The organism is Microscilla marina ATCC 23134 (genome assembly GCF_000169175.1).
Lineage (GTDB): Bacteria > Bacteroidota > Bacteroidia > Cytophagales > Microscillaceae > Microscilla > Microscilla marina.
Map to the genome: position 1 here is coordinate 57,672 of NZ_AAWS01000010.1, position 57,671 is coordinate 115,342.

The 57,671-nt window shown below is 39.8% G+C and carries 44 protein-coding genes (2 of these 44 cut by a window edge); 31 read left to right on the forward strand and 13 right to left on the reverse strand.

From position 1 onward, the window contains the following. Nucleotides 1–1,651, reverse strand: partial view of a LamG-like jellyroll fold domain-containing protein gene (locus tag M23134_RS10820; protein ID WP_045113375.1) — the beginning only. It extends 6,869 nt beyond the left edge of the window; the window shows 1,651 of its 8,520 coding nt (coding positions 1–1,651); it begins with the start codon at nt 1,649–1,651; the stop codon falls past the left edge of the window. 1,714 nt (nt 1,652–3,365) lie between these two features. Here M23134_RS10820 and murC point away from each other — a divergent pair. From murC to ftsZ, 4 genes are all read left to right on the forward strand, one after another. Further along, on the forward strand, nt 3,366–4,805 hold the full coding sequence (murC, locus tag M23134_RS10830) for a UDP-N-acetylmuramate--L-alanine ligase (RefSeq protein WP_002695906.1): 1,440 nt from the start codon (nt 3,366–3,368) through the stop codon (nt 4,803–4,805). Further along, complete coding sequence (locus M23134_RS10835) at nt 4,741–5,544, forward strand: cell division protein FtsQ/DivIB (RefSeq protein ID WP_053337287.1); 804 nt, start codon at nt 4,741–4,743, stop codon at nt 5,542–5,544. Before murC ends, M23134_RS10835 begins: the two co-directional genes overlap by 65 nt. Nucleotides 5,545–5,551: 7 nt before the next feature. After that, a complete protein-coding gene (gene ftsA / locus M23134_RS10840; RefSeq protein ID WP_002695908.1) occupies nt 5,552–6,868 on the forward strand; it encodes a cell division protein FtsA in 1,317 nt (438 codons plus the stop codon). Nucleotides 6,869–7,142: 274 nt separating this feature from the next. Beyond that, nucleotides 7,143–8,777 (forward strand): cell division protein FtsZ, encoded by a 1,635-nt coding sequence (gene ftsZ, locus M23134_RS10845; protein ID WP_002695909.1) that lies wholly within the window; start codon nt 7,143–7,145, stop codon nt 8,775–8,777. Between the two features lie 235 nt (nt 8,778–9,012). Here ftsZ and M23134_RS10850 read toward each other — a convergent pair whose 3' ends face one another. Further along, a complete protein-coding gene (locus M23134_RS10850; RefSeq protein ID WP_002695583.1) occupies nt 9,013–10,662 on the reverse strand; it encodes an IS1634 family transposase in 1,650 nt (549 codons plus the stop codon). A gap of 390 nt (nt 10,663–11,052) precedes the next feature. On the opposite strand from M23134_RS10850, the gene M23134_RS10855 reads away from it, so the two are divergent. Together M23134_RS10855 and M23134_RS10860 are read left to right on the forward strand one after the other, a co-directional pair. After that, a complete protein-coding gene (locus M23134_RS10855; RefSeq protein WP_002695910.1) occupies nt 11,053–11,712 on the forward strand; it encodes a DUF2306 domain-containing protein in 660 nt (219 codons plus the stop codon). Between the two features lie 53 nt (nt 11,713–11,765). Beyond that, complete coding sequence (locus M23134_RS10860) at nt 11,766–12,239, forward strand: hypothetical protein (protein WP_002695911.1); 474 nt, start codon at nt 11,766–11,768, stop codon at nt 12,237–12,239. Nucleotides 12,240–12,303: 64 nt separating this feature from the next. Here the strand turns inward: M23134_RS10860 and M23134_RS10865 are convergent, their stop codons facing one another. Beyond that, nucleotides 12,304–12,675, reverse strand: a complete 372-nt coding sequence (locus M23134_RS10865; RefSeq protein ID WP_002695912.1) for a response regulator — start codon at nt 12,673–12,675, stop codon at nt 12,304–12,306. After that, nucleotides 12,668–15,874 carry a PAS domain S-box protein gene (locus M23134_RS37905; protein WP_198145005.1) on the reverse strand — a complete coding sequence of 1,069 codons (3,207 nt, stop codon included), beginning with the start codon at nt 15,872–15,874 and terminating at the stop codon, nt 12,668–12,670. Before M23134_RS37905 ends, M23134_RS10865 begins: the two co-directional genes overlap by 8 nt. 312 nt (nt 15,875–16,186) lie before the next feature. Here M23134_RS37905 and M23134_RS10875 point away from each other — a divergent pair, with 312 nt between their 5' ends. Next, on the forward strand, nt 16,187–16,867 hold the full coding sequence (locus tag M23134_RS10875) for a type 1 glutamine amidotransferase domain-containing protein (protein WP_002695916.1): 681 nt from the start codon (nt 16,187–16,189) through the stop codon (nt 16,865–16,867). Nucleotides 16,868–17,123: 256 nt separating this feature from the next. Then, nucleotides 17,124–17,492 carry a DoxX family protein gene (locus M23134_RS10880; protein ID WP_002695917.1) on the forward strand — a complete coding sequence of 123 codons (369 nt, stop codon included), beginning with the start codon at nt 17,124–17,126 and terminating at the stop codon, nt 17,490–17,492. 70 nt (nt 17,493–17,562) lie between these two features. Here the strand turns inward: M23134_RS10880 and M23134_RS10885 are convergent, their stop codons facing one another. Further along, nucleotides 17,563–17,859 carry a hypothetical protein gene (locus M23134_RS10885; RefSeq protein ID WP_002695918.1) on the reverse strand — a complete coding sequence of 99 codons (297 nt, stop codon included), beginning with the start codon at nt 17,857–17,859 and terminating at the stop codon, nt 17,563–17,565. A gap of 18 nt (nt 17,860–17,877) precedes the next feature. Then, nucleotides 17,878–20,862, reverse strand: coding sequence for a glycoside hydrolase family 3 N-terminal domain-containing protein (locus M23134_RS10890; protein WP_002695919.1), 2,985 nt, complete (start codon nt 20,860–20,862; stop codon nt 17,878–17,880). A 553-nt stretch (nt 20,863–21,415) separates the two neighbouring features. Here M23134_RS10890 and M23134_RS37910 point away from each other — a divergent pair. The 6 genes from M23134_RS37910 (at nt 21,416) to M23134_RS10920 (ending at nt 28,277) form a co-directional block, all read left to right on the forward strand. Beyond that, nucleotides 21,416–23,053 carry an eCIS core domain-containing protein gene (locus M23134_RS37910; RefSeq protein WP_002695920.1) on the forward strand — a complete coding sequence of 546 codons (1,638 nt, stop codon included), beginning with the start codon at nt 21,416–21,418 and terminating at the stop codon, nt 23,051–23,053. Nucleotides 23,054–23,351: 298 nt separating this feature from the next. Continuing rightward, nucleotides 23,352–23,732 (forward strand): hypothetical protein, encoded by a 381-nt coding sequence (locus M23134_RS10900; protein ID WP_157558434.1) that lies wholly within the window; start codon nt 23,352–23,354, stop codon nt 23,730–23,732. Between the two features lie 184 nt (nt 23,733–23,916). Beyond that, a complete protein-coding gene (mutL, locus tag M23134_RS10905; protein ID WP_002695922.1) occupies nt 23,917–25,869 on the forward strand; it encodes a DNA mismatch repair endonuclease MutL in 1,953 nt (650 codons plus the stop codon). Then, nucleotides 25,857–26,825, forward strand: coding sequence for a rhomboid family intramembrane serine protease (locus M23134_RS10910; protein ID WP_002695923.1), 969 nt, complete (start codon nt 25,857–25,859; stop codon nt 26,823–26,825). Before mutL ends, M23134_RS10910 begins: the two co-directional genes overlap by 13 nt. 191 nt (nt 26,826–27,016) lie before the next feature. Then, nucleotides 27,017–27,919, forward strand: a complete 903-nt coding sequence (locus M23134_RS10915) for a rhomboid family intramembrane serine protease (RefSeq protein WP_002695924.1) — start codon at nt 27,017–27,019, stop codon at nt 27,917–27,919. Nucleotides 27,920–28,007: 88 nt separating this feature from the next. Continuing rightward, nucleotides 28,008–28,277 carry a YtxH domain-containing protein gene (locus M23134_RS10920; protein ID WP_002695926.1) on the forward strand — a complete coding sequence of 90 codons (270 nt, stop codon included), beginning with the start codon at nt 28,008–28,010 and terminating at the stop codon, nt 28,275–28,277. Between the two features lie 96 nt (nt 28,278–28,373). On the opposite strand, the gene lepA is transcribed toward M23134_RS10920, so the two are convergent. After that, the gene (gene lepA, locus M23134_RS10925; RefSeq protein ID WP_002695929.1) at nt 28,374–30,170 is read right to left on the reverse strand and encodes a translation elongation factor 4; all 1,797 of its coding nucleotides are present in this window, start codon (nt 30,168–30,170) and stop codon (nt 28,374–28,376) included. Between the two features lie 432 nt (nt 30,171–30,602). On the opposite strand from lepA, the gene M23134_RS10930 reads away from it, so the two are divergent. The 9 genes from M23134_RS10930 (at nt 30,603) to M23134_RS10970 (ending at nt 39,167) form a co-directional block, all read left to right on the forward strand. Next, the gene (locus M23134_RS10930; RefSeq protein ID WP_002695951.1) at nt 30,603–31,019 is read left to right on the forward strand and encodes a hypothetical protein; all 417 of its coding nucleotides are present in this window, start codon (nt 30,603–30,605) and stop codon (nt 31,017–31,019) included. 9 nt (nt 31,020–31,028) lie between these two features. Further along, nucleotides 31,029–32,081, forward strand: a complete 1,053-nt coding sequence (locus tag M23134_RS10935) for an OmpA family protein (protein ID WP_002695953.1) — start codon at nt 31,029–31,031, stop codon at nt 32,079–32,081. Nucleotides 32,082–32,248: 167 nt separating this feature from the next. After that, nucleotides 32,249–32,809: a hypothetical protein gene (locus tag M23134_RS10940; protein ID WP_002695955.1), complete on the forward strand. Its 561-nt coding sequence runs from the start codon at nt 32,249–32,251 to the stop codon at nt 32,807–32,809. A 502-nt stretch (nt 32,810–33,311) separates the two neighbouring features. Further along, complete coding sequence (locus M23134_RS10945) at nt 33,312–33,758, forward strand: Hsp20/alpha crystallin family protein (protein WP_002695961.1); 447 nt, start codon at nt 33,312–33,314, stop codon at nt 33,756–33,758. Nucleotides 33,759–34,440: 682 nt separating this feature from the next. After that, nucleotides 34,441–35,946, forward strand: a complete 1,506-nt coding sequence (locus M23134_RS10950) for a Do family serine endopeptidase (RefSeq protein WP_045113378.1) — start codon at nt 34,441–34,443, stop codon at nt 35,944–35,946. A 366-nt stretch (nt 35,947–36,312) separates the two neighbouring features. Continuing rightward, the gene (locus M23134_RS10955) at nt 36,313–36,699 is read left to right on the forward strand and encodes a hypothetical protein (RefSeq protein WP_157558435.1); all 387 of its coding nucleotides are present in this window, start codon (nt 36,313–36,315) and stop codon (nt 36,697–36,699) included. Nucleotides 36,700–36,734: 35 nt separating this feature from the next. After that, the gene (locus M23134_RS10960; RefSeq protein ID WP_045113379.1) at nt 36,735–37,133 is read left to right on the forward strand and encodes a hypothetical protein; all 399 of its coding nucleotides are present in this window, start codon (nt 36,735–36,737) and stop codon (nt 37,131–37,133) included. Between the two features lie 155 nt (nt 37,134–37,288). Next, a complete protein-coding gene (locus M23134_RS10965) occupies nt 37,289–38,734 on the forward strand; it encodes an aldehyde dehydrogenase (protein ID WP_002695966.1) in 1,446 nt (481 codons plus the stop codon). A 7-nt stretch (nt 38,735–38,741) separates the two neighbouring features. Next, on the forward strand, nt 38,742–39,167 hold the full coding sequence (locus M23134_RS10970) for a RidA family protein (protein ID WP_002695971.1): 426 nt from the start codon (nt 38,742–38,744) through the stop codon (nt 39,165–39,167). A 79-nt stretch (nt 39,168–39,246) separates the two neighbouring features. Here the strand turns inward: M23134_RS10970 and M23134_RS10975 are convergent, their stop codons facing one another. The 3 genes from M23134_RS10975 to M23134_RS10985 form a co-directional block, all read right to left on the reverse strand. Next, complete coding sequence (locus M23134_RS10975; protein WP_002695972.1) at nt 39,247–40,062, reverse strand: hypothetical protein; 816 nt, start codon at nt 40,060–40,062, stop codon at nt 39,247–39,249. Nucleotides 40,063–40,183: 121 nt separating this feature from the next. After that, nucleotides 40,184–40,783, reverse strand: a complete 600-nt coding sequence (locus tag M23134_RS10980) for a hypothetical protein (protein WP_002695973.1) — start codon at nt 40,781–40,783, stop codon at nt 40,184–40,186. Between the two features lie 219 nt (nt 40,784–41,002). Next, complete coding sequence (locus tag M23134_RS10985) at nt 41,003–41,977, reverse strand: hypothetical protein (RefSeq protein ID WP_002695975.1); 975 nt, start codon at nt 41,975–41,977, stop codon at nt 41,003–41,005. A 562-nt stretch (nt 41,978–42,539) separates the two neighbouring features. Between M23134_RS10985 and M23134_RS10990 the strand changes: the two genes are divergently transcribed. The 5 genes from M23134_RS10990 to M23134_RS11010 all read left to right on the forward strand — a co-directional run bounded on the left by M23134_RS10990 (nt 42,540) and on the right by M23134_RS11010 (nt 48,168). Next, entirely contained in the window at nt 42,540–43,073 is a 534-nt protein-coding gene (locus tag M23134_RS10990; protein WP_045113380.1) for a 3-hydroxyanthranilate 3,4-dioxygenase, read from the forward strand. 504 nt (nt 43,074–43,577) lie between these two features. After that, complete coding sequence (locus M23134_RS10995; protein ID WP_002695978.1) at nt 43,578–44,774, forward strand: sensor histidine kinase; 1,197 nt, start codon at nt 43,578–43,580, stop codon at nt 44,772–44,774. A gap of 3 nt (nt 44,775–44,777) precedes the next feature. Further along, nucleotides 44,778–45,413: a DsbA family protein gene (locus tag M23134_RS11000; RefSeq protein ID WP_002695979.1), complete on the forward strand. Its 636-nt coding sequence runs from the start codon at nt 44,778–44,780 to the stop codon at nt 45,411–45,413. 359 nt (nt 45,414–45,772) lie between these two features. Next, the gene (locus M23134_RS11005) at nt 45,773–47,137 is read left to right on the forward strand and encodes an FAD-dependent oxidoreductase (protein WP_002695980.1); all 1,365 of its coding nucleotides are present in this window, start codon (nt 45,773–45,775) and stop codon (nt 47,135–47,137) included. 170 nt (nt 47,138–47,307) lie between these two features. Next, nucleotides 47,308–48,168 carry a CvfB family protein gene (locus M23134_RS11010; protein WP_002695981.1) on the forward strand — a complete coding sequence of 287 codons (861 nt, stop codon included), beginning with the start codon at nt 47,308–47,310 and terminating at the stop codon, nt 48,166–48,168. Nucleotides 48,169–48,386: 218 nt separating this feature from the next. On the opposite strand, the gene M23134_RS11015 is transcribed toward M23134_RS11010, so the two are convergent. Further along, complete coding sequence (locus M23134_RS11015) at nt 48,387–49,076, reverse strand: PspA/IM30 family protein (protein ID WP_002695982.1); 690 nt, start codon at nt 49,074–49,076, stop codon at nt 48,387–48,389. 111 nt (nt 49,077–49,187) lie between these two features. On the opposite strand from M23134_RS11015, the gene M23134_RS11020 reads away from it, so the two are divergent. Both M23134_RS11020 and M23134_RS11025 read left to right on the forward strand, forming a co-directional pair. Further along, on the forward strand, nt 49,188–49,772 hold the full coding sequence (locus tag M23134_RS11020) for an SPOR domain-containing protein (RefSeq protein ID WP_045113381.1): 585 nt from the start codon (nt 49,188–49,190) through the stop codon (nt 49,770–49,772). 70 nt (nt 49,773–49,842) lie between these two features. Then, complete coding sequence (locus M23134_RS11025; RefSeq protein WP_157558436.1) at nt 49,843–50,334, forward strand: hypothetical protein; 492 nt, start codon at nt 49,843–49,845, stop codon at nt 50,332–50,334. Nucleotides 50,335–50,385: 51 nt separating this feature from the next. Here the strand turns inward: M23134_RS11025 and M23134_RS11030 are convergent, their stop codons facing one another. Continuing rightward, nucleotides 50,386–52,518, reverse strand: coding sequence for a ComEA family DNA-binding protein (locus M23134_RS11030; protein WP_002695985.1), 2,133 nt, complete (start codon nt 52,516–52,518; stop codon nt 50,386–50,388). 20 nt (nt 52,519–52,538) lie between these two features. Beyond that, nucleotides 52,539–53,366, reverse strand: coding sequence for a PorV/PorQ family protein (locus M23134_RS11035; protein WP_053337288.1), 828 nt, complete (start codon nt 53,364–53,366; stop codon nt 52,539–52,541). A 352-nt stretch (nt 53,367–53,718) separates the two neighbouring features. Here M23134_RS11035 and M23134_RS11040 point away from each other — a divergent pair, with 352 nt between their 5' ends. Beyond that, a protein-coding gene (locus M23134_RS11040; RefSeq protein ID WP_082226543.1) for a T9SS type A sorting domain-containing protein crosses the window boundary here: on the forward strand, nt 53,719–57,671 show its 5' portion. Its footprint extends 868 nt past the window's final position; the window shows 3,953 of its 4,821 coding nt (coding positions 1–3,953); it begins with the start codon at nt 53,719–53,721; the stop codon falls past the right edge of the window.

Genomic DNA, 57,671 nt, shown 5'->3' on the forward strand with positions numbered 1-57,671 from the left:
TGATTTGTTTGGCTGATTTTGCCACTTTCCAAGCCTTAAACTCATCTAGTTGATAAGCAGCATTGTTTTGAGCCCCTATCAAGAAACGATTTACACCACCTGGAGGAGCCTGATAAGGCGTAGGCGTAGTGGCTAGTTCTTCACCGTCCTGATAAAGCTTACCTTCGGCCCCTATAGGTTTTTGCTCTTCGTCGAGCACAGGTGCAAAGGTAAATGCGTAGTGGTGCCATTGGTTATCACGCGTTTTCAGATTACCTTCCAAATAAGCATTGCCATCGGCATTGGTTACTATAATTTTGTTGCTGGTGAGTTGAATCTTGGAGTTGCCCATAGCAAATACGGTATTGTTACCTGCACCCTTATACCAAAACTCCATCGTAAAACGTGGTTGGTTTCTCAAGGCTTCTATATTGTCAACCTCTATAGCAGGTGTGTTGGCATCAAACATCAAAGCATGTCCAGGTACACCACCATTTTTCAACGCAGCGGTTATTTCTACATCTTGTACTGCATCTTGATGATTAGTAGTTACCTTACCCGAAATTTGCCCATTGTAAAAAATAAAGCCCAAAGTTTGTCCATTGGTAGTAAAGCTATCATCACCCAAAGCCTCTACTTTATACACATAACGCTCGCCAGCTGTCAGATCTTTGTCTTCAAAAATCAACTCATCACCCGCTTGTTGGTTATTGATGGCAGGAGGGTTAGGCAAAGCCACAAACGTGACCTCTGCTTGTGGGCGACGCGAAACTGTATACCGGGTAGCCTTGGCAATATGATTCCATTTGATTTGCACCTTATCACTAAACTCGCCTTTAGACGCGGTCACAAATATTTCTTCTAAATCAAGAATAGGGTGTCCAGCGTCGGTTCTTACTTGCATCAAAGGAGGACCATCTACATAAGCATGTCCCATTCCTTCTTTGACAGCAGACTCCTTAATGGCATTTGTCCAACCCATCACTCCCCTATCAGGAGAAGTCATGTCAGACGTATTCAACAATACATCCAGCCCCTTAGCGGTGTGTTGAGCCAATTCGTCTGCCTTGTTACTATCGATTACTTTAGCCCAATACCTTAAGATATCTTGCTTGGTACGTGCCTGATTCCAAGCTCGTACTTCAGTAATAAATAGTTCGGTTTCTCTGGCTTTATAAAAATACAGTTGACGACCTAGGGTAGTATTAAAATCCAGGTCGCTAAATACACCACGTGTTCTTCCGTTTACATACAGTGTAGTAGTGCCATTGTTGGCTACTAAAGCTATGTGGTGCCAGGTATTTTTTCCAATTTGTCCATTGAGGTCAATGTTTTTTTCTGCGCCCTTCAAATGAAGCTTTAATTGGTGATTATTTTCCACCCGCATCGAGAACGACTCCTGGTCGCCTAGTAAGTCCGTAAGCACCCAGGCATTATTATCACTTTGGGCTTTAATCCAAAACTCAAAGCTCGCTTGGTTTGCTTGCCCACTATTCAGCAAGGTGTTAAAATCTACTCCTGTATTGAAGTAGTTGTTGTACTTATTCTTTTTGAGGTGTAATACCGCCCCCAAAGAAGAGTTTGTAGCTTGGGCAAACAATTGCTGAGGAAACCAAAGTCCACTCACAATTACTGCCAGCATGATTTTTATAAAAAAACATCTTTTTTTCATAGAAAAAGTGTAATTTTGCTAAGTTTTTTAAAACAAAAAGATTAAAAGTCTTTGTAAAGCCTTGTTTGTCTGCTAACAAACAGGGCTTTTTTATTTTCCGTAGACTTCCTGTTCACTTTTCGCAAAGCAGCGTCATAAGCTGTTTGGAAAAGTACCAAAAGACATAAACAGTGTTTGTACATAATATGTATGAACACTTAAATATGGATATAACAATCCTGTTCAAATGATTTGAAAACAAGCCATTTGAAGCATCTGGTGAGAATGAAGCTTATAAAATTATGAAGAAGTTTATCCTGAAATTACCCAATAAGCATTGGGCATGTCAAAAGAGTAGCAGGTCTTTTATATAATCCCTGAATCAGTTTCGTAGGTGATCCAAAAAGTTGGAATACAACTATGGTGGATATGTGCTTGTGTACAAGTATAATGCAATGATAAACTGTATTTGTTCATGTTCAATGTCTAATTTGTTAATAATATGCTCGTGATCCAACAATCAATTTTGTGTAATTAATTTAATATTATAAAGTGTTAGCAGTCGTTTTGAGTAAAAAAAATCTACAATAACCAGTCAGGTAATAAACCTGTGTAACATAGTTTGCCCAGCCCAAAGGCTTTTTTTGACAATTTTTTGTTTTTAAATTTAACGCGATCTATAACTAACCATCAATTACTTGAAAATGTAAAAGAACAATTAAATTATATGTATCAATATAAACTTATAAATGTTTGTCACTATTCATTTAAGAATAGCAAATAAATAATTACTTGATTGATTGTAGTTGATAAGTTTATTCAAACTATCGCAGGCATATCTTTCCTTTAGCACACCGTGCTTAAACACGATTTCTTAAAGGACAAAAATCCTATAACTCTCTTTATCTAAAAGGTCAGCTCAAGATCATCAAACATTCCTCTTTTAATAAGAAAATACCCACTTGTACTCATCAAATTGTACAAATGTCTTTTAGTTCAAATAGTATAATAGGTTGGTGGTATGATTTATAAAATTTAGAGATATTGTAAATAGTATGTCTGATCAATTATTAGTTGGTGTTACAAATGTAATGGGTAACCCTTTCAAAAATCAAATAATTGCACTTGCTTTTAGTCCATTTCTGGGAAACGGAGTTTTTTATTGTGTATACCTTAATGTTTTTTTGTTGGTAAAGGAGTAATCATTTATGAAGATGTTTTAAGTAAGTGTTTGATTATTAGATATTTATATGTGAATATGAAGTAAACAATTACTCATTTTTGTATAAAAAATAAAAAGAGGTGTTTTTTTGAGAAAAAGTAATACGAATTTGATTTATTTTTATGATGATCTGATTACAGCGTTTTTTTGTCGTGAAAAGATGAGGTGTTTTTTTGAAAAAATGGCATCAGTGCCTTGCTTTAAGGTGTTTGAGCCAAAAGTGGGTGTTTGGGGGGAAAGCAGGGTATGTTTTTTCTTGGTTTATTGTCATCTGTTTTATTAGGTAAAAACAGCAAATTGTATGGTAGTAAATGCTCATGTATGTTTTTGTATTTTAACTTTGATACATTTTTGATAAAAATATTGTCTAAAAGCGTGTTACACTCAATTTTTTGCTTGAAAAAAACAAAATAAAGCATGTGTGACCATTTAAAAATCAAACCGTTTTACTTATTTTTGCCAAATTTATTAAAGTAAACCTGGCTTAACGAATAAGCTTCATTATTATCAATAATGTTGGAACAAATCAAAAACATCTATTTTATAGGTATTGGAGGCATAGGCATGAGTGCTCTGGCAAGGTGGTTCAATACTCACCAATACCAAGTAGCTGGCTATGATCGCACCCCTACTACCCTAACCACTCAACTTCAGCAAGAAGGCATTGATATACATTTTGACGACAATGTAGCGCATATTCCAGAGGCATTTACCCACCCTGCGACTACATTGGTAGTATATACACCTGCTGTACCTGCACAGCACAAGCAATTAAATTATTTCAAACAACATAATTTTCAAGTCAAAAAAAGAGCTGAAGTACTTGGTTTTCTTACACAAGACAGGTTTACAGTAGCGGTTGCCGGAACTCACGGAAAAACCTCTACCTCTTCTATGATTGCCCATATTATTCATTATGCAAAAAAGAATTGTACTGCTTTTTTAGGAGGAATACTTCAGGAGTATGAATCTAACCTTATATTGAGTCAAGAGATTGATAAAGAGTCTATTATGGTGGTGGAAGCTGATGAGTATGATCGATCTTTTTTGCATTTGCACCCCAATATTGCAGTGCTTAACTCAGTAGATGCAGACCATTTAGACATTTATGGTAACGAAGACTCAGTGCTTGATTCTTATGTGGCTTTCATCAAAAAAATCAAAGAAAACGGTAGACTTTTTATAAAAAAAGAAATACATTTAGGCACTAACTTACTTCCAAATACAGTTATTACAAAGAGTTTTGCTTTAGAACAAAATGCAGATTGCCAGGCACAGCATGTACAAGTATCCCCTGAGGCATTTTACTTTGATTTTCACACAGAAGACATCACTATTCAAAACATAAAAATCAAAGTACCTGGCTATCACAATATCATCAATGCAACTGTAGCTATAGCCGTAGCCCTGGAGTTGGGCATTGACCCTCAACAAATTAGAGATGCACTAGCTGTGTATAAAGGAGTAAAACGTCGTTTTGAGTATATTTTACAACATAAAAATATCATTTACATCGACGATTACGCACATCACCCTACTGAGATAGAGGTATTTCTTAAGTCAGTGAAAGCGATGTACCCAAACAAAAAGATCACGGCGATTTTCCAGCCTCATTTATTTACTCGTACCCGCGACTTTTTAGATGGATTTGCCAAGAGCTTAAGCCTTACCGATCAGTTGGTGTTGCTTGATATTTACCCGGCAAGAGAGCAACCCATTCAAGGGGTAACCTCTCAGTTGATTTTGGATAAAGTAACTATAAAAGATAAAACATTGTGTGGCAAAAACGAACTTTATGACTTTTTGCAAAGGAACGATACCGAAGTTGTACTTACCATAGGAGCCGGAGATATAGGGGCTATGGTAGATAAAATTGGAGCACTGTTAAATGAAAAATATATTCAAAAAGAAGAAAACGAAAAAACAAATACCCAAAAGCAAATTAAGATTTAGAAAAAATGTTGTAATTTCTTTTTGGGTTGTAATTATTTTCTTGGTGTTTGGCTTTATCGAAATCAGACATAATGGAAGACTATGTACTGATATTCAGATAAATATTGAAAACGAAGCGGATAATTACTTTTTGTCTACCGAAGACGTCATCCGCCTAATGACCAATGGAGGAAAAGAAAAAGTGCTCAATAATAGCTTCAGTAATATCTCTATCAAAACCCTGGAAAAAAGAGTCAAAGAGGGGAACGCATTTGTAGAAAAATGTCAAATAGCAAGAAATTTGAAGGGAGTATTGTTTGTAGATGTTACCTTGAAACGCCCCATAGCCCGATTTATAAGAAAAAGCAAGGCAGATGTTTATGTAGACAATAATGGGGTGGTGCTTAACGTTTTAAGAAAATTTACAGCTAGAGTATTGCTGGTAACTCAAAGCGAGCGAACTGCTCCTCTTGATTTCAAACGCAATAAACAAGACAAAGAGTTACTTGAAATGATCAGGTATATTTACCAAGATCCCTTTCTCAAAGCACAAATAGCTCAAGTAGATGTGCTTAAAAACCAAGATATGATACTGTATTTACAATTAGGCAAACAAGTGGTTGACTTTGGTAATTTAAACCAATGGAAAAGCAAACTTGATAGATTTAAGGTTTTTTATAAAGAAATACTTCCTCGAAAAGGCTGGAATGCTTACCGTAAGATCAGCTTGCGTTTCGACAAACAGATAATTTGCGAATAATACTGACATGAAAGATAAAATTGTAGTAGGATTAGACATAGGCAGCACTAAAATATGTGCCCTGGTAGGTAAAAAAGACCAATTTGGTAAAATAGAATTACTAGGCATGGGCAAGGCGCCGTCAGAAGGGGTAACCCGTGGAGTAGTAATTAATATCGACAAAACTGTGACTGCTATCTCAGAAGCCATCGAAGAAGCTGAGCAGACTTCTGGCATAGATATACGCATTGTAAATGTGGGTATTGCCGGGCAACATATCAAAAGCCTGAAACAGAATGGAAGTATTACCCGTGATTCGGCAGAGAACGAAATAACTCGCAATGATGTCAATCGTTTGATCAACGACATGTACCGTATTGTAACACCACCTGGTAACGAGATTATTCACGTGATGCCACAAGACTATACGGTTGACTTTGAGACTGGTATCAAAGAGCCAATAGGTATGTCGGGTATCAAACTCGAAGCTGATTTCAATATCATTACAGCCCAAACCAGCGCCATCAACAACATCAACCGTTGTGTGAAACGTACCGGACTTGAAATAGAAAACCTGATACTAGAACCTATAGCTTCCAGCTTGTCGGTGCTTACCGACGAAGAGCGTGAAGCTGGGGTAGTATTGGTGGATATTGGAGGAGGAACTTCTGACGTAGCTATATTTTATGAAAATATTATACGCCATACCGCCGTTATACCTTTTGGAGGCGATATTATAACCTCTGATATCAAAGAAGGTTGTAGAATAATGACTGGACAGGCCGAAAAACTCAAAGTAAAGTTTGGGAAAGCAATTGTCGAAAAAGCCAACGTAAACGAGTTTGTGTCTATTCCAGGTCTGAGGGGGCGTTCACCCAAAGAAATATCCGTACGTAATCTGGCACACATTATCGAGGCGCGTATGCAAGAAATCATAGAGTCAGTGCACCAAGAGATTATTAAATCTGGTTACCTCAATAAGCTGGTAGGCGGTATTGTAATTACTGGTGGTGGGTCTCAATTGAGAAACTGCAAGCAGCTATTTGAGTTTATGACTGGAATGGATGCAAGGGTAGGTTACCCGAATGAGTACCTTGGTAAAACGAAAGTAGAAGCTGCCAAGAGCCCAATGTATGCAACTACCATAGGGCTGGTAATGGCTGGTTTCAGAGCTTTAGATGATAGGGATACAAAGTATCAAACGCAGATTAATAACAACACAGCAACTTCAAAAACAAAAACAAAAGCAAAACAAGCTTCTGGGGGTGATTTTTTCCGGAAAATCATAGAACGTACCAAAGGACTGTTAATTGACGACTTTGATGACAAAAAAAATAACTATTAAGTGGATTTGGTCGAGTGGCTTCTTCTAAAAAGGAAGGTTCACCATAGGCAACCAATTATAAAAAGCCATTAAAAAAGGCTTAAACGTTTGTAAAAAACAGATTATCAATTATTTGACTATCTCGGTTCAATAGCTTATATTTCGATCTAAATCAAATAAATCATTTGATCTATCGTATATAAATGGCACATAATAGGCTGATAATCAGGTTTTTATCAGTTGGTTGCGCTAAATCTCTCATTTTGAGATAGTTGCACAAATAACCCTAAAAAGTATGGAACAAAACAACTACAAGTTTGACATTCCTGCCAATGAAAACTCTATAATTAAAGTGATCGGTGTTGGAGGAGGAGGGAGCAATGCGGTGAATCACATGTTCGATCGTGGTATTAAAGATGTAGAGTTTTTCGTTTGTAACACAGACATTCAAGCACTGTCCTTGAGTTCTGTTCCCGCCAAATTACAAATTGGCACCGCACTTACCGAAGGTTTGGGAGCTGGTGCTAATCCTGAAAAAGGCAGAGAAGCAGCTTTAGAAAGTAAAGAAGATATTCGAGATTTATTGAGCTTAAGCACCCGTATGCTATTTATTACAGCGGGTATGGGAGGAGGTACCGGAACTGGTGCCGCACCTATTATTGCTGAGATTGCTCGTGAATTAGGGGTTTTGACTGTTGCCATTGTAACAGCTCCATTTGCTTTTGAAGGGAAGAAAAAACGTAAACACGCAGAAAATGGAATTAATCAATTGAAACAACATTGTGACACAGTGTTGGTAATTTCAAATGATAAACTCCGCGAAATATATGGCAACCTGAAAATGAGCGAAGCCTTTGCTCAAGCAGATAGTATCTTAACTACTGCAGCCAAAGGGATTGCTGAAATTATTACAGTACCTGGTTATGTCAATGTTGACTTTGAGGATGTAAAAACTGTAATGCGCGACTCTGGTGCAGCAGTGATGGGCTCTGCTAAAACCGAAGGAGAAAATCGTGCGTTAAGAGCTGCCCAAGAGGCATTGAATTCTCCATTATTAAACAACCGAAGTATTCACGGATCTCAGAAAGTATTGCTTTCAATCATGTCTGGCGAAACCTCTGAGTTACAAATGGACGAGTTAACCGATATTACCGATTATATTCAGGATCAAATAGGCGAAGATGCTGATTTGATTTTTGGTAATGGTATTGATCCTGCTTTAGGTGACTGCATCAGTGTTACTATTATTGCTACTGGCTTTAAAGGTGAAGAAAGACTGGCTTCTAATGAACCCAAAAAAACTGAGCCAATTGTACAAAATACTCCAATAACAAACACTCCTGCTACTCCAGTAATCAATACTCCTGTAGTTGAGTCTACTCCACCACCAATGGTAAACAAGGCAAAGGAAGAAGTAGAAGAGAGAAACGTAGTATTTAATCTTAATGGCAACAGCCAGGCAAATACACCTAAAAAAGTAGAAGAGCCCAAAATAGAAGAGCCGTCAGAGCCCCAACGTGTCATTTATGACCTGGATGATGATGCCTCAGAGGAGGATCCAATTTCTAACGTCAAAAAAAAAGATTTGACTGATGAACCAGAGGACATAAATACTCCCCAAGTTGAACAAATTGAAATAGAAAAACAAGAAGAACCGCCAGTTCAATCGCCACCTTTGTCAGAAATTGACCTAAAGCGCCAGCAGTTGATAAAACAAGCAGATGAGCGAATCAATAAACTGAAAAAGTTGAGCAAAAATTTTGAGAACGAAGGCTTTAAAGATAAAATAGACGTACCGGCTTATTTACGTCGTGGGGTCAAATTAGTAGAGCCACCGCATTCTTCTGAAAATAATATATCGCGTTATAACATAAACGACGAAAACGAAATACTGGGTAACAACAAGTTTTTTACTGACAAAACTGACTAAGTTTTTGACGTGATTTACCAGTTGCCCCTGATAACTTCTTCCTTGAATATTTACAAGGAAGAAGTTTTTTTTTGCCCTTTTTCAAAATACAAAAAATAAAGTGTACCATAGAAACGGTCAAAGTTATGGTACTTCTTCGAAGAGAAGTTTTGAAGAAGTACCTCCGCTAGAGCCGACTTTCCGCACCTGTGTAGCTAAAACCGAGTAATTTATTAAACCACTGTTTATGAGGCGTTTATTCAAGGAGATAGTATTTCCTAACTTCTTGCCCCAGTAACCTAATGACCTTTGTATGCATCTCATTCATATTAAGAATGAGCATAGGTTGTTCTTGATTAACCCACAAGCAGTGAATGCCTCTAAAAAACTCGAAAATCCATTTCATTGTGGGTTTTTGAGTTTCTTTTTTAGTTTGATCCAGGACAAACTCCTTTTCCTGCTGCAGGTTTTTTCTTAATTCTCTCTCCAAAGCTGCATACACCATCAGCGACAATGCCATAATCATGAGTATAGCTTCAAGTCTCTCTGGCTTTTTTACAAAGAAGCTATCAGCAAGGAAAGCTTTATCTTTCAAAAACCTAAAACCTTTCTCGACATTAGATTGTCCTTTGTAAGCCAGTAGTTTATGTCCATTCCCCCACCTTTGTGCTGTATCATTGGAAGCAATCACAAACTTGCCCTGTTTTTGTCTTAGTTGTTCATAGTGTGTGAGTTTGGTTAGTGGACACCCTGTAATACGATACCCTATGGTCTGTTTTTGAGCTCCTTTGGGAGGTTTACCTGGTTTTTTAAACCCCTTGACTTGTTGAAAATTCAGGTCTTCTATTGACAAGTACTGGCACTTTTTTGAAAATTGTTCCCAGGCTTTTTCTGCATCCTGTTTACAGCTAAAAACCTTTTTGCAAAGCTTGATAAAGTCTTGGTGCTCTTCACTGCTTTTTTTTAGGTAACGTTTTTTCAAACTATGAACATCCCGCTTATAACCTGCCTCAGAAAAGACAACCATCCATTCTTGTCTTACACCTCCATAGCTGTTGCATACTTTCTGGTAGCGGTAGTTTTTCAATTTTTCTTCTGTGAAGAATTGCATATGCTCTGGCTGTACCTGTAGGAGTAATTCTTGAACAGCAGTAAGCTTGGAAGGAACACGGGTGATCCAATAATGCCGACCTGAGATTTTACCGATGGTTTCCTCAGTGTATAAGGCACTATCTGCCACCCAACATATAGGCTGACCATTATTCTGCAAACGTTCTACATAATCATCAATGGTTTGACCAAAGCTTGTTTGGTCACTTGTATTGCCATGCAAACCTTCCATAAGCAAAGGTATGCCTGAGGAGTTTTCTACTACCAAGTTAAGCATTACCTGATTTAGGTCAGGGCGGTGATCCCGGCTGTAACCTTGGGTGATGTGAAGGCAAGAAACCTCTGCTTCGTTAAGTTCACTATTATATTGCCCTTCCAACCCAAAACTGGTCGCATCCAAGTGGCGAAACTCTGAGTCTACTTCTTCTGACAAACCCAGTATTTCATAACTCTGTGCAGCCAAATGGCTGAATAACTCACTTACACCAAAGGCATACAAATCATCCAAGCAACGACCAAGACGATCATCATTGAACATTTCTGCGCTTAGATTTTCTCCTAATAAGTGAGCAACAGGCTTATCAGAAAAAAAATGAGGACTCAGGTATAAGCGACGCTCGGCAAAACCTAAACCATTTAAAATCAAGGCTTTGACGCAAGTACCTGTGCTTACTTGATGAAGCCCATTGGTGTTAGGTAAAAGCTCATCTATTTTAGAGCTCAAGTTTAAACGATCACACATGCCACTTACCAACCCTAAGTGGTCAAGGTTTTTACTTATGGGAAATGATTGCATACCAAAAAGTAAAACTTTTGGTCGACATAAAAAAATAATGCTTTTGCAATCAAGTGATTACATCAATTATTTGTTTTCCCGAACATACGTGCGGAAAGTCGGCTAGAGGCGCCATTTAATGGGTAAGTGATCTGGAAAAAATAAGATGTTCCAATTCAAGAAAATATATTGTTCTCAGACGATTCAAAAAAACGGTGCATAGCCAAAACTATGAAACTTTTTTTTTGAGAAGAATGAGGGCAATAGATACACTTTAATGGCTCAAATTATTTATGAAAGATCACTAAGTCATTTTTTTCAATAAAAATACTCCTTTTCTTCTACTCCCTTCCACGCTTTTATTTGTCTTACGTATAAACCAATAAAACTTACTGTAGCATATATACTTATATGGCCATAGAAAATAAAGTACAACTTTGGGGTTTTCGCTTAGGGTGGTTAATGATTGTATTCTGGAGCATTGTGGTATTTTTGAATGTACTCGATTACTTTTCCTTTCGTACCGATGTAGAGTTTTTGCTTTGGAAGGGAAACCTGGTTCAAAACCTTACCTGGATGGCGTCTTTTTACGTACACATTACCTCTAGCATTATCTGTTTGGTTACTGGTCCTTTTCAGTTTGTACCCAGGTTGCGTCATCGTTACCCAAAACTTCACCGAAAGGTAGGCAAAGCGTATGTTTTTACTATCTTGTTTTTGGCTGCCCCCAGTGGTTTATATATGGCATTTTTTGCCAATGGAGGTTTTTGGGCACAATTGGCCTTTTTTATACTAGCATGGTTGTGGTTTATTACTACTTTTTTGGCCTTACAAACCGCTATTAAACGCGACTTTGTGGCACATCGCAAGTGGATGGTGCGAAGTTATGCATTGGTGTTTTCTGCAGTGACACTAAGGCTGTACATGCCTTTGCTCACCTATGGCATAGGGCAGTTTGGCTTGCCCACTATGGACCCAGAACTGGCGGTGGTGGTCACCTCCTGGATTAATTGGGTGCCTAATTTATTGATAGCCGAGTTGTTGTTGAGGTTAGCGCCTAAAAGTCTCTAAAATATATACAATTATTTAACAAATCGAAGTTATAATATCAAATTACAAGTATTATGAAGCATATAAAAAAAACTGTTTTAGGGGTGTCAACGTTGGCACTGGTAGTTCTTTTTACCACAGCAATGATTTCGCGTAGTGTTGATAAAATACCAGTAAAGGCGAAAACAACATTGATTGATAAAAAAGACCGGGTTCAATTGAGTTCCAGAGGGCGCTTGTTTGTGCACGAAAACTTAACGAAACCGTTGGCGAGGCGTTATAAAGTAAACCTCAAACGCCAGATGATTAGCCGTTGCCCTAGTGGTTTACGTTATGCCATATACGAGTCACCCGCAGAAGCGAGCCCTTATTTTGTAGGCAAGATGAGATTGTATTCGGGATGTAAAGGCAAAGTAGTATGCGAGTTTAGGGTAAATACTTCGGAAGATAAAATTGAGGTTTTTCAGGAAGATAAACAACGGTATGTTGCTGTATCAAACTGGATATTGGCGAGCTCATCTACAACTCAACAAGCACAAAAAAATTAAGTTTATAGCTTATGTATGCTTATAAAAACATCCTGTCATTGATTATCTCTGACAGGATGTTTTTTTATATAATGTGCTTAAATATATGACTGGCTTTTTGTTTAGTGAGTGGTTTTACTACAAAATCTATAACATTGGAATATGCCGAAGCTTGTTTTATTTCTTTTTCACGAGATGAAGAAGTAAGCATGATTATTTTAGTGTGCTGGCATAATGCCAATATTTTTAATTCTTCTAAAAATTCAAACCCATCCATTACAGGCATTTTTATATCTAAAAATATAAAGTCAGGGCAGGTATGTTGGAGGCATTTGATGGCCTCCTGACCATTAGTGGCTGACTCAACAGATTGAAAACCAAGCTCTGTGAGCATCTTTTTACATAAAAAATTAGTGATTTCGTCGTCGTCTACCAATAAAACCGTTGATTTATTCATTTCCCAGATAAATTTTGAATGTGGTTCCTTGATTCAATTTACTTGTTACTTCTATGAATCCACGATGGGATTCAACGATGGATTTTAGTATGTATAAACCTATACCTTTTCCTTCAACGTGGACATGTAAACGTTTGAATAGTCCAAATAGTTTGTCTTTCGATTTGCTTAAATCTATGCCTAAACCGTTGTCTTTTACCATGAGACATACTTGCCCATTATGCATAGTTGTACGTATTCTAATAGAAAGTGGACGATGAGCATCGCGGTATTTAATGGCATTGGTTAGTAAGTTTTGCATAATACTTTTGAGATGAAATAAAGGGTACTCTACCGACGGAGCGGCAGAAAAATCAGTGGTAATAGAGGCTTTTGCTTCCACAATTTGGGTTTCTAGGCTGGCTTTAACGTTGGCAAATAGTGCTTCAAAGCCAATAGACTCTTTTTGCATACCCATTTCCTGTTTAAGCGCAATTACTTCATTAAGGTTATTGAGGGTGTTTTGCATACGCACGACTGATAACTGCATCCTCTCGAAAACATCAAGGTTGTCTTCCTTTATTCCTTGAGCTTCCTCTATGAGCATCATTAATCCCTGTAGGTTTGCCAAAGGAGCCTTTAGATCATGCGAAGCTACATAGGTGAGCTCTTCCAGCTCTTTGTTCACTTTTTCCAATTGATTTTTCTTTCGGAGTAGTTCCTTTTCTACCTTTTTTCTATCACTAATGTCGGCAAATACATTGCATATAGCTGGTTGCCCTTTATACTCGATAGAAATACCTGAAATAAGGCAGTATTTGATATTATTTTTGAGGGTAACTATTTTCTCCTCTACTGGTGGTACATAGCTCCCTTTTTTAGCGTACAACTCTTTTATTCTCTCCGAAGCCACCTGCAGCGAGTCAGGGTGCAAAATATTTTGGATAGGTAAGTTCAATAGTTGGTCTTGGTGACTGGCTTCAAGGGTTTGTTTACTGAATGGATTAGCATAAATAATTTTACCTTTTGCATGTAGTACAATGCCTATGGGAGCCGATTCGGTAAGCGAGCGGTAACGCTCTTCGCTTTCTCGTAAATCTTTTTCCTTGATTTGCTTTTCTATGAGGTTTCCTATCCAGCGTGCCAATAGGTTGATAAACTCTCCAGCTACACTTGGGTAACCTGTATGAGCCTGAGTGCTGGTAATACATAGTGATCCGTATTTTTTGCCAAATACGTGAATAACTGTGCCTATGTATGACAAAACCTGGCTGTTTTTAGGTTTTATAGTCGCCCATTTTTTATCTTGAGTATTGGCAACCATTAATACATCATCTTTGCCTAGGGTGACTTTACACAACGTATCTGCTAAAGGAATAACCGTACCTGCTGGCATTTGATCTTGGGTGCTGTAACTATTGAGTACTATGAAATTTTCTTGGTTGACTGAGCTTACCATTCCAGTTTCAGCATTAAAAAATGTAGTGGTAAGCTTGAGCGCATTTTGTAGCTGTAAATCTATTTCCTCAGAGGCATTGCTGGTAATTTGATAGAGAAGTTGCATGTGCGCCTGGCGATCCATCAGAGATTTCTGTGCTTGTTTTTGCTCACTAATGTCTTGCATAATAGCCATGATGTGGGTTCCATCTGCTTTATTGATGATATTAGTGGATATAGAGATAACCCTTTGCGCCCCGCCTTTTTGTTCTATTATCCAAGACTCATTGCTAAGGTTATGGCCCTTCATTAGTTGCTCCATTCTTACACTTCCACTTATGTGAGTATGGGTAGCGTCAGGCAAGATAGTTTGGTACCAACCCAAAGTATTGATTTCCTTTAGCGTGTATCCGGTTATTTTTTCCATTTGCTGATTCCACACTGTAAATCTTATATAAGGATATTGACTGGTTTGATGAAATACAGAGATACCTTCAGCAGCATATTGTATGATAGAGTCTACAAACTGTTTTTCTTTGATCAATTCTAGTTTATTTTGCACATTCTCGGTAATGTCATGCACAGTAGCAAGCAAGTAATTCGTATTATCAATGTACAGCGGATTAGAGTAGGCTTCTACATGTTTGACAAGCCCTGTTTTGGTGAGGTGCTTAAATTGGAACTTGTTTTTTTGTTGGTGTTTGGCTTGTTGCAATGATTTTACTACTCCTTTTTGATCCAGTAGGTTCAAGTCAGAGATTTTTAGTTGTACAAGTTCGTCGTAACTATAGCCATAAAATGCTTCGGCTGCCTGGTTAGCATCTACAATTTTGCTGGTATCAGGGTGAATTAAAAGCTTAACGGCTTTATCTTCTTTAAAATATTGACGAAAACGTTGTTCACTTTCCTTAAGTTTTACCTCTGATTGTATTCGGTTCATTTCGGCACCAATGCGCGTGGCAAATAATTCAAACAAAGAGGATGTATAAGAAGCATTGTCAATCGCTTGTTTGTACAAGGCAATGATAATACCCAGACTTTTGCCCTCAGAGTCAAAAATAGGAGTTCCCAGATAGCCCTCTACGCTCATTTCTGTCAGCATTTTATCTTCAGGAAATAGTTCTGCTACATTTTGTGGGTATACACAAGTGCTTTGTCCGGTTACATTGGCACAAGGGGTACCTTGCAAAACATAACAAAAGTTAGGAATTAGTTGATTGGTAGTACTAATTGTGATTGTTTGTATTTTCTGGTCTTGTGGTATGTTTTTTCCAATTACTACAAAATCAGCTGCTATTACCTGGCAAAGGCTTTGGGCAATTTGGTTGAAGTACGCCTGCCCTTTTTTATGTGCCGAATGATTGACAATGTCTTTGATGGCTTGTTCTCGTTTTTTTAAAATCTCATGAGCACTATTGTGTTGCTTTTCTTGGCTGATTAATCCAAACAATTTGGGGGAGGTGCTTTGGCCAGGGCGTAGTTCAAACACATCTTTAACCCAGATGGGAGGTTGGTTGGCTGGGCAAACCCTGTACTGAATTGTTTGAACGCCCCCTTTCTGCGTAGCTTGCTCATAGTATTGTTGTACAAACTGCAGGTCTTCCGGGTGTATACATTCCCAAAAGTTTGTGAGTTTTTTTGAAGTAAGTTGTGGTAATAAGGTAATGACCGACTGACTGACATATTTGAGGCTTAAGGGAGCAATAGTAGCCTCCCAAAAAATGGGTGTACTTTGGACAGGTGTATTTTGAGAGAAAGACGTATGTAGGGGGGTATTTTTCATAAAATTCATATTGGCTAAGTAAGAAACATTTGCTTATATGATGGTAGTATGATCAAAAAAACGTGACAACTGGAGCACTCATTTATACTTTCAATAAAAATGTACAAAACACTACAATGGATAATAGAGCCAGTCAGATTACTATCCAAACAACGTGATACTTTGGATTTAGGTTATTTCTTATCATACATCAATTTTTGGTAAAGATAAACCCTTTACTTTTGTATTAAATAAAGTTTAAGTCAGTAAGTGTTTGGTTATAAGCTGCTTACTACGACCTGACCCATTTTTTAATATAAATGTAATAAGCTCATGAAAAAGTTGTTATTTGTACTTACAAGCCACGACGAACTAGGGAATACTGGAGAGAAAACCGGATTTTGGATAGAAGAATTTGCCAGCCCTTATTATTTGTTGCAAGATAAAGGTTTTACGATTGATGTAGCTTCACCAAAAGGAGGACAAGTCCCTGTTGATCCTAAGAGCGCCTCGGCAGATTTTATGACGCCTGCTACTGAACGTTATAATAACGATGCAGCTACCCAAGAGGTATTAAGCAAAACCCTGAAGTTGGCAGACATCAATCAAGATGGATACGATGCCGTATTTTACCCTGGTGGGCATGGTCCTTTATGGGACTTGGCAGAAGATAAGGATTCTATTGCGTTGATTGAAAAGTTTTACCAGAACAATAAACCCGTCGCAGCTGTTTGTCACGCCCCAGCGGTGTTCAAACACACCAAAGCAGCCGATGGAAGTCCCTTGGTAAAAGGCAAGCAAGTAACGGGCTTTACCAATTCAGAAGAAGATGCAGTACAACTCACCGATGTGGTACCGTTTCTGGTAGAAAACATGCTCAAAGAAAATGGAGGAGTTTACTCTAAAGCGGAAGATTGGAGCCCTTATGCAATCACTGACGGTTTGTTGATTACAGGGCAAAACCCGGCTTCTTCGGAGTTGGTGGCAGAGAAACTACTAGAAGTTTTGAACTAAAGTAAGGCAAAGGCAAGTTGTTTTTTCGTGGCAACTTGCCTTTATTATATCGAGCTTGTTTAAGGTTTCTTCAAATGATTCAAAACTAGTTTTTTGATTACATGCTTTGTTGTGTAAATACTCATTTAGCTCTGCTAAACTCCGTTTTACACGCCTCGCCTGAAAATCAAAAATTAAATTTTTGCTATCAAAGCATAAACCGTAAACAAGTTCATCTTTTAAAGTCTAACTGTCAACTTTTACTCATCTCATTTATATGAAAACAGTATTACTCATTGCGCGAATTTTACTAGGCGTATTCATTACCTATGGTGGGATTAATCACTTCTTAAACCCTGCCCTGTATGCTCCTTTCATTCCTGATTTTTTGCCCGAAGCATTGGTAAACTACGGATCAGGTATATTAGAAATTATATTAGGAGTTGGCTTATTTGTTCCGGGTTATAAACAGTGGGCAGCCTTTGGTATATTTCTTCTAATGATTGCTTTTTTGCCCCTGCATGTCATAGATGTTTTTGCGGCAAATCCTGCCGTTGGTAGCAAGTCGGCTGCTTATATTCGTTTGCCAGTGCAGTTTGTCTTTATTGCCTGGGCTTGGTGGGTATGGAAAGATACTAAAAAGTAAAACTCAATAAGCCAATTGGCTTATTGGCTTATTGAGTTTTACTTTTTATGTTAGTAGTGCTATTGCTGATTTACTTCTGTTTAGGTAAAATCACTTTTTGCCCTTCAGGAATAGGCGATTTGTATGCATTACCTTTGGGCGTTTTCATAAAGTCAGCTTTGGCGGCTTTCAATAACCTGGCATTAGTGAGTAAACCAATCCCCGTAAGGGTCAATACTTTGGTGGCAACTTGTGCTCCAGACTTGTTGCGATTGTATCGATGTACGCCCATAATCAGGATTACTTGATGCTTAGTACTGGTAGCAATGACCAACCCTTTGGCTACTTGTTTTTCAGGGGTAAAACCAACAATGTAGCCATATAACAATTGAACAATGGTCGTTATTTAATTACTCTTTTTCTGCACAATTGCCCTAAACACCTGGTCTAACAATTTGTGTCGGGTATGGTTTATAATCAACTTTTTGTTCTCTGCCGAAGGGTAAATACGGTTGGATAAAAACACTACCAATACCTCCTCTTTGGGGTCTGCCCACACCACACAACCCGTAAAGCCAGAGTGCCCATAAGAAGCTTGTGAAAACAGGCTGGGCGTATACGAGTAGGGTTTTTCTGGTTTTTTGTCCCAGCCCAACCCTCGGCGGTTCCCCGCAAAATGTGCCCGGGTAAAAGTATCAATGGTGGCAGCTTCAAAGTAGCGAATGCCCCCATATTCGCCCTTTTGCAAGTGCATTTGTAAATACTTGGCAAGGTCATTTACATTAGAAAACAGCCCTGCGTGTCCCGCAACCCCTCCGTGCATGGCGGCACCTTGGTCGTGCACCGTACCTCGTATAATTTTTCGTCTAAAATAGCGGTCATATTCGGTAGGTACCAATCGAGCAGGCTTAAACCTTTGCAAAGGGGTATAGCCTAGAGTGCTCACTCCCAAGGTCTTGTATAAGTGTTGGTGCAGGTGTTTTTCTATAGGTTGCTTAAGTTGGTGCTCGGCAAGGCGCTTGAGCGTATAAAAACTCAAATCACTATAAGTATAGTCATAGCTTGCGGTATCATTTTTCTTTTTACGTAGTTTGGTATCAATGCTCCATTTCCAAAGGCTATCTTCGAGGCTTGCCTTGCCATAAATTCCCTGGGCTACCTGCAAAGGAAAAGCAGGGCTTTTGCGGTAACGATAATAGGTAGGACTCAATGTTTTGGTATGGGTAAGAGTACGTTTCCAGTAAGGCAAATAAGGCAACAAGCCTGCCTGGTGGGTCAATACTTCACGTACAGTCATTTGGTCTTTATTCGTGTTTTTTAGTTCTTTTAGATACTGTACTACCTTGGCATCCAGTTTTAGCGAGTCTTTTTCGTACAAGCACATAATAGCAGGCAAAGTACCCGCTACTTTAGTGATAGAGGCAATGTCGTAAATAGATTCCAGGGTGATTTTTACCCGACGAGCGTAAGTCTGATGCCCGTAAGCTTTGTGCCACACTACTTTACCTTTGCGTGCAACTATTACTTGACAACCCGGCATTTCGCCTTTTTTGATGGCTTTTGTAAGCAAGACATCTATTTTTCTTAAAGAGTCTTTATTCATTTGTACTTCTGCCGGAATGCCATACGCGAGTCTCTTAAGGCTTTGGGTAGTTACACCAGCCCCTTCTTTGAGCAATTTACCCGCCGATACAGGCAAACGTCCATTGACCCCAAATGCCCCAAACAACATTTGAGGCACCAGGCTTCTTGTAATTTTGTTGTCTTCGTAGGCACAAGTCAAGTACTCAGACTTTTCGAAGTGTTGCAAGCTATAGGCGGTGCCCAACACGTTAATGATCACCTTGGTGTGTCGTTCTAACTGCTTGATAAAGTCTATGGCATTTTTGTTTAGCCCATATTTACCCCGATTGCCGTGCTTACGCAAATCGTGGATGCTGACAATGACCACTTTGTGTTTTTTCGCTTTATTGAGCACCACATTGTAGTTCCATTTGCGGGCTTTCAAAGCATTGATGTGAAAATGGGTAAAGGAAGCGTAGTTATTTAATATTTGTTCCATATCGGTTTTGCGGCTTTTGCCAATATTTACTGAGGCAAAAGTGAGGGTGTCTAAACGACGAAAAGGGAGTAGACGATCTTTGTTTTTGACTATGGTCAAGGCCTTTTGATACAACTTGCGTTGCAATGCCTTGGCAGCAGGTGAGCGCAAATCGCGGTACAGATTTTTCAGCGAAAGCGGGGCAGGTTTTTTATTGAGCTTAAGTGAGTATTTAAAAGCCAGCACTTTTTTTACCTTTTGGTCTATAGCGGTTTGGCTTATTTTCTTTTGCAAAATTCCTTTTTGAATTACTTCAATGGCTTTTTTTACATTCTCAGGAGCGAGCAATACATCATTGCCTGCAATGAGCGCCTGAAGGTCTACCTCGCCGGGCTTGTAAAAATTAGTAACTGCCTTCATGTTCAAAGCATCGGTAAAAATAAGCCCTTGGTAGCCCAGTTTTTCTTTCAATAATTTAGTTACTACATTTTTAGAGAGCGTAGTAGGGCGGTTTTGTGCCGAATCGTAAGCGGGTAAATTCAAGTGAGCCACCATCATGCTTTTTACTCCATGTTTGATCAAAGCCTTGAAAGGATATAATTCTATGCTATCTAGGCGATTGGTGTCATGTTTGATCACTGGCAGGGCAAAATGGGAGTCGGTACCTGTATCGCCGTGCCCCGGAAAATGTTTGGCGTTTGCCTGAATACCATTGTCTTGCAGCCCTTTCATATAAGCCACTCCTTTGCGAGCTACTGTTTCGCGGTTTTCGCTAAACGACCGGTAACCAATCACAGGGTTTTTGGGGTTAATGTTTACATCTACCACTGGCGCAAAGTTGATATGAGTACCAAGGCGTTTCATCTGTTGGGCTATTTGTGCCCCCATCTGATAAATAAGCGTATCTTCTTGAATAGCCCCCAGTGTCATTTGAAAAGGAAAACTCATCATATTTTTGAGGCGCATGCCCAGCCCCCATTCGGCATCCATTGCCACCATCAAAGGTGTTTTGGCCTGTTTCTGAAAGTAATTAGTCCAGGTAAGTTGCTTATGAGCATAACCCCGCATAAAAATAACTCCACCAACGTGTTGTTGCCTGATCAGCTTTGCCACACTTACTTTGTGGGTGTCAATGAGCGTGGTATTGGCTGCCACCATAAACAATTGCCCCAAACGCTCTTTAGGGGTAAGCTTGTTAAAAACACTGTCTACCCATTTTTTTTGCATCACATCTACAGGCAGCGTGCGGGTAGTGTGTTTGCCAGCACCATTGCCACAATACCAAAACAGGGGCAAGGCACATATTAGACATAAGGTAGGAAACAGTCGGTTTTTTTTGTTTTTTGACATTGATATAGGTTTCTGAGCTCAAACCCTGCCAGGCTTGAGGGGCTTGTTTGAAAAATCAACTTTAGTAATAAGCAAGATAGCAAGTAATTGTGAATTACATAGTTAGCGAGGTATATAACTCAAAAACTAATCAAGACATTTATGTAAAATAAATGATATGGATTTTATACGAAAAAAGCCTGAAATGAAAGGTTTTATCGTGCTATACAGGTATATTTGTGTTTTATAAGCAAAGAATAATGAAACGTTTATTTGAGGGTAACCACAGATAAGGTTTGCTTTTGACTGAATATACCCTTTGTTAAATCAACAGATTATAGTGGTTTTATGTATGAATAATTGGTGAGTGAGTTGTTGTAATACCTCATTGATTTTCAATGCTAAACAAAGCGTATTTTTATTTGAATTGATTTTTAACTAACAAATTCATAACCCACTGAAAATAAGTATACTATAGATTTGTTGGTTACCTGTGGAACAGGGCGTAGCAGCGGTATCTAAAGACTTGCCCCTGTTTCCACGGTTTTAATCCCCTGTAATTAACTTGAATATTATGCACAAACACGCTAACAACCAGGAGAAAAGCGCAGGTATAAGCAAAAATAATATTATACCAGCCGATGCAAAAACTACCAAGCAAAGCGGTTTACCTCCTATACAAACTAAAGAGGGCAGTAAGCCTCCTATTCAAGCAAAACAACGTCCTATACAACGTAATAAGGGCAATGGAAAAAGTAATGGCAATGCAAACGAAGCTCAGGTAAAAGCCAATGTGAGCTCAATCATGGGAGTCGATGTTACTGGCACTCAGGTAAACTACAACTCTAGTAAGCCTACTCAAATGAAAGCGGAAGCTTATGCCCAAGGCAATACAGTGGAAATAGCTCCAGGCAAAGAGAAACACTTGGGGCACGAGCTTGCCCATATAGGGCAACAGGCTCAAGGAAGAGTAAAGCCAACTGTACAAGCCAACAATGGTGGGGTAAATATTAATGATGACCCCAAGCTAGAAAAAGAAGCAGACGTGATTGGTGATAAGGCGATGCAAATGAAAGGGCAGCAAAACCAACCAATATCCAGCAGCAGCATAATATCGTCTGGGAGTTCTCCAGTATTGCAAGGAAAGTTTATAGGTGATTTGGCTGATAAGCTACCTATGGATGTGGTGAATCTATTGAAGGCAGCGGGTTATGAAGGTGTGTCAGTGATGAAAATTATAAATGCATCTAAGGCTTCAACAGACTACGCTACCATAGACGATTTGGCAAGTGAGTTAGGCTTGACAAAAACCCAGAAGTCATCATCTAAGAAAGACGAGGTAGTAAGTAAGCCTAAGTCTGTAAGTAAACCATTGCCTAAGAAAGACGAGGTAGTAAGTAAGCCTAAGCCTGTAAGTAAACCATTGCCTAAGAAAGATGAGGTAGTAAGTAAGCCTGAGCCTGTAAGTAAATCAGCTCCAGTCAAGAAAAAGGATAGCCCTCCACCGATTAAACAAGGTATACTAGGAGTACCTAAGTCTTTTTATCAAAACAAAAAAACATCTCTTGAGCATGTGACCAAAGATGTGTTAACTGCGTTACTCCCTTCTTATTTGCCAGATGTGGAAGATCGGCAAACAGTTTTAGATTTTTGGGAAATGTTTGAAACTGAAGACAGCACTTCTTTTCAAAGTATACCTCAATTGATAGCGTTTGCACTAGGCAACGACAAAGCCAATGAGTCTAAGAAGTATGTAAGTGAACAAAATGCCAAAAGTGCACCTGACTCTGGGACAACAGGTGTCAGCTCCTCGTTAGAAAGGGCAGATGGCAGAAATCCAGAGCAGATTAAACTATCTAATGGTTTTCATGGTTGGGGAGGTAGCATGTCTATTGACCATGCCCGCTCTTGGGTTATTAATGTGTGGAATAAGAAAAAGACATCAGAAAAAGCTGGTTGGCTTCAGGACTGGAAAGCCCAAACAAGTTCGAGCTCTGAGCAAGTGCCCTATGTAGCCACAGGTTGGACATCGCAAAAAGGAGGAACTACTTATAAAATAAGTGTACCTATGAAAATAGGTAATCCGAGAGTTACACCAGAAGTTTTTTTTAATGCAGATGATATTATGGATGCTACCATCATTTGTATATCAGGACGCGATGAGGTGGTGTTTCTAACAGGAATACCTTGGAAATATATCACTGCGCCTTAATATTTAGAATTACATCAAGATTTTGAAACAGGCTCAAAGCCTGTTTTTATTTTATAATTAATAACTAAATTTTTAGTTGTTAAAATACATTACTTTCAAATATAATTTGTAAATTTGTTTATTGAGTCTTTGATCGTGAACAACAGTACACTATCAATTACTAATTGACTAATTCATAATTTGCTGAAAGTAAGTATACTATGAATAATTAGTTAGAAGCTTATAGCGTAGGGTGCCCTTGAAGCTCGCCCCTGTAAAAGCTATTGACTATTTCTTTAACACCCAAATATACAAACCAATGAAGATACCCTCTTTAATGAAAGTAAATAAGCACAAACGCTTTAACTTTGAACCCCGTTATTATGACCCTATCAAGGAACGCATTGATGAAAAAATAGCCGAAGTACGTCGCGAAAACGGAGGTGATGATACCCAAGCAAGCTATTCGGCTCGAATCTCTGATGCATTTAATTCACGCCAGCGCAAAAGCCAGGGCTCCAGTACTACCCGTTTGTTCTTTATCTTTATATTGGCAGCTATAGGTTTTACTTATGTGTTGTTTGGGGATGCTAAAATAAGTATTGGCAACATTGACCTGCCTTATGGTGAGTTTGCTCCTTTTTTGTTAGTAATAGCCGCCATAGGCTATATTTTTATGAGATTAAAGAAAAAATCTTAATCCAGGAAGAGCTACGAACATTTTAAATAAAAAGCTTGTTATGGAAGGGTGATTTACACCCAAATGTTTTATATTATAGCAACAAAGTTATTTAAAGTATTAGTCAATACCTGGCAATGTCTAATAAACCAATAGACTAAACCAGCGCCAGTAAACTGCCCAATGAGGGCTGAGGTTTGTTTTTATGGAAGATATCATTCAATTATTGCCCGACTCTATAGCCAACCAAATAGCTGCCGGAGAGGTAGTGCAACGCCCTGCATCGGTAGTCAAAGAACTCATGGAAAATGCTATAGATGCCAAGAGCCGCAATGTAAAAGTGATTATCAAAGATGCGGGCAAAATTTTGATCCAAGTGGTAGACGATGGCTGTGGTATGTCAGAAACCGATGCTCGTTTGAGTTTTGAAAGGCACGCTACTTCAAAGATACGCTCTTCCGACGATTTGTTCTCTATATACACGATGGGGTTTCGGGGCGAAGCCCTTGCCTCTATAGCGGCAGTGGCCGAGGTAGAGCTCAAAACCAAGCGTGAACAAGACGAGTTAGGAGTGTTTTTGTGTATGGCAGCTTCTCAGCTCAAGACCCAGGAAGCCAACGCTTGCCAACATGGAACCTCGATAGCTGTAAAAAACCTGTTCTTTAATGTGCCTGCCCGCAAAAATTTTTTGAAGTCAAACGCAGTAGAAATGCGTCATATATTAGACCAGTTTCACCGCATTGCCCTGGCTTATCCTGAGGTTAATTTTTCTCTGTATCACAACGATACTGAAGTGTATAACCTCTATGCGGGTAAAATGGTCAACCGCATTACTGCCATCTTTGGCAAAAACTACCGCGATAAACTCGCTTTTTGCCAGGAAGATACCCCATTGATTAAGATAAAAGGGTATATAGGCAAACCCGAAAATGCCAAAAAAACCAGGGGAGATCAGTTCTTCTTTGTCAACAACCGTTACATACGCCACGGCTACCTGCACCACGCAGTCATGGGCGCCTTTGAAGGGTTGATTGCCTCAGACATGCATCCGTTTTATGTATTGTTTATAGACATAGACCCTGTGCATATTGATATAAATGTGCATCCCACCAAAACCGAGATCAAGTTTGATGATGAACGTACCATATACGCCATTATTCAGGCGGCTGTAAAAAAATCGTTAGGAAGCCATAACTTGACGCCTACGCTTGATTTTCAGACCAACGTAAACCTTGATCCTACTTTGCCGCAAAGACAACAATTCCCCAACTCAGATACTTCGGCTTTTGAAAGTGGTGGTGAAAAGGGAGGCAGTTCTTCATCAAGTGGTTATACTTCGTCGAGACCATACGAAAAAAGTCCACAGGAAAAAAGAAACCTGTCAAACTGGCAGAAAATATACGAAGGGTTGGAAAAAAAGGCAATAGAAGAGAACTCACCTGACACTTTTGACTTTGACAAAGAGTTAAAAGGAGAAACCTCTGAACAAACCCTCACTTTTGAAAGTAATGCAAACAATTTGGGCAAGCAACCCAGAGAAGAAGGAAAGGGGTTGGAAGCCAAACCTTCGGGCGAACGTCCAAGCTTTCAGGTGAATAATCAGTACATTATTACCCCAGTACGCTCTGGGCTGATGATGATAGACCAACAGGCTGCCCACGAAAGAGTATTGTATGACAAGTTTGTAGTCTCTCTCAAAAATGATAATGGAACAGCCCAACAATTGCTCTTTCCTACCACCGTATCGTTGCAACCTGCCGATTTCCAATTGGTATTGGAAATAGAAACCGAAATTCGTAATTTAGGCTTTATATTTGAACTTTTGCCAGACAACCGCCTCGAAATAAGAGGAGTTCCGGCGGATATAACCAATGAGAATGAACAAGAGCTGTTCGAAGGATTTATTGAGCAGTTTAAAAACTACCAGGCAACCCTCAAAGTGGAACGTGAAACACTACTGGCGCGTTCGTTGGCAAAACGATCAGCCATTAGAACAGGAGCTAAATTGACGGCTATAGAGATGAATTTACTGGTTGATCAGTTGTTTGCCTCTTCTAACCCCAACTACACTCCTGATGGTCGCCCCACACTTGTAATGTTGCCCTTGGATAAGATGAAAGATTTTTTTGAAAAACCAGATTTTTTATGGGAAACTTAACGCCTATAGTAAGAGGCTTGCTAATAATTAATGTATTTGTATTTTTTGCTGACTCGTTCATCAGTAAAGATGCTTTAAGTATATATGGAACGTTGTGGTATGTCGAGTTTCCAGAATTCAAACCTTGGCAATTACTCACCCACATGTTTTTACATGCCGACTTTTTTCACCTGTTGGGCAACATGATGGGGCTTTTCTTTTTTGGCCCTTGGTTAGAACAGAATTGGGGAGCACGTAATTTCTTTATTTTTTACTTTGCTTGTGGTTTTGGTGGAGCTGCTTTTCAAATGGTTTCATTTAATCAAACCTATTCAGATATACATCCGAAAATAGAAGCGTCTCAAAAAGAGATTAAAACCCACCATAAGGCGATTTTGTATGTTAAGAAAAATCCTACACCAAAAGCCTATGCAGAATATTTGAAAAAATATTCACCAGAAATTTATAAAAAAGAGCAAGACTTCTTAAAGAGTGCTTTTGCAGCTTGGAACACTTCTCTAGAGCTTGAAAAAAAGGATACATCCAATTTAGATGAAGCAGCAAAACAAGTTTTGTTGAAACAGAAATCTTTTAAAGAACATTTTGTAACCCAAATTAAAAGGGGAGCTAGTAATAGAGAGAAGGAATTTAAGCAACAGTACTCCAAAATGTCAGATAAATATACTTGGTGGAGGTCGCAAGGTTACGGTTTGAAAATGTTAGGAGCCTCAGGTGCCATCTTCGGTATTTTGATAGCTTTTGCTTTGTTCTTCCCGAATGTGAAAATGATGCTGTTGTTTTTCCCGGTGCCCATCAAAGCCAAGTATTTTGTGGCAATATATATGGTTTTCACCCTTTATGCAGCAGGAGGTGGCAATGTAGGGATGGCAAACGTGGCACACCTTGCACACTTAGGCGGGGCAATTGTTGGCTTTATCCTGGCCAGGTTTTGGTTATGGAAATATAAATATAACTAACAATACGTGTGATGTTTTCGTTATTCTCATGAGGGGCGTAAAAAATGTAGGGTTCTATTTTCTCTGCAAATTGTACAAATACTTGAAAAATAACGATATAAAATGATTATTTTACAAACCCAACAGCTAGAAGCGCAAAAGCCTCTTTCTAACACTTATGAATGCTAAAAAAAAATTAAAGAGATAATACAATGTTAAACGACCTTAAAAATGCTTTTCGTAAACCCAATAATGCCCTGACGCAGATTATTATTATTAATGTGATTGGGTGGGTAGCTATCAATCTTATTTATGTAATTAGCCCGTCATTTTTCAAAACTTTCAGCAAGTTTTTATTCGTGTCTGGGTCACTGACTGAGCTGATGTTTCACCCTTGGACGGTGCTTACCTATGCGTTTTCTCACCATGACTTGCTACATATTGTATTCAATATGTTGACACTTTACTGGTTTGGGATGTTGGTATCTGAGTATTTGAACAGTAAGCGACTTATTTCCCTGTATGTATTGGGTGCTTTGGCGGGTGCAGTATCTTATATATTGATTTACAATTTCTTCCCTGGAGCAAAAACAGGGATGGGAGGCACAATGCTAGGAGCCTCAGGAGCTGTGTTTGCGGTAGTAGTAGGGGCAGCTACATTAATGCCTAACTACTCTTTTCACCTTATTTTTATAGGACCTGTAAGAATCAAATACATTGCAGCTTTATTGGTATTGTTGTCGGTGTTTCAACTAAGAGGCATGAATGCAGGTGGGCAAGTGGCTCATTTAGGCGGTGCTTTGATGGGATACTTGTTTGTAGTTTCATTGAATCGTGGTACAGACTTAGGTGGTTGGATTCACTACATTATAGATGGCTTTACTGGTTTGTTTCGAAAGAAGTCTAAAATGAAAGTGACTTATCGCAGCAAAGTAGCCGCCAACGCCGGAACAAACTATGCCAATGCCAATCGTAACTCGGTAAACGCAGGCAATGGCACTCCTGATCAGGCAGAGATTGACGCCATACTAGATAAGATTTCTGAGTCGGGGTATGAGAGTTTGTCCAAAGAAGAAAAGCAACAACTTTTTAACGCAAGTAAAAAAGAAAAATAAACGCTGGAAATGTTACATTCTAACTACTTCTCTCGTAATTGGTATTATATAACATAGCGTATTTATTACAACCATTAAACACAAAAGTATGAGCAGTAAATCTTGGCTAGGGTTTGTAACAGGAGTTGCTATAGGCGCAACTGCCGCACTTTTACTGGCACCCCATAAAGGTAAAGACACCCGTAGACGCATTAAAACCAAAGCAAAAGACTTAGGGGTAAACATAGACAAAGTAGAGAGCAAAGTAGATGTAGGCATTGATAAAGTGAGTGAGTTGGCACACGCTGCCATGGATAGTCTGGGAAATTACACTACCAGAAAAGCTCAAAAAAAGGATGAGGATGAGAAAGAGGCTTAAGCCAAACTACTTTTAATTTAAATGTATAACAAAAAAGCTCTTAACTTACTGTTAAGAGCTTTTTTGTTATGTAATATTTGTAAGGCCAACAAACGATTATTGGTCAAGTTTAAGTACTGCCATAAAAGCTTCCTGAGGGATCTCTACCCTACCTACCTGGCGCATACGTTTCTTTCCTTTTTTCTGCTTTTCCAACAACTTACGCTTACGGGTAATGTCGCCACCATAACACTTGGCAGTTACATTTTTACGCATTGCTTTGACAGTTTCACGGGCAATAATTTTTGCTCCAATGGCTGCTTGAATAGCAATCTCAAACATTTGGCGTGGCAGTAGTTCGCGTAGTTTTTCGCACAAGCGCTTGCCCCAGTCATACGCCTTGTCACGGTGCACAATTGCCGACAGCGCATCTACTTTCTCACCATTGAGCAAGATATCGAGTTTTACCATATTAGACTGCTGAAATCCTATCAACTCATAATCGAGCGATGCATACCCTCTTGAGATAGTCTTCAAACGGTCAAAGAAATCAAACACAATCTCAGCAAGTGGCAGTTCAAAAGTCATCTCTACCCGGTCGGAGGTCAGGTAGTTTTGGTTTTTTAGAATTCCACGTTTGTCTATACACAAACTAATCACTGGTCCTACGAAATCAGATTTGGTGATAATTTGCGCCTTTACAAAAGGTTCTTCTACATGGTCTATAGTAATTGGTTCGGGCATTTCAGCAGGTGCTTGAACATCTACTGGTTCTCCCTTTTTGAGGTGGGCTTTGAACTGTACCGAAGGCACAGTAGTAATTACGGTCATATCAAACTCACGTTCCAGGCGTTCCTGAATGATCTCCATGTGTAACATACCCAAAAAACCACAACGGAAACCAAAGCCCAAGGCTGCCGATGTTTCGGGTTCCCACACCAAAGCAGCATCATTGAGTTGCAACTTTTCCATAGCCTCGCGCAAGTCTTCAAACTCAGAGGTTTCTACTGGATAAATACCCGCAAATACCATAGGTTTTACATCTTCAAAACCTGCAATAGGTGATTCACTGGGTTTGTTTACATGGGTAATGGTATCTCCTACTTTTACTTCTTTGGCTTGTTTAATTCCTGAGATAAGGTACCCTACATCGCCTGCTTCTATCATTTTACGAGGTTCCTGGTCGAGTTTGAGCACACCAATTTCATCAGCAAGGTATTCTTTGCCCGTTGCCATAAACTTTACCTTATCTCCTTTGTTGATCGTGCCATTTACTACCCTAAATATTACTTCTACACCACGAAAAGGATTAAACTCAGAGTCAAAAATCAATGCCTGTAGCTCTTTTTCTTTGTCACCTTTGGGTGGGGGTACTTTTTTTATAATGGCTTCCAGAATCTTATCTACCCCAGTCCCTTCTTTACCACTTGCTGGAATAATCTCCTCGCGTTCGCAGCCAATTAGATCAATAATTTCGTCAGAAACCTCTTCGGGCATAGAGTGAGGCAAGTCAATCTTGTTCAATACTGGAATAATCTCCAGGTCGTTGCCAATGGCAAGATACAGGTTAGAAATAGTTTGGGCTTCTATCCCTTGCGACGAGTCTACAATCAAAAGGGCTCCTTCGCATGCCATAATAGAGCGCGAAACTTCATAAGAAAAGTCTACGTGTCCAGGGGTGTCAATCAGGTTGAGGGTATAATCTTCGCCTTCAAAGTGGAATGTCATCTGAATTGCGTGGCTTTTGATAGTAATGCCTCGCTCACGCTCCAGATCCATATTATCTAATACCTGAGCTTGCATATTGCGTCCCGACACAGTTTGGGTGTATTCTAGCAGCCGATCTGCCAAAGTACTTTTTCCGTGGTCAATGTGGGCAATGATGCAAAAGTTTCTAATATTTTCTTGTTTCATATATGTGATGCTATATTAGCCAACGACAAACAACATTAGGAATACTATAAGAATAATCTTTTTGTTTATTCCTTTGCAGTAAAATACATAACAATTAAAAGCTGGCAAATGGTATGTTATGAAAAAGACTACTTACAATTTGGATTAACAAAATTAGTGATAAAAATTTATTATCTTGTTATTACACTTAGAGCTTGTTTAAATTTTGTCTTCCGAGCTAAAAATGATGATTTTTTGTGCTGGTGAGCACTGCTTTTCGGCTAATATTACCAATTTTTTAAACAAGCGCTTACTTTAAAGATGTGGGAACTTGCCAATGTTCAACACTTTTACAGGTGTTTTTATTTTTACTTTTGGGTATTACCTGTGTCTCAATTTACCCATTTTATTCTACAACATAAAACATCAAACGAAATTCATTGGAGATAAACTATGACAAAAGATACACAAATGATCTACCATAGCCATTTTTGCAAATATGCTTATTACCCTGAAGACAAGTTGCTTATGGGAGAGTGGACAAATACTGATAAGCTTACTCAAAGTATTTTTAAGGATGAACTGTTAAAAGGAGAGTTGTATGCCATTGAGCATTGTCGCCCAGTATGCTATTTGGTAGATGCCAGCAAGTTTTGGTTACCTATTACACCTGATACTCAGCGTTGGATGGCAGAAAACATAAGCCCCAATTATGCCAGGTATGGCTTGAAAAAGCTTGCTTTTCTGATGAGCAGTGAATTTATTACCCAACTTTCTATAGAGCAAACCAACAATACAACGTTTGTGCGTGGTGTAGAGAAAAAGCATTTTGAAGAAGAACAACCCGCGCTCAATTGGTTGAAGTCTTAACTTGTATCAATGAATCCTACCTATACGATTGTTAGTTGGGTGTTGGGGTTTGTAAGCTTGTCTTTGGCACCTACAGCACAAAACCTGGTGCCCAACCCAGGGTTTGAAGAGTTCAAAAGTTGCCCTGCCACCTTTGGAGAAATAAGCCAGCTTAAGCACTGGGAAAGCTACCACTACACGCCTGATTTTTTTCACGCCTGTGCCACCAAACCTCAGGTCAAAACGCCTAAGAACTTTTTTGGGATTCAAAAGCCAGCCAGTGGCAAGGGGTATGTTGGTCTTACTGCTTTTCATGCCAAAGCACCTCATGAAGTGATTGGCGTAAAATTATTAAAACCTTTAAAAAAAGGAGTAAGGTATGAAGCCAGCATAAAAGTGTCGTTAGCAGAGAAGTACTCAAAGTATGCTATAAATAAGTTAGGCCTTCTGTTTACCAATGAGCCCAAAAAAGCATATAATGCGCATAAAATGCACGTAAAGGCGGTAGGTATGATCAAAGAAACCAACAAGTGGGTTAACATTGGTGGAGTGTTTACCCCAGATAAAGACTATGCTTATATGATGATTGGTAATTTTTTTGACTGGGAATATACCGATCGTTTGATGGTACACCCCAGTATCGAGTTTAATGCAGCTTATTATTATATAGACGATGTATATGTGGCAAAACAAGGGACACGCTTGAGTTTTTCATCAATTATCAGTGTCGAGACAGGAGAAGTATATCGTTTAGACAATGTGTCATTTGACTTTAACAAAGCCACGTTTAGACCTTTTTCTAAGGTTGAACTGGATAAGTTGGTAAAATTGCTGAAACAATACCCTGCAATAGTTATTTTAATAACTGGGCATACTGATAACATAGGTACAGATACCAAAAATTTTGACTTGTCGCAACGTAGGGCACAAACAGTGGCCAATTACTTGCTTACTAAAGGAGGAGTTGATCCAGACAGGATAAGGACAGAAGGGATGGGCGAAACTCAACCTGTGATGTCTAATAATACCAATACAGGGAGGGCGCTTAACCGAAGAGTAGAGTTTCGGGTATTGAAAAAATAACTTATTCAGGATGGTTAAGTAAGCATAGTACCCTGTTAATTCGAGTTTACTTCATTTTCTGAGAGTTGGTTTTTAAGAGAAGTCAAAAGCTATTTTGTTAATGGTGTGCTATAAGTAATTTTCCGTATTATTAAATAACTTTCTATCATTTATAATCTACATAACCAATGGGGGTTGATATACACATAAAGACCGAGCCGGACATTTTTGAAGCCGACTTTGAGCAAAATGACCATAAATACAGACTAAGCCGCCAGTTTTGTTGGCTAATAACTGATATGAAAGCGGGTACCAATAGTGAACTTTTTCAATTGGGTGACTTTACCAATACCGACATTCATCCACTGATCAAAATGTGTGATTATCCGCCAGAGGTACCCCCCGACCGTTATCGTTTTTTGTATGGCAAACCCAACGAATCGGACGAAGAGGTGCTGGCAAGGGTAAACCAAATGAAACAAGCCAGCCAGCAGTCATTAGACACTATAGAGCTGTTGGTACATAAGTTATTGTTGGGGTTAGTGCATCAGTCCAATTTTTTCGAAAAGGTGGTCTATTCTAATCAAAATAAGTACTGGTTGAAGTCTTATTTTAAAGGGGTAGAAAATGATGCACCTAGTCAAAACTTTATGGACAATAACCTGGGGCGTGATTTACGCAATTTTTTGAATACTCTTGAGTATATCAGGAGTAAAAAAGGTGAGCAGGTATTTTTTCGTTTTCTTTAGAGGTAAATACTCCACCGTAATTTTATATAAAACCAACTATTGACCATCACAAGCCCTTTCGAAAGACAGGGCTTTCTTGTAAAGCTTACCATAGAAATACCTCATTAAAAACCAGTATTTAAATACAATAAATAGTGTTTTTTGTCAACTTTCGGTCGCTCACAGTTTACCAAAGAGTGTCATGCTGTCGAAGTTTGAAATGTATTTTAGGTTGAATTTACCTCAATTTTAAAGCTGCTCATTTTTTATAAGCAAGCCTTGTTTCGAGAAAATAAGGTTTGCTTTAAGCCTGCCAATACTGCTTTGTGTTGTAAAAGCGGTTGGAGGAGTATTTCTTGATGATAGATGAAAAATAGACATTATGACAGTTTTTTAAGGGTTGGAAAATATAAAACTAGCCATTTTGTCTTAAAAAAGGTTGAAAAACCTACTGGCACAGCCATTGATCTAAAAGTGGGCAAATATTAAATTAATTATTAAACCAACAAAACACTATAAAATTATGTCATTGATTAAATGGAACAGAGATCAATTTTTACCAGATTTTACCAACGTATTAAACGAATTATTCGACGATGATTTTTTTAGCAAAGGCAAGTATATGCCTGCGGTAAACATTAAAGACAACACTGACGATTATCATATCGAAGTGGCCGCTCCTGGTTTGGACAAGGGTGACTTTAAGATTTCGTTGGATGACGATGTATTGACGATTTCATCAGAGAAAAAATCTGAGCACGTAGAAAACTCAGAAGAATCCCAAGGCGACAAACCTACATATACTCGCCGTGAGTTTAGCTACCAATCATTTAGTCGTTCGTTTACTTTGCCTAAAAGTGTGAAACACGACGATATTTCGGCAAATTATAACAACGGGGTATTAAGCATTGTAGTACCCAAAGAGGAAGCCTCTAAAGAAGGAGAGGTCAAAACTATTGATATTTCATAACATTAATCACAAGTTCTTAATTGAAAGGAAAGCGGTACTACTGCTTTCCTTTTTTCGGTTCATCAAGGATTTGTTAAAAGCAGGGCTTTCTTATAAAAGGCTATTTAGTGATCTTTCATAAATAATTTGAGCCATTAAAGTGTATCTATTGCCGCCCTCATTCTTCTCAAAAAAAAAGCCTCATAGCTTTGGCTATGCACCGTTTTTTTTGAATCGTCTGAGAACAATGTATTTTCTTAAATTGGCACATCTTATTTTTTCCAGATCACTTAGGAGAATATATCACCGAAAAACCATATTTCTGCCTCGCCTGCTCCGAGCTTGTCCTCGGAGGGCAGTGTCTCCATGCCCGATCGAAACTTCGTGCTTTGCAAGCTTCAGAGAGGTTTCTCATTTTTTATAAGAAAGCCCTATTGTTAAAAGCTATTTCAACTATTATTTTTGCAAATGCAACACCTGTCAAGGGTGTTAAATATTGTTAAAAACTAATCATAAAAAGATCGATTTAGTTATGTTGGTCGTATGGTATATGAGCCATAAGTGTGAAAAGAACGACTGCGTATAAAGTAAGAAATTGGCTGATTCGTTGCTTTTTGTAACAATGGAAAGTCTACTATTTTGGCGTAACCCAGTCGTTACATTATTTGCATATAACTTTTAAATAACATAAAGAAAATACAGGATGAATAAAAGAAATTTTTTGTATCTGCTATTAGTAGCAGTCTTGGCAAGTGGAGTTACGTTAGGAGTGTATAAACTTGCTGGGTTTGATCGAAGCGAGATTGTTTTGCAAGAAGCAGGCAATGGTGAAAATGGTGCAGTTGTTCGTTTTGCCAAGGGAGGCAACGCTGGAACACCCGTTGATTTTACTCTAGCTGCGTCAATGAGTACTCCTATGGTAGTGCATATAGTAGCTACCCAAAAGACCAATCAACGTGCTAGTCGTGGGCGTCAGGTACCAGATATTTTTCGCGAATTTTTTGGCGAAGGCGGAGGTGGTTCATTTCGTCGTCGTAATCAACCTTCCCGTTCTTCGGGGTCTGGGGTGATTGTATCAAAAGATGGATACATTGTGACAAACAACCACGTAATAGACAATGCCCGTGAGGTAGATGTGATTTTGAACAACAAAAAAACTTACAAAGCTACAGTGATAGGCACTGACCCATCTACAGATTTGGCTTTGGTAAAAATAAATGCCAAAAATCTGCCTTCTATAGTATTGGGCAACTCAGACAATGTAAAAGTAGGGCAGTGGGTACTTGCCGTAGGTAACCCTTTTAACCTGGAATCGACTGTAACTGCAGGAATTGTAAGTGCTAAAGGTAGAAACCTAAATATGTTACAGCGAGGGCAACGCGGTAGAATAAGCCCTATTGAGTCGTTTATTCAGACCGACGCTGCGGTAAACCCTGGAAACAGTGGGGGCGCCTTGATTAATACCAAAGGTGAATTGATTGGGATAAACACTGCCATAGCTACACCTACTGGTACTTTTGCCGGGTACTCGTTTGCAGTGCCTGTAAATATTGTCAAAAAAATTATCAAAGACCTGGTAGAGTTTGGTACAGTACAACGTGCTTATTTAGGGGTGTATTTCCGTGAGTTGAACGGTGAATTGGCAAAACAGTTAAAGTTAGACATTACCGAAGGAACCCATATAGATAGTTTGGTAGTGGGTGGCTCGGCTGAACAAAGCGGAGTGAAAAAAGGAGATGTGATTGTAGACATCGAAGGTAAAAAAATCAAAGGCTCATCTGATCTGTTGGAAGCCATTGGACGTAAGCGTCCAGGCGATAAAGTACGCATAAAAGTAAGCCGCAACGGTAAAATCAAAGAAGTGACTATTAAATTGAAAAACCGTGATGGCAACAGCGATTTGGTAACCAAAAAGAAAGCAACTTCTTTCCGCACCCTGGGAGCTGAGTTTGCCGAGCTTACCGATGCCGAAAAGCAGCGGTATGATATAAGTGGAGGAGTGAAAGTAAGCAAAATGTTTGCGGGTACCTTACGTAGCATGACCGATATGCAAGAAGGTTTTATCATTACCGAGGTGAACGGTAAAAAAGTAAGCTCAATAAGCGACTTGAAATCGGCTTTGAGTAGCTCTAATAGCAGCATGGTGACGCTAGGTGGGGTTTATCCTAATGACCCAGGGCAACGCTACTATGCCTTTAAGAACAAATAAACATTTTAGTTTCCTTGAAAAATAACAAATTCCGTTCAGGTACCTGAACGGAATTTGTTATTTTTACCCCTCAGTAAAACTTTGCTCAGGCAGATTTGGCTATCAAATAAGTGTGCATTACAAAACTCCCGCCTGGTAAGTTGCACCAGGAGTTTTGTAAAAACGGTTATTATAAGCACCAAGGCAGCATTAAATATACCTAATGAGTAGATGTAACTATCTTATAATGAGAGAGTTGTTTTTGTTTGCAGCACCTATATACATCGGTATCTAAGGACTTATAGCTAATTACTTGTTGCTACTTATCATCTGCTATATTGCTAACTTAACCAACTTCATATACCCACTAATTATACATACATTACTATGTCAAGCATTATCATTATTTTTGTTCTTGTAGCATCCATTATCGCTATAGTCTCCACATCTATTGGTAGGTTTACTAATAAAACTATAGACAATGTGATGAAGCAAATGCCCCATCTGGAAGAGCAGGAAACTACCCATAAACCACATTACTCGCCCGATAGCCTGCAAGCAAACAAGGCTGCTTCTGACAAAGATATTATAGAGGTAGCAGTGGCCAATGGTGGCAGAGTAACTCCCACTGTGCTATGTGCCCGCCTGGATATTTCTATCGATGAGGCTACCTCAAAGCTTGAAAGCTTGCACACTAAAGGAGTTTTTACTTTAGAAAATACTGAAGCAGGGCATTTGGTGTATGTATTGATAGACTTTGATTTGATGCGCTAAATTTTTATTTGTCATAACCAATTTATAATTGAACGATGGAATCTAATACAACCCCTCTCATACTTTTAGCTCTTGCAGCATCTGTGGTGATTTTTATACCTATTGTGGTGATATTTAGCAGGTCTCGTAAGCAAAATAAAAAAATAGCAGAGCAAACAGCTCACGGGCTTCAGCAAGGGGAGAACGCTCACCATAAACCTTTGTATGAACCCTCGAAAAGCACTCCTCAGGTGAGCGATAAAGCTGTGATAGAAGTAGCCGTGGCAAACAATGGCAAAGTAACCTCTACTGTTTTATGTGCCAAGTTAGACATTTCGGTGGCCGATGCTACTGCCAAGCTCGAAAGCTTACACAATCAGGGTATTTTTACTTTAGACAATACCGATTCGGGGCATTTAGTCTATGTTTTGGTTGACCTGGATTTGATGAAATAGTATTTTTTTGGCTAGTCAAAAACTGCCTGATGACTTGAAAAGTTGATCAAAACCTCAAAAATAAATAAGGATATACGCTTGAGCAAAAAACGACCAGGTAGAACTATTTCCATTGCAAAACCATACACTTGAAGCCAATAACTAAAAATAAAATAATGCAAAAACTACAAAACTACATCAATGGAGAGTTGGTGGAGCCTATATCGGGGCGATATATAGATAATTACGATCCAGCAATTGGCGAGGTATATTCATTGATTCCTGACTCAAACGAAGAAGATGTGCAACAAGCAGTGGCTGCAGCCCAGGCGGCTTTTGAGGGGTGGTCGCTGATGCCCGCCGAGCAACGTTCGCGTATTATGCTGCGCATTTCAGCACTGATCGAAGATAACCTTGACCGTTTAGCAAAAGCCGAGTCGGTAGACAATGGCAAACCAGTAAGTCTCGCTACTCAAGTAGACATTCCGAGGGCTGCCAAAAACTTTTGGTTTTACGCTACAGGTTTGGGGCATTACTCCTCGCAGGCACATGCCATGGAAAATGCTGCCATCAACTATACATTGAGGCACCCACTGGGAGTGGTGGGCTGTATCTCACCCTGGAATTTACCTCTGTATTTATTTAGTTGGAAAATAGCCCCTGCGCTGGCCGCAGGTAATTGTGTGGTAGCCAAACCTTCTGAAATAACCCCAATGACTGCCTATTTACTGTCAGAAATTTGCCAACAGGCAGGCTTGCCCAAAGGGGTGCTCAATATCATACATGGTTATGGACACAAAGCAGGGGCTGCCATTGTCAGTCATCCCCAAGTAAAGGCCATATCATTTACTGGTGGCACCAAAACCGGGGAAGCCATTGCCCGCGAAGCCGCCCCTAAGTTTAAGAAACTTTCGTTGGAGTTGGGGGGTAAAAACCCTAATATTATTTTTGCCGATTGTAACTACGAGCAAATGCTAGAGACAACTTTGCGTTCATCGTTTGCCAATCAAGGGCAGATTTGCTTGTGTGGTTCACGTATTTTTGTGGAAAAATCATTGTATGAAAAGTTCAAAAAAGATTTTGTAGCACGTGTAAAAGATATGTGTATTGGCGACCCTGCTGTAGACGGTACCCACATTGGGGCAGTAGTGTCTGAACCCCACATGAACAAAATCTTGTCTTATATAGAACTTGCCCAACAAGAAGGGGGGACTCTGTTGACAGGAGGCAAACGTCATCAATTGCAAGGGCGTTGTGCCAATGGTTATTTTGTAGAACCTACGGTAGTAGAGGGCTTGAGCTATGACTGTAGGGTAAACCAAGAAGAAATTTTTGGCCCAGTAGTCACTATTATGCCTTTCGAGACAGAAGAAGAAGTGCTTAAGTATGCCAATAGTGTGCAATATGGTTTATCCTCTACAGTATGGACCGAAAGCCTGAATCGGGCTACTCGCCTGGCACAACAAATAGAGGCAGGGATTGTATGGGTAAACTGTTGGTTATTGCGTGACTTACGTACCCCGTTTGGTGGCGTAAAAGCTTCTGGAGTGGGGCGTGAGGGTGGCTTTGACGCAATGGAATTTTTTACTGAGCCCAAAAATGTGTGTATAAAAATAAACTAAATAAATAATGAGCGAAACTAAAGATATAAGAAATTCAAGCAAAGCCCCCGAACCAGTAGGCTTGTATCCACATGCCCGTAAAGTAGGCAATCTATTGTTTTTGTCAGGTGTAGGTCCCCGCGAACGTGGCACCAAAAAAATACCAGGAGTAGAACTAGACGATGAGGGTAACATCATTTCTTATGACATTGCAGCACAGTGCCATTCGGTTTTTCAGAATGTACGCTATATCCTGGAAGATTCGGGTTCAAGCTGGGATCAGTTGGTAGACGTAACGGTGTTTTTGACCAATATGAAAGACGATTTTAAAACCTATAATAAAATTTACGCAGAATACTTCAAAGACAACCAACCTTGCCGCACTACAGTAGAAATCAATTGTTTGCCCACCCCCATAGGCATAGAGCTTAAGTGCATGGCTACAGTAAAGTAAGGAGGGCAAAACATTCAAGGCTTTAAACGACAAGTGTGCGGCTAAAACTTGCGACTTGTCGCTTGAAGCTAATAGCTACTTACTCATACATCAACTCTGCCAGGTTATTCATGTCAATAGGTTGATGCACGATCTTTACCTCCCACTTTTGCTTGCGATTATTATTTCTATCCAACCCCCGCAAAGTTATATGGGCAGTATGACCCTGTTGGCGTTGGTTAATGTGTACTGCCTGTCCGTTTTTGTCTTGAATGCCAATACCCAAACTTACGTGCAAAGGATAATTTCCTATCGTATTTTTTCGGGTAAGCATCCATAAGGATTTTAGTAACTCCTTTTCCTTTTTGGTATTTTTTACTTGTTTCAAAGCCGTCCTTATTTCCAATGCCTTGGTTTGCTCATAGTCTTGAGCATTGCCTGCCAGTTCCGACGAGTGTACATCGTGTTTGGTGGCAAGCAATTTCTCAAGATCAGGCGTAAGTTGTTTTACATATTGAATCAAAGCAGTAGTTTCTGATGTTTCCTTGGTACGATTGTCCCAAATAAGCCGATACACTTGTTTGTGTGTCTTACTTAGGTGTATGGTTTGGCTGCTCCCTCCTTTGGCTCCACTTAATTTTTTACCTCCCGATGGCAACATTTTACTTAATGCCTTGAGTCTGTTAAACTCGGCTTGGTTAATATTAAATTTTTTATGGGCAATGGTATCGCCGTATACATCTACACTTACCTTGGCTTTGCCACTGGCTGCCAATACAACGGTATAACTTCGATGAAAACGTGCTTCTACTGAACTATCGCGGTAGCGGTAAGTAATCTTGTCAAAGTATTGAGGTGGAGTAGCCTGACAAGCCATTGCCCATAGGCATATCAAAAAATAATGGGCATATTTCATAGAATACTGTATGTGGAAATAAATTATTAAATAGTTTGTTGATAAGACCGCATGCAGAGAAAACAGGTAATAAGTAAATTGGGCAAAACATCCAATTTACTTATTACTGAATATCTTATTTTCAACGCTTTACAAAGCGAAATTTGCCTGTAGTTAAGTCAAAGTGTAACTCAGCCACTACTATACTATTGCGGTCTACCCGGCTGTCTTTTTTTATGTAAATAGTAGTGCCGTGCTGGGGCAAGCTGGTAATATCGCTAAAAAGCGCCATTTCTCCTTGAGCTTGCCTTTGCCTTTCGTTGGCTGACATTTTGGTTTTTATGAGTTGATTTACTCGATTCCCGAAGTCATTCATTGTCATTCCTACAATCTGATTAGGCAACAGGGTTAACTTCCCTTGTTGTATGCCATAAAACTGTAGCAGAGTACTACAAGCTTGCATACACATCAATGTGGTTACAGCCAACATCTCTTGCCCGCCATTGGTAACATAATAAGCCAGCTCTCCCCGTGTGATTGATTGGTTGGTATAAGAGGCTTCATACTTCATATAACCATTATGCAGGTCTTTTTTAGTAATGGTAAATTTAACATTGGCTTGAGTGGGGCTATTAAAGTAAGCTTTCACTAGAGCTTGCATACCTACTCTTGCCTTAGGTTTGGCTGTTGCCGAAAGGCTAAAAAATATAGTAATAACTGATAACTTTAGGATTGTTTTCATAAATATAATAGGGTTTATCGTTCAGTTGATTTGTTCGAAATTGTTTAAATTTGCAGAGCTTGGAGGCAAGCCTTCCACAATTAGGTTAATTTTAAAAAAGCCCTTGTAGTTTTTACCAGATAAGTAAATTATTTGCAACCATTCCTAAGATAAAACATTAGGTACAATTCTCCAGACCCAAATTCACCAATACCAGGTTTGGGTTTATGAACGGTTAAGTTAAGTGTAAAATGCTTTTAAATGATCCACAATTTCTTCTGGTGTCATTGCATACAAAGCCTTTTCGTAGTCTTGCCATTGCGCCTGAAAAGCTTTCATAAAATCGCCTAAAGCTTTGCCTTTAAGGGTTGGAAAGAGTTCCATAATTAACCTGCCATTGTATTTAGCTTTAATCGCCAGCACATATTTTTCCCTTTCTTTTTCGTTGGCAATGTGGGCAAGTAAATCAGCCTCTGGAAAATAAGCCTCAATTACTGATAGGTAAGCATCCTTTTCGTCAAAGTCGTAAGTTTTGTCTATGTGTTGTGCTTCCAAATACTCTAGAAAAGCCTGGATAGTAGGACGTTCTTTGGCGCGTTTTTCCATTTTGTTACTCATTTCTATATAAGGCTTTACCGAAAAATAAGGACAAGCTACCACCCAGTCAAACATTTCTGCTTTGCTGGCAAAACCTCGTTGCCAATGGGCAAAGTCCAGCTCCAGAAATCCCATAATCTTGGCGGCGTCTTTTGATACTTCAATATCTTTTTGGTAGTGATGATCGGCACGACGAAACACATACTGAAGTCCTTGTTCGCCGTATTTCAGATTAAACCGTTTGAAAATACGTCCTATCAAATTGCCAATATCGTTGAAAGACAAAAAATTGTAGGTAGTTTCAAAGTATTGGTGGTTTCGTACAAAAAAATCTACTTGAAAGTTTTTGTACACGGTGCTAAACACCGCCCCAGCCGATTTGTACCGACTAATGCCCAAGTCTTGTACAATTTCTTTTTGCATGTGGTCCCAGTTGTTTGCAATACCAGCCGATGACACTACAATATCCAGATCGCCAAAATCGGGTTTATTGGCATAATAGCGCGGAATACGATAATGTTGACCAAATTTTTGATCTAAATAAACTTTGAGTTCTGTTTCTATTTGTTTGTAATCGGCACGAGGCAGGCGCCCCAGTTTAAATAAGTTTCCACCCATAATAAGTAAGGTTTAATCCATGTAAGTTTGGATTTTTTTTGCAAATTTGAAGAAGCGAATGTACAATGTAAAACAAAAACTTTGGTACCCAATAATACATATCTAACAAAAAACTATGAGTGAAGTAGCGGCAAGTAATTAGACTACCCACTGCAAGTAAGGATAACTCATTCATAGTATGATAGTTACACCTGCTCATTAGGTATGTTTGATTCTGTCTCGGCACTTACTTGATTAACGTAGAGTTTTTATAAAACTGCTTTGAGGCATGTTGAGCCTTTTTATCTAGTGAGGCTTGGACTGAATACCTCTAATTAACTGAATCTATTTCTAAACCCGATTTATTGGGGCAGTTTGCTGTGATGCGCTCAACATAGTTAGGGCGTGTCTCCCTGTCAGTGCTTCTAATTAGTAATTGTATAACTGCTTGAAAATAAGCGTACTATGGGTTTGCTAATTGCCAAGGCGTACCTAGTCCCTAAAACCCTGTCGTTGCGGTGGACTCATGTCAATAGTTTACACTCATTCGTAATTCGTAATTAATTATTTATACATTTTGTTTATGAAACCATTCAATGTACACAATCTACTACAATGGGTAGAAGAAAATAAAGATGAGCTAAAACCACCAGTTTGTAACAAAGAAGTATACCCTGGGGGAGATTTTATAGTAATGGTAATAGGAGGACCCAACCTGCGCAAAGACTATCATTACAACGAGGGACCTGAGTTTTTCTATCAAATCAAGGGAGATATTACTCTAAAAGTGATAGAAGAAGGAGAGTTTAAAGATGTGGTAATTAAAGAAGGGGAAATGTACCTGTTGAACCCCAAAGTGCCACATTCTCCTCAACGCCCAGAGGGGACTGTAGGGTTGGTAATAGAAGAAAAACGCAAAGACTATCAAACCGATGGTTTTCAGTGGTATTGCGATAGCTGCGGGCATAAATTGCACGATGAGTATTTTAAACTGGTGAACATAGAGAAACAATTGCCCGAAACGTTTGCTAAGTTTAATGGCAATGTTGAATTACATAAATGTAGCAACTGTGGCGATGTGCTCAAAGTCCCCAACAAAGCAACGGCTGCTAAGTAACGTGTTCGCCCCGTAAACGGGATTTCGGGCATAGCCCTCAACAATAATTGTCCGATTTAGAATAAATTAGCTTCGCAGAGCTTGAACTTCGTTCACTGCCTTTCGTTATTTTTATTGCCCGTAGCGCTGTTACGAGCGCAAAAACCGATGGCTAAAGCTTCGCTTTGCCGAGCTCTGCCAAAGGCTAAATGCCTCAGTCAGTTGTGCGTATTTGCCCCAAAAACCAGAAACTTATTTTGAGCACGTTACTAAGTACACTGTAAAATAAATATCTTATGCTTTTTTCGGCTTCTTTTGCCCTCTGACTTCTCTTTACAAAAATCGTGTAGCTTTGGCTATGCTCTATTTGTAAAGATCGCTAGCAAACAAAATAAACTTGAACTAAATAACAACTTACTTAATTTACAGTGTACTAAGTGACAGCAGAATCCTGCCTGATATTTTGGGCAGGTTCTTTTTCCAGCTCTATACTATGAGCTTTTAGATTGAAATACAACCACATATATGGAAGCACCTACTCCACATAAAAACGAGAAAGAACGTTTAGAAAACTTACTTTCCTATTATATTCTTGATACATTTCCAGAAGAAGATTATGATGCTATCACAACCATAGCTGCTCAGATTTGTGGCACTTCTATTTCGTTGATCAGCCTGATTGACGACAAACGCCAATGGTTTAAGTCTCGTTATGGTTTGGCGGTTCCCGAAACCCCCAAAGAATACGCTTTTTGTGCCCACGCTATCAATACCCCAGAGGCGCCTATGATCATTAATGACTCACGCAAAGATCAACGTTTTCAGGACAATCCGTTGGTCACGGGTGACCCTTATGTTATTTTTTATGCAGGTATTCCGCTTAATACCAAAGAAGGGTTTCCGCTGGGTACTTTATGTGTGATAGATGAGGAACCTAAAGAGTTGTCTGAAAAACAATTGAAAGCTCTTCAGGCATTGTCCAGGCAAGTCATTGGCTTGCTAGAGTTGCGCAAAAGCAAGCGGGAGCTTGAAGATACTAACCAAAGACTAGCTGAGGCAAACGAAAACCTCAATAAGTTTGTGCATGTGGTAGCTCACGATCTCAAAACTCCCTTAAATAATATCACCATGATTGTAGACATGTTGCTTATAGACCAAAAGATGACCGAAAAGCAAGCCCGCTATACCAATATGATTGGGAAAGCTACCGGTAATCTGCGTCATATCATTGATCGTTTGCTGGAGTATTACAAGAGTGATGAAATAGGCAAAGCCAAAAAAGTAAACCTGGTACTCAGTGAATTGATTGACAATTTAAGGTCTTTGTTGAGCATGAAAGCTGAAATAAATATTCAGTTGCATACCGTGATTCATCAGTTAAATACCAACCAGGCAGTTGTAGAGCAAGTGTTGCTAAACCTGGTAACCAATGCTGTCAAGTATAACGATAAAGAGGTTGTTGAAATTAGTATTACAGTAACCGAAGACCCAGCAGTGTATGTGTTTCAGGTAAAAGACAATGGAGTAGGCATTGCCCCCGAAAATCAGGAAAAAATATTTGAGATTTTTACCACCGTATCCAGGCAAGACCGTTTTGGGGCGCAAGGATCAGGCATAGGGCTGGCCACTGTACAAAAACTGGTGAGTTCACAAGGAGGTGTTGTAAATTTAGTATCTGAGCCTGGGCAAGGTTCAACATTTAGTTTTACTATTAAAAAATAACCTATGACCGACAATAAAACCATCCGCTATTTTGCCGACCCAATGTGTTCTTGGTGTTGGGGGGCGGCAGCATCCGTAACTCGTTTGAAAGAGCAATACCACGAATTTGATTTTGAGTTGGTGATGGGTGGTTTGCGCCCCTACGAGACCCGCCCACTAGATGCCACCAACCGCGACAAGCTGATACAGCACTGGAGGCAAATTGGCGAAGCTACCGGACAACCTTTTGACGAGACTATTTTACACACCCCTGGTTTTGTTTATAACACCGAAGCTGCGGCAAGAGCAGTGGTCACGGTTAAAAAAATAAATCCTGCAATGACTTTTGTTTTTTTTAAAGCAGTACAAAAAGCTTTTTATGAAGAAGGTAAACATCCACAGCAGTTAAGCACCTATCTTGGCCTTTGCCAAAATATGGGCATTTCTGCAGAGGAGTTTGTGCGTGTTTTTGAGTTACAAACTACTAAAGATGCTACATCAGAGGAGTTTATGCGTTCCAAAACTTTTTATGGTATTACAGGGTTTCCCACATTATTGCTACAGTTTGGCGATAAAGCCAAGCCTATAGCCAGAGGGTACTTGCCCTATGAACAAATGGAGCAAAATATAGAGCAAATTTTAATGAAATATGCTAAGTAGTGGCAAGCTACTATTAGTCAAGAGTTAACATTCAGTGTTTGGTCTGAATTTACCTTGTCAAACTAACTTTGTTTTAATACTAAATCGTTGCCATTACCCTTACGCTATTGTATATCTACATCTAAAAGCCATCACCAAGCTTGTCCCCTCCTCTTGGTCTTAAGCGCAGCTGACCAAGAGAGCGGGTAGCGATAGCGAAGAACTTGGTCGGCTGTGTTAAGACCACTACAAGTGAGTTGGTATGGGTTTTCAATCAGACTTGGTATAACGTTGATGTTTCATTGTTTGCTATGGGCTTGTAGCTCAAAGCTTGTTGTGTCTATACTCATTTGTAATTGAATAATTTGTAATTGCTTATCATGGATTCTAATCAGAAAATTATCATTGTTGGAGCTGGATTAGCTGGCTCTTTACTGTCTATTTACATGGCACGTCGTGGGTTTCAGGTAGAAGTATACGAAAAACGACCTGATATGCGTAAGGCAGACATCAGCGCCGGAAGGTCAATCAACCTGGCTTTGTCGCATCGAGGCATTCGAGCGTTGGAACGTGCCAACATTGCCAAAAAAATTCTTGCTGATGCTATTCCTATGAGAGGGCGCATGTTGCATAGCATAGAGGGTGCCCTTACTTTTGTGCCTTATGGCAAAAACGATTCTGAGTATATCAACTCTATTTCAAGAGGGGGGTTAAATATTGCCTTGATGAACATAGCTGAAAGTTACGACAAGGTAAATTTCATGTTTAACGAAGCTTGCGAATCTGTAGATTTTGAGGCGGGTACCATTGAGTTAAAAAACGCCCAATCAGGCGAAAGCCGTCAAATAAAGGGTGAGGTGATCATTGGTGCCGATGGAGCTGGTTCGGCGATTAGAGCTGCTATAGATGGGTGCCTAAAGGGACAAGATGGCTTTCAAAATAACACCGAGTTTTTGGTGCATGGCTACAAAGAACTGACAATTCCTTCAGGTGAAGCAGGCGCTTTTTTGATTGATAAAAACTCATTACATATTTGGCCACGGGGTTCTTATATGCTCATTGCTTTGCCCAACCTGGATGGAAGTTTTACTTGCACCTTGTTTTTTCCAAACGAGGGTGAGAATAGTTTTGCTACCTTAGATACGCCCGACAAAGTCAAAGCATTTTTTGAGACAACTTTTGCTGATGCAGTACCTTATTTGCCTGAGCTTACCCAAGAGTTTTTCGACAACCCTACTGGTTTGTTGGGCACTGTACGCTGTTATCCCTGGCATTTTGGCGGCAAGGCAGTACTGGTAGGCGATGCTGCCCATGCCATTGTTCCTTTTTATGGGCAAGGAATGAATGCCTCATTTGAAGATTGTATTGCTTTTGACGAATGTCTGGAGAAGTATGGCAACGAAGGTTGGCAAAAAGTGTTTGAGGAGTATCAGGCGTTGCGTAAAGCCAATTCAGACGCGATTGCAACCCTTGCGGTAGAAAATTTTTACGAAATGCGCGATGGAGTAGCTGATCCGGCTTTTTTGCGTAAGCGACAGTTAGAGCGTATGCTCGAAAACAAATACGACGATTATCACTCCAAATACTCTATGGTTACATTTAACCCTGCTATCTCTTATGCAGAGGCGCATAAGCGTGGCAATCGTCAAAACGAGTTTTTACTGGAGGTTTGCCGCAAGGTAGACTCGGTAGATGAGTTGAATGTAGACGAAATTTATGCGCAACTAAAGGCAGCTTTGTTATAGGTGCGCTCTATATCAACCCTTACTTTTATATCGATTGCGCGTGTCCTCATGCGCAATTTGTGTTAACTTGCCACTTTATTATTGGGTTGTGATTGATTTGACGTTGAGGGCTATGCTTACATCGTTGATTAATAATGATTTATAACCTTTACTCTGAAGTTTGAATTACTATGATAAAATATGGCGAACATAATCGCTTAAGAATTAACCGCGAAGTAGATTTTGGTGTCTATCTGATAGACGATGATGGAACAGAAGTATTGATGCCTGCCAGGTATGTACCCGAAGATGCCCAAATAGGCGACGAAATAGAAGCTTTTGTATATTTTGACTCCGAAGACCGCATTGTAGCAACTACTGATACGCCCAAAGCCAAGGTAGGGGAGTTTGCCTACCTCAAAGCGGTGGCAGTGTCTAAGGTGGGGGCTTTTTTAGACTGGGGTTTACCCAAAGACTTAATGTTGCCCTATAGCGAACAAAAACGTAAAGTGTATACAGGCTCTCATTACTTGGTGCGGATATACGTAGACGACAAAACCAATCGTATAGTGTCTACTACTAAGGTGGGGCGTTATCTCGAAGACAGCGTACTTACTGAACTGGAGGAAGGGCAAGAAGTAGATATTACAGTATGCGACTCTACCTATATGGGGTATCAGGTCATTGTAAACAAGCAGTTTTTGGGTTTGTTATACAAAAATGAGGTTTTTCGTAACCTTGAGCCTGGTGAACAGACCAAAGGCTATGTAAAGAAGATCCGTTGGGATGACTTTAGGGTAGATGTACGTTTGCAACCCGATGGTTATGGGCAAGTAGAACCTGCAGCAGAAACTATTTTGCGCGTGTTGAATGAGCGTGGTGGTAAGCTGCCACTGTCGGACAAGAGCGCCCCTGAAGAGGTTTATGAACAACTGCAAATGAGTAAAAAAGTATTTAAAAAAGCCATTGGGGGTTTATACAAAGATCGTAAAATAATTATTGGAGTAGACGAAATAAAACTGGCCATACCCAAACGCCGTCAACGTGAATGATTTTAATCAGGGAAATGATTCATTTACCTGTTTGCACCTTTAAGGCAAATTTATCAAAATTGAGAAATTATTCAGCGCAAGCTTTGAAAACAGGTATCCAAAAATAAAAAAGCAGAAGCCACCGCCTTTGGTGAAAAAGGTTGGGGCTTCTGCTAAAGATTTTATTCATTGAGTGTGGATCAAAAGCAAAGCAACACTAGAGAATATTATGAAAACGACTACTGATCAGTGCCCTGATTGTTTATTTTGGCTCTGAGCTTCGCCAAGTCATCATCTACATTATTGTCAGTACTTATTTGTTTTATTTCGTCGTCTAGTGCTTTGTCTGCACTGCCCAAACTTTCGTAAGCTTCGGCTTCGGCTTCAGCCTTCATAATTTTTTCCTCGTATTTGTCAAACTTGCCCAAAGCACTTTCTGCGTCAACACCATTGCCTAGCTCTTTTGCCATTTTGGTGCGGGCTTGAGCCGCTTTTCCACGAGCAATGAGCATGCTTTCCTTGTTTTTAGCATCCTGAAGCTTAGTTTTCAGGTCTTGTACCTGTTCACGTAGCTTTACAGTATCGGCCTGCGAGCGCTCAAACATTGTTTTATATTGATTGGCTTGGGTTTCGGCTTCGCTCTTTTTTGATAAACACTGACGGGCAACATCTTCGTTACCAGCCTGCAAAGCCTGCATCGCCTTATGCTCCCAGTTTTTAGCAGCACTGGCATTTTTCTTATATTCATGCTCCATCTTTCGTTCCTGGCTCATAGCCGTTGCCAAAGCCGATGTTGCCTGAGCTACCGCTTTTTGCATGTCAGTTACTACTTGTTTGATCATCTTTTCTGGGTTTTTTTCTTCAATTTTGTCCAGACGATCATTCACATTAGACTTGACTATATCCTTTATTCTTTTAAATATTCCCATAATGTTTGTTGCAGTTTGTGGTATTTAAACCAAAATATGTATAATAATACAAACTTTTTTTTGAATGTAAAAGTTGCGCTTTGAGATTAAATGCTAAAAATAATAAAGAAAATGTTGTTACGTAAATCGAAATTTTTTTATCTGCAGTGGTTACTTTGCTATTGTGCAATAGTTGGCATCAACGGTACTTATGCTCCTTTACAAGCCCAAACTGATCCTACTACTACCCCAGATAGTGTTTTTATAAGAGCCCGTGAATACAACCTGTTTAGGTTCAGTTATCACCCTGCCAATGCCATCCCCAGCGATTCAGTCGTTATACATCTCAATACACCATTACCTTTGTTGCCTTATGTGGTCAATGCCCGCCTTGATTCAGTTTTTGCGGGTTGGTTTCCAGATGGAGAGCCTACCCAAACCCTGAAAAGAATGGCAGGGTACCGGATTATTGTATACCGGGGAGTTTCGCATAAAAAAGCAGTAAGAACCCGCGAACTTATATACAAAAATTATGGTAACTGGAGGTCTTATTTGACGTTCAAAAACCCTAACTATATTGTGAAAGCGGGAGACTTTACTAACAAAAAAAATGCTGAAAAAGCCCGTAAAAAACTTAAAAAACGTTTTGGTGATATCTCTTTGGTACCCGATCGAATTACAATATGGTTTGCCACTTATTCGAACCCCTGGAAATAGTTTCTTATATAACAACCAATGTTGTCTGAAGTCGTTTGTAATGAAAACTTTACAAACTAATATTAAAAAAATGAAAACGAACCTATTCTCTAAACTATCTCTTGCATTGGTCCTGTTTTTTGTGGGATCAATGACTGTAAAAGCGCAAACCCAGTTGACCCATAAAAGTGGTCTTAAGATAACGGTGCCTGCCACCTGGAAACACGAAGTAGACGGTGATGATATATTGACAATGGTAACTCCCGACGAAAATGTGGCCATGACTTTTGTAAATATCCCGGCAAGCGCTTTTGATGCTGCATTAGCTGAGGCCGAAAAGCAAATTAAAAGCGTAGTAAAGAACTTTAAAGAAAAAGGAGAGGGCAAAGAAACCAAAATCAATGGTATGGATGCTTTTATGGGAGAAGGTACCGGACAGGTAGAAGGGCAAGATGTAGAGGTAGGTTTGTTATTTGTAAAAAACGGCAACAATGTGTTGTTTGTGTTTGCCATAGGTGTAAAGGGCAAAACCGATGCGCACGACAACGCCATAGGTCAAGTCTTGAATAGTATTAAAAAGTAAAACAATGCATCTATAAACTAACCCATATTGCAGGATATGGGTTAGTTTATACTAAAACTTTATTCTTACCTGTGCTTTTATCTCCGATCGTACACTGCCTTGTATCTCTTCTAAACCTGAACCTACCGTGTTTTGATTACGATAACTAAATTGTGCATACCGTAGCCAAATATTTATTTTTCGGCTAAGCCTGTAGCGTACCAATGCATAATTTCGAAAGCCTACCCCACTATAGGCAGGGATAGAGAAAGCCCATAATACATCTTTTTCAAACACATATTGACGATTGTTAAAATCTTCGGTATCAAACAAACTAAAGCGTATATCAATAGTAAACTTACCAACTTTAAAGCCTACATCTTGTACCAGAGCGTATCCCTGGGTGATCGGCATGTCACCTTCCTGGTAAGAGCTCATCTGTAGTCTGGAGTGTAAAGTAAGTGTTCTGGGCATACGGTAGTTTAAGTTGATAATATAATTGCGGCGGGTGGTGTTGATTAAAAAATCGATATTGCTGCTATTATTGGGTTGGTTTTTTTGTTTGACTTCCTCTCTGTATTGCCCAAATAGCTGAACTTGACGAGAAAATTTATAACTGGCTCTGGCCAGAAACTCATGACCACTGGAGGGGGCGTCTGCCTGGAATCTAAGCCAGGGAAAACGAAAGCGGTCGTAGTATGCTGCCAACTGAATTTTTTTGAATGGTCTTACCTTGATTCCCCAGTAGATGCCTTCTTCATTGATGTTGCGACTACCTTCGCCCAGTGCCGAACCATAAAAACTATGAAAATTTTTGTCGAAGTTACGATAAAGCATTGCCAATTCTATATGGGGTGCCAAACTTGATACAAACCCCGCTACAGCACCTCTTCCACCACTTTTAGACTGAGCCCCTTCGCCAAAAAAAGTGAAATTTTGCCAATTATAGCTCAGGTGTGCACCAAGGTTGTAATTCTCTTGACCGTTAAACTCAAACCTATTGTAAATCCGGTCTTCACGTTTTAACTCTTTGCTGTAGCGTGTATGCAGCATAATAGCGCCTGCCTGAAAGTTACGATCCTTACTCCTATACAGTACATTACTGCCCACAATGCGTTCGCCTATATTGCCTTTGGCATTGATTTCGGTGGCTGTCCGGTGAAACCCACTGGTTTGAAAAGATTGAATGAAAGCCTCAGTTTGCGAAAGTGTATCACCACTATTCAGTACATTGGCATCCATTAAGTTATAAGAATAAAACCCGGTTACTTCGATCCTGTTAAATTGATAGGTGGCAGCTACTCCTCTAAAAAAGCCTGATTCGAGCGTAGAAGTATAAGGTCGTATGCCCAGGTTACTCCGGCGAATGGTTTGTACTGTTTCTGCCCCCTTGCCTATATTAAACCCTCCTGCCAATAGAAGGCTTTGCCCAAACTGTAGTTGATAATCGCCCAGCGCCAAAGCTTTGAGTCTGCCCTGATTCTCAACAAATGCGTGGAAAGAGAGAAAATCAGCCCCATAACGTCGGGTACGGGTATCCCAAGTTAACTGTTCGCCATCATCTTTTTCTACAGTAAACCCCAAACTGAAGTCTTTGCGGTGACTTATCCTATAGCGGGTATACATTCTGCCGGGTGAGCCTGCATAACGACTATTGGGTTCACCTTTAGAGTTGGTGTCGGCAGGGGTAAAACCTTTTTTCTTTTGCAACACGCGGTCATAACGCAAAATCAAGTAATTACTTTCCCGTTCCCGTAAAATGCGTTGCCAAAGTGGGCGGGCATCGATGTATAAGCCCGCCGGACGAACAAATACAAAAGGCAGCAAACGGTAAATAGTAGTGGCGTCGAAGTGAGGAATGGCTTGTATTTCATAGATGCTTAACAGCTTACCATTGATATTGATGTGCTTGAGCAAACTATTGATTTGTAGTTCAGATAACACAAACAACGATTCCAAATCTTCGCGACTGGCGGTGTTGAGGTTCAGAGGGCTCCGGTAAAACTGAAAAAGTGTTTCATATACATCTTCGTAGTTGATATCTTCGCTTTGTACTGAAAAAAGCTCTTGAATGAAATTATCAATATCTATAGCCGGGCGTGGGTAATCTTGAGCCCTTACAGTACTAAAAAAACTCCCAACAAGTAGCACAATAAAGAGGGCAAGTAACTTGTGTTGTTGTTTTGATAAAAAATAACTAAACATATAAAAAAAAGGTTAAAAGACTATTTTTTACCTAGTTGATAAGTAAATGACAGATGATGTGAGATGCCTAGTAGATTGTTGGTAGTGAGGGCATAATTTAAATGAAACCTTTTGGGCTGAAAGCCTACTCCAAAGTAATTGGTCATTGGTTGGGTTTGTATACCAGTACGGACATATATTTGAGGCACTATTTCATACTCTAGTCCAACTTTAAAAGTAGCTGGTAGGTCTATGTTTTTCTCAGTTTCTGCATTAATCATGAGTGCACTCAAAGGCTGGTAAGATATACCTGCTTTCATAATTACCGGAAGCTTTTCTTCTTCACCCAAAGCGGTATTAAATACCCCTTGGTTAAAATTATAAATATGTGCTCCAAATAGCACTTCTTTACTTAGTCGGGCAATACCGCCAAACTCGAATACCAGTGTGCCTTTGCTCCCTAAATCCTGAATACTCACCTGTACATAGTTAACTTTGCCCCCCAGACTTACATTCTTTATTTGGTGGCTATATCCTATCCCAATCCGTTGTTCGCTGTATAGGTTATCACCAAACCGAGAGACACTGAGACCTGCTGCCCCTACTTTGACTGGAGCCGTAATACCCAAAGCAAAAGTTTGAAAGTTGGCAATTCCAAAACGGTTATTGTAGGCTATCTGTCCTGTATATTTTTTTATTCCAGCCAATCCCCCTATATTATTAAATAAAGCCCAATGATCACGCACTGCTACTGAGGCGTTGGCTATACCTTTTGCCCTGCCACCCATTGCTGGGTTCTCGAGCTGAGCCCACACCATTGGAAGTGAAGCAAAACAGGTGAGCCAGAAACTTAAAAAAAATTTACCCATTACTTGAAAGAAACCTATTGAGCAGGCAATAAATGGGTTTATTCATAAAAAAACTAATGAGCGTAATTATAATTTTGTTAATAACAAATACGACTGTACAGAAATCAGTAAATTTGAGTAATACGGCTTTGCACACCGGATTTTTTGGTAGTAATTGCTTTTATCAATACTCCTAATACTACAAAGCAAATGTTAAAAAGTAGTTACCAATTATCCAGAACAAGAATTTATCGTTAACAGAATAGCCCAGTTTATACGTAAAACATCTTTGCAGGTAAATTTCTTTGCTTGTAAGTAATTTTTTTAATCAACTCAAAGCCTGAAAAGCTTTACCCTAAAATATCTGAAATTAATGTATAGTTGTTACTTCCTTAAAAGAACACTCGTTTTACTCTTGGCAGTGGTATTAAGTAACGCCACCATTGCCCAGATTATCCCACCTGTACAATTCGCCGGAGACATTTGTACAGAAGCCAAATCAATCAATGTGGGAGATTGTAATGTCTTATTTGATATTCCCTCTACATTTACAGATTCAGGAGAACCCGTTGCAGGCTGTGTCTCTTCTAAAGATGCTTGGGCGTCTTTTACTACAGACGATGCCGGAGATTACCTGATTCGTTACACCAATAATAGTGGGGGACAAGATGCTGCCATTGCCATTTATAGTGGTACCTGTGGCGGGCTTACCCAGGTGGGTACTTGTGTAAATTCAGCTGCCAACCTCGATGAATTTGAAGCTACCGGATTAGCTGCCAGTACTACTTATTACATTCGTATTATGAATGTATTTGGGGGTTCCTCCATGGAGGGTTTTCTCTGTGTTACGAAAAAGTACACCAGCGATGATGCCGCCACTGCTCTTGCTGCCAGAAAGTTGTCCGTAAATTCTTGTAATGTTCGATTTGATGTAAATGGAACCGAAAGTGGCATTGCCGATCCTGGGGGAAGCTGTAGCACGATTACCCCAACCGCCAATGCTGCGGTAAATAAAGACGCTTGGGTTACTTTTGATGCCACCGCCGGAGATGTATTGTCGGTAGAGTATCAGGCAGATAATAGCAGTGTGTTTCCAGCCATCGTAATTTATCGGGAAAACGGAGGCCCTGATGTAGATTTAGATGCCGGAGGAGGAGTTCAAGAGGTTTGTTATGATGGAAATAATACTTCTTCGCCTTTTGTCAAAGTAGATTTTACTGCCTCCACTACTGCTACCTACTATATTCGGGTTATTAATATGAACAATACTGGAAATATGGAAGGTGTTTTATGTTTGTACAACAGTACCAAAAGAGCCTATGATAATGGCACCAATGCAGCAGCCAACCTCTTAACAATTGGTGATTGTAACATACAGTTTAACTTATTTGCTGGTGGTGGTGCTTTTAATCAAAATGATGGATCAACTACTATTCCTTGTGCATCCCCACCAGGTATTCCTTCTGATGCCTGGGGAGCTTTTACGGCTACCAATGGACAAGTAGTGACTGTGAAATACAACAATGACAACAACGACCCTTCTACTGCCACTACTACAGCACTGGAGGTATACCGGGCAGGGGTTGCTCCCGCAAATCGCCTGGAGTGCTCGAATGTAGTCACCGAAGGAATAGAAACCATTACTTTTACTGCCCCAGCCAATGATACTTATTATGTGCGTATAGTCAATGTGAGTAACCCAACCGATGCTTCTACCATCAATGGTACTTTGTGTTTAGTTGATGGTACACTTACCAAAGAAGATTTATGTTTTACTTCGATAGGCATTGGGGTAGGTGACTGTGATGTAGATTTTAATGTAACCAATACTGGCTTTATTGATAACGAAAGTCGTAGTCTTCCCGCTTGTGCTGGTGCACCTGCCAACTATCGCGATGGTTGGATGAACTTTAAAGCTTTAACCACTCAAACCCGTATACAATATAAATACGATGTGGGACAAGATGCTGTGCTGGCTGTTTACTCTGGTGACTGTAGTTCACTTACTTTATTAAGTTGTTCGAACTTAGTGACTGGTACAGGAACAGGTGGTACCGAAGACCTGGAAATCACTACTGTACCTGGGGACTCTTATTTTATAAGGGTGATCAATGTGACTGCATCGGGCGATATGACAGGAAAAGTCTGTGTAACCAATGTAGTAAACCGAGATGATTGCAATGATGCTGACATCCAAGAAATACCTGTAGGTTCGTGTAATGTATTATTTGATTTGCCTGCTTCTTATACTGCGTCAAGCCCTAACGCTGATGGAGGCTGTAGTGGAGGGCCATTTGCCGTAGAAAAAGATGCCTGGGCGCGTTTTACCGGAAATGGAGGAAATGTAACCATTACTTATGAAAGCACTGACCCCAACAGCAATGCATTCATTGAAATATCAAGGGGTACTGGTTGTGGAGCAAGAACTTTGGAAGCTTGTTCCGGACAAAACTGTAACTATACAGGAGTTCAATCCGAACAAGTAACCGTATCTAACACTACCAATGGAGCCACCTATTACATCCGGGTAGTAAATACGAGCAGTGCCAACGGAGGAGTAATGACTGGCTACATTTGTGTGTACAATAGCAGCACGGTACCACCCGTAGCGGTTACTTCCAAAATATCTACCAATACTTGTGCTTCGGCAAATACCATTGAAGTGGGAGATTGCGGTTTGAGAATGAATATATTGAAAAGTAGTGCGGCTTGTGCCAGCGACTTGACCAATTTTACCGACTCAGGAGAGCCTTTGGGAGCTTGTCCTATTGGTGCGGTTACTGCCGATGCCTGGTCTACTTTCTCGGCGATCAATACAGCTACCCATACCATTGAGTATGGCAACGAAAATCAAGACTTATCAGCTGCCAACGATGTGGCAATTGCAGTGTATAGTGGTACCTGTGGTGGTCCCCTTACTTTTGTGGCTTGTGCCAATGACATTGGTGCAGGAGCTGAAGGGGTGGAAAAGCTTACTTTCGCTGCTACGGCTGGTGTGCAGTACTATATCAGGATGATGAACATTTCGGCAAACAATACGGGCACTTATGGTAGGTTATGTGTGTTTGAAGGAACCAGTCTTGCCTCTGATAATTGCAGCGCTGCACCTACACTTGCCATTGGCACCAGCGATGAGCAGTTCAACATAGAATCGTCTTACTCTTTGGATGGTTCTAACTCTGCCGTGATTTCAAACTGCGTACTTTCAGGGGCTGCCAGAAAAGATGTATGGGCTAGATTTACCACAGCCGCCGATATTGATTCTACCATTACTGTAGTATATGACAACGACGATGGTGATGCCATTAAATCGTTAGACCCTGATGTAGTCAATGTAGGGGTGGCTATTTATGAACAAACTGGGGCGGACTGTAGTACGCTCAACCTGGTGGCTTGTGCCAACTCAGTAGGTGAAGGAAAAGAAACGATTACTTTCCAAACCAGAAACGATGGGGCAGGTAACATTATACCAACTACTTATTATATCCGGGTAATTAGCACCAATTCTAATGATGCAGTGCAGGGGAAGATTAGTATCTTTCCTTATTTGCAGTGTACCTTAGGAGACGAACGGGTAAGAGATGGACACTTTACCGCCTTTGATAAAACCTATTCGGGAAGCAACACCAGCACCACTTTACTCAATGCTAAGCAACGAGTGCAGGTTTTTGCCAGTGAATATGGTTATCGCCCTGATGTAAATGGTGTATCCACTCGGAATGAGCTGAACCCAGAAGGATATTATAGTGTGGCAAATACTGCCAATAATGTGCACTCTGCTTTTTATGCCTATGGATATCCCTACACTGGTTGGGGACCTAATGGTTCTTACTGTACCTCAGGGGGAGGGGTAGGTTCTGATGCTTGTCCTTATGTAAGCCCTAATACTATAGAGACCAGCCACGGCAATGATGCCAACTTGTTGATTGTAAATGGTCGTCGCCAAAGGGGTAAATTTTGGTGCCAAACTATTTATACACTTACTCCAGGTAATTTTTATGTGTTCAGTGCCTGGTTCAATAGTTTGATCCCAACTGATCGTAGTGCGCTAGACGACCCCCAATTACGAATTACAGTATGTGAAGGAACCGCCACCAATCCTCTGTACGATGGTTCTGCCGGTAGCAAAGGAGTAACCCTCACCCCCGCAGATGCCACATTGTATGAAACGGCTCATCCTGGAAGCATAGGGGCTATTACTGCAGCCGAAACTACGGCCAATGTAGTGCATCGTCCTATTCACCCTGGGGTAAATGGTAGATCAGGAGGGATTAGTTATCCTGAATTGGCACCAAGTGTTCCTTATGGAGCTGCCCGTGCTTGTGG

Coding starts and splice junctions, on each gene's coding strand:
- M23134_RS10915 (WP_002695924.1), top strand. CDS start 27,017: ATGTTAAACGACCTTAAAAATGCTTTTCGTAAACCCAATAATGCCCTG.
- M23134_RS10865 (WP_002695912.1), bottom strand. CDS start 12,675: ATGAATAAATCAACGGTTTTATTGGTAGACGACGACGAAATCACTAAT.
- M23134_RS10880 (WP_002695917.1), top strand. CDS start 17,124: ATGAAAACAGTATTACTCATTGCGCGAATTTTACTAGGCGTATTCATT.
- M23134_RS10980 (WP_002695973.1), bottom strand. CDS start 40,783: ATGAAAACAATCCTAAAGTTATCAGTTATTACTATATTTTTTAGCCTT.
- M23134_RS10910 (WP_002695923.1), top strand. CDS start 25,857: ATGGGAAACTTAACGCCTATAGTAAGAGGCTTGCTAATAATTAATGTA.
- M23134_RS10955 (WP_157558435.1), top strand. CDS start 36,313: ATGTCAAGCATTATCATTATTTTTGTTCTTGTAGCATCCATTATCGCT.
- M23134_RS10970 (WP_002695971.1), top strand. CDS start 38,742: ATGAGCGAAACTAAAGATATAAGAAATTCAAGCAAAGCCCCCGAACCA.
- M23134_RS10990 (WP_045113380.1), top strand. CDS start 42,540: ATGAAACCATTCAATGTACACAATCTACTACAATGGGTAGAAGAAAAT.
- M23134_RS10875 (WP_002695916.1), top strand. CDS start 16,187: ATGAAAAAGTTGTTATTTGTACTTACAAGCCACGACGAACTAGGGAAT.
- M23134_RS11025 (WP_157558436.1), top strand. CDS start 49,843: ATGAAAACGAACCTATTCTCTAAACTATCTCTTGCATTGGTCCTGTTT.
- lepA (WP_002695929.1), bottom strand. CDS start 30,170: ATGAAACAAGAAAATATTAGAAACTTTTGCATCATTGCCCACATTGAC.
- M23134_RS10975 (WP_002695972.1), bottom strand. CDS start 40,062: ATGAAATATGCCCATTATTTTTTGATATGCCTATGGGCAATGGCTTGT.
- mutL (WP_002695922.1), top strand. CDS start 23,917: ATGGAAGATATCATTCAATTATTGCCCGACTCTATAGCCAACCAAATA.
- M23134_RS10850 (WP_002695583.1), bottom strand. CDS start 10,662: ATGCAATCATTTCCCATAAGTAAAAACCTTGACCACTTAGGGTTGGTA.
- ftsZ (WP_002695909.1), top strand. CDS start 7,143: ATGGAACAAAACAACTACAAGTTTGACATTCCTGCCAATGAAAACTCT.
- M23134_RS10985 (WP_002695975.1), bottom strand. CDS start 41,977: ATGGGTGGAAACTTATTTAAACTGGGGCGCCTGCCTCGTGCCGATTAC.
- M23134_RS10930 (WP_002695951.1), top strand. CDS start 30,603: ATGACAAAAGATACACAAATGATCTACCATAGCCATTTTTGCAAATAT.
- murC (WP_002695906.1), top strand. CDS start 3,366: ATGTTGGAACAAATCAAAAACATCTATTTTATAGGTATTGGAGGCATA.
- M23134_RS10965 (WP_002695966.1), top strand. CDS start 37,289: ATGCAAAAACTACAAAACTACATCAATGGAGAGTTGGTGGAGCCTATA.
- M23134_RS10945 (WP_002695961.1), top strand. CDS start 33,312: ATGTCATTGATTAAATGGAACAGAGATCAATTTTTACCAGATTTTACC.
- M23134_RS10950 (WP_045113378.1), top strand. CDS start 34,441: ATGAATAAAAGAAATTTTTTGTATCTGCTATTAGTAGCAGTCTTGGCA.
- M23134_RS10935 (WP_002695953.1), top strand. CDS start 31,029: ATGAATCCTACCTATACGATTGTTAGTTGGGTGTTGGGGTTTGTAAGC.
- M23134_RS10995 (WP_002695978.1), top strand. CDS start 43,578: ATGGAAGCACCTACTCCACATAAAAACGAGAAAGAACGTTTAGAAAAC.
- M23134_RS10940 (WP_002695955.1), top strand. CDS start 32,249: ATGGGGGTTGATATACACATAAAGACCGAGCCGGACATTTTTGAAGCC.
- M23134_RS11010 (WP_002695981.1), top strand. CDS start 47,308: ATGATAAAATATGGCGAACATAATCGCTTAAGAATTAACCGCGAAGTA.
- M23134_RS10900 (WP_157558434.1), top strand. CDS start 23,352: ATGAAGATACCCTCTTTAATGAAAGTAAATAAGCACAAACGCTTTAAC.
- M23134_RS10860 (WP_002695911.1), top strand. CDS start 11,766: ATGAAGCATATAAAAAAAACTGTTTTAGGGGTGTCAACGTTGGCACTG.
- M23134_RS11000 (WP_002695979.1), top strand. CDS start 44,778: ATGACCGACAATAAAACCATCCGCTATTTTGCCGACCCAATGTGTTCT.
- M23134_RS37905 (WP_198145005.1), bottom strand. CDS start 15,874: ATGAAAAATACCCCCCTACATACGTCTTTCTCTCAAAATACACCTGTC.
- M23134_RS10890 (WP_002695919.1), bottom strand. CDS start 20,862: ATGTCAAAAAACAAAAAAAACCGACTGTTTCCTACCTTATGTCTAATA.
- M23134_RS10920 (WP_002695926.1), top strand. CDS start 28,008: ATGAGCAGTAAATCTTGGCTAGGGTTTGTAACAGGAGTTGCTATAGGC.
- M23134_RS11015 (WP_002695982.1), bottom strand. CDS start 49,076: ATGGGAATATTTAAAAGAATAAAGGATATAGTCAAGTCTAATGTGAAT.
- M23134_RS11005 (WP_002695980.1), top strand. CDS start 45,773: ATGGATTCTAATCAGAAAATTATCATTGTTGGAGCTGGATTAGCTGGC.
- M23134_RS11035 (WP_053337288.1), bottom strand. CDS start 53,366: ATGGGTAAATTTTTTTTAAGTTTCTGGCTCACCTGTTTTGCTTCACTT.
- M23134_RS10855 (WP_002695910.1), top strand. CDS start 11,053: ATGGCCATAGAAAATAAAGTACAACTTTGGGGTTTTCGCTTAGGGTGG.
- ftsA (WP_002695908.1), top strand. CDS start 5,552: ATGAAAGATAAAATTGTAGTAGGATTAGACATAGGCAGCACTAAAATA.
- M23134_RS10835 (WP_053337287.1), top strand. CDS start 4,741: ATGAAAAATATATTCAAAAAGAAGAAAACGAAAAAACAAATACCCAAA.
- M23134_RS10960 (WP_045113379.1), top strand. CDS start 36,735: ATGGAATCTAATACAACCCCTCTCATACTTTTAGCTCTTGCAGCATCT.
- M23134_RS11030 (WP_002695985.1), bottom strand. CDS start 52,518: ATGTTTAGTTATTTTTTATCAAAACAACAACACAAGTTACTTGCCCTC.
- M23134_RS11020 (WP_045113381.1), top strand. CDS start 49,188: ATGTTGTTACGTAAATCGAAATTTTTTTATCTGCAGTGGTTACTTTGC.
- M23134_RS37910 (WP_002695920.1), top strand. CDS start 21,416: ATGCACAAACACGCTAACAACCAGGAGAAAAGCGCAGGTATAAGCAAA.